This is a genomic window from Butyrivibrio sp., from assembly GCF_017940685.1.
Taxonomy (GTDB): domain Bacteria; phylum Bacillota; class Clostridia; order Lachnospirales; family Lachnospiraceae; genus Butyrivibrio.
The window spans coordinates 1-49815 of the sequence record NZ_JAGAYD010000160.1 but is presented as its reverse complement, the minus strand read 5'-3'; the positions used below and the strand labels follow the sequence as shown (position 1 = coordinate 49815).

Annotated in this window: 39 protein-coding genes, 3 tRNA genes and 1 other annotated feature; of the genes, 35 read left to right on the top strand and 7 right to left on the bottom strand. The window is 42.8% G+C overall.

Annotated elements, in window-relative coordinates; all coding sequences use genetic code 11:
* Nucleotides 1-15: 15 nt before the first annotated feature.
* A complete protein-coding gene (locus J6I68_RS10370) occupies nucleotides 16-465 on the bottom strand; it encodes a hypothetical protein (RefSeq protein ID WP_292220139.1) in 450 nt (149 codons plus the stop codon).
* Nucleotides 466-533: 68 nt separating this feature from the next.
* Between J6I68_RS10370 and murI the strand changes: the two genes are divergently transcribed.
* The 4 genes from murI to J6I68_RS10350 all read left to right on the top strand — a co-directional run bounded on the left by murI (nucleotide 534) and on the right by J6I68_RS10350 (nucleotide 5668).
* Nucleotides 534-1346: a glutamate racemase gene (gene murI / locus J6I68_RS10365; RefSeq protein WP_292220138.1), complete on the top strand. Its 813-nt coding sequence runs from the start codon at nucleotides 534-536 to the stop codon at nucleotides 1344-1346.
* Between the two features lie 114 nt (nucleotides 1347-1460).
* Nucleotides 1461-3698 carry an anaerobic ribonucleoside-triphosphate reductase gene (gene nrdD / locus J6I68_RS10360; RefSeq protein WP_292220136.1) on the top strand — a complete coding sequence of 746 codons (2238 nt, stop codon included), beginning with the start codon at nucleotides 1461-1463 and terminating at the stop codon, nucleotides 3696-3698.
* Between the two features lie 659 nt (nucleotides 3699-4357).
* Complete coding sequence (gene nrdG, locus J6I68_RS10355) at nucleotides 4358-4909, top strand: anaerobic ribonucleoside-triphosphate reductase activating protein (RefSeq protein ID WP_292220135.1); 552 nt, start codon at nucleotides 4358-4360, stop codon at nucleotides 4907-4909.
* Nucleotides 4910-4921: 12 nt separating this feature from the next.
* Nucleotides 4922-5668 (top strand): NERD domain-containing protein, encoded by a 747-nt coding sequence (locus J6I68_RS10350; RefSeq protein WP_292220134.1) that lies wholly within the window; start codon nucleotides 4922-4924, stop codon nucleotides 5666-5668.
* Between the two features lie 518 nt (nucleotides 5669-6186).
* On the opposite strand, the gene J6I68_RS10345 is transcribed toward J6I68_RS10350, so the two are convergent.
* On the bottom strand, nucleotides 6187-6882 hold the full coding sequence (locus tag J6I68_RS10345; RefSeq protein WP_292220132.1) for a DUF975 family protein: 696 nt from the start codon (nucleotides 6880-6882) through the stop codon (nucleotides 6187-6189).
* Nucleotides 6883-7054: 172 nt separating this feature from the next.
* Here J6I68_RS10345 and J6I68_RS10340 point away from each other — a divergent pair, with 172 nt between their 5' ends.
* The 3 genes from J6I68_RS10340 (at nucleotide 7055) to proS (ending at nucleotide 10363) form a co-directional block, all read left to right on the top strand.
* Nucleotides 7055-7258, top strand: a complete 204-nt coding sequence (locus J6I68_RS10340) for a hypothetical protein (protein WP_292220130.1) — start codon at nucleotides 7055-7057, stop codon at nucleotides 7256-7258.
* A 159-nt stretch (nucleotides 7259-7417) separates the two neighbouring features.
* Entirely contained in the window at nucleotides 7418-8440 is a 1023-nt protein-coding gene (locus J6I68_RS10335; protein WP_292220129.1) for a sugar kinase, read from the top strand.
* A 200-nt stretch (nucleotides 8441-8640) separates the two neighbouring features.
* Nucleotides 8641-8855, top strand: a binding site (T-box leader).
* Between the two features lie 74 nt (nucleotides 8856-8929).
* A complete protein-coding gene (gene proS, locus J6I68_RS10330) occupies nucleotides 8930-10363 on the top strand; it encodes a proline--tRNA ligase (protein ID WP_292220127.1) in 1434 nt (477 codons plus the stop codon).
* Between the two features lie 59 nt (nucleotides 10364-10422).
* Here the strand turns inward: proS and J6I68_RS10325 are convergent, their stop codons facing one another.
* The gene (locus tag J6I68_RS10325; protein WP_292220125.1) at nucleotides 10423-12102 is read right to left on the bottom strand and encodes a GGDEF domain-containing protein; all 1680 of its coding nucleotides are present in this window, start codon (nucleotides 12100-12102) and stop codon (nucleotides 10423-10425) included.
* The gene (locus tag J6I68_RS10320) at nucleotides 12095-13816 is read right to left on the bottom strand and encodes a GGDEF domain-containing protein (protein WP_292220124.1); all 1722 of its coding nucleotides are present in this window, start codon (nucleotides 13814-13816) and stop codon (nucleotides 12095-12097) included. The genes J6I68_RS10325 and J6I68_RS10320 overlap by 8 nt, the downstream gene beginning before the upstream one ends.
* 100 nt (nucleotides 13817-13916) lie before the next feature.
* On the opposite strand from J6I68_RS10320, the gene J6I68_RS10315 reads away from it, so the two are divergent.
* The 16 genes from J6I68_RS10315 (at nucleotide 13917) to J6I68_RS10240 (ending at nucleotide 34614) form a co-directional block, all read left to right on the top strand.
* Nucleotides 13917-15266: a CCA tRNA nucleotidyltransferase gene (locus J6I68_RS10315; protein WP_292220122.1), complete on the top strand. Its 1350-nt coding sequence runs from the start codon at nucleotides 13917-13919 to the stop codon at nucleotides 15264-15266.
* Nucleotides 15267-15278: 12 nt separating this feature from the next.
* Nucleotides 15279-17045, top strand: coding sequence for a PEGA domain-containing protein (locus J6I68_RS10310; protein ID WP_292220120.1), 1767 nt, complete (start codon nucleotides 15279-15281; stop codon nucleotides 17043-17045).
* A 4-nt stretch (nucleotides 17046-17049) separates the two neighbouring features.
* Nucleotides 17050-17289 carry an RNA-binding S4 domain-containing protein gene (locus J6I68_RS10305; RefSeq protein WP_292203842.1) on the top strand — a complete coding sequence of 80 codons (240 nt, stop codon included), beginning with the start codon at nucleotides 17050-17052 and terminating at the stop codon, nucleotides 17287-17289.
* 66 nt (nucleotides 17290-17355) lie between these two features.
* Nucleotides 17356-17667: an FtsB family cell division protein gene (locus tag J6I68_RS10300; RefSeq protein WP_292203841.1), complete on the top strand. Its 312-nt coding sequence runs from the start codon at nucleotides 17356-17358 to the stop codon at nucleotides 17665-17667.
* A gap of 67 nt (nucleotides 17668-17734) precedes the next feature.
* The gene (gene tilS / locus J6I68_RS10295) at nucleotides 17735-19150 is read left to right on the top strand and encodes a tRNA lysidine(34) synthetase TilS (protein ID WP_292220119.1); all 1416 of its coding nucleotides are present in this window, start codon (nucleotides 17735-17737) and stop codon (nucleotides 19148-19150) included.
* Nucleotides 19143-19667: a hypoxanthine phosphoribosyltransferase gene (hpt, locus tag J6I68_RS10290; protein WP_292220117.1), complete on the top strand. Its 525-nt coding sequence runs from the start codon at nucleotides 19143-19145 to the stop codon at nucleotides 19665-19667. Before tilS ends, hpt begins: the two co-directional genes overlap by 8 nt.
* A gap of 38 nt (nucleotides 19668-19705) precedes the next feature.
* Nucleotides 19706-21565, top strand: coding sequence for an ATP-dependent zinc metalloprotease FtsH (gene ftsH, locus J6I68_RS10285; protein ID WP_292220115.1), 1860 nt, complete (start codon nucleotides 19706-19708; stop codon nucleotides 21563-21565).
* A gap of 222 nt (nucleotides 21566-21787) precedes the next feature.
* Nucleotides 21788-23878, top strand: coding sequence for an alpha-glycosidase (locus J6I68_RS10280; RefSeq protein ID WP_292220113.1), 2091 nt, complete (start codon nucleotides 21788-21790; stop codon nucleotides 23876-23878).
* 73 nt (nucleotides 23879-23951) lie between these two features.
* The gene (fba, locus tag J6I68_RS10275; RefSeq protein WP_292220111.1) at nucleotides 23952-24815 is read left to right on the top strand and encodes a class II fructose-1,6-bisphosphate aldolase; all 864 of its coding nucleotides are present in this window, start codon (nucleotides 23952-23954) and stop codon (nucleotides 24813-24815) included.
* Nucleotides 24816-24893: 78 nt separating this feature from the next.
* Nucleotides 24894-25397 carry a transcription elongation factor GreA gene (gene greA / locus J6I68_RS10270; protein WP_292220110.1) on the top strand — a complete coding sequence of 168 codons (504 nt, stop codon included), beginning with the start codon at nucleotides 24894-24896 and terminating at the stop codon, nucleotides 25395-25397.
* Nucleotides 25398-25430: 33 nt separating this feature from the next.
* Nucleotides 25431-25937, top strand: coding sequence for a flavin reductase family protein (locus tag J6I68_RS10265; RefSeq protein ID WP_292220109.1), 507 nt, complete (start codon nucleotides 25431-25433; stop codon nucleotides 25935-25937).
* Nucleotides 25938-25968: 31 nt separating this feature from the next.
* The gene (locus tag J6I68_RS10260) at nucleotides 25969-27315 is read left to right on the top strand and encodes an ABC transporter substrate-binding protein (RefSeq protein ID WP_292220107.1); all 1347 of its coding nucleotides are present in this window, start codon (nucleotides 25969-25971) and stop codon (nucleotides 27313-27315) included.
* 9 nt (nucleotides 27316-27324) lie between these two features.
* On the top strand, nucleotides 27325-30405 hold the full coding sequence (locus J6I68_RS10255) for a response regulator (RefSeq protein ID WP_292220105.1): 3081 nt from the start codon (nucleotides 27325-27327) through the stop codon (nucleotides 30403-30405).
* A 17-nt stretch (nucleotides 30406-30422) separates the two neighbouring features.
* Nucleotides 30423-31619: an FprA family A-type flavoprotein gene (locus J6I68_RS10250; protein WP_292220103.1), complete on the top strand. Its 1197-nt coding sequence runs from the start codon at nucleotides 30423-30425 to the stop codon at nucleotides 31617-31619.
* Nucleotides 31620-31652: 33 nt separating this feature from the next.
* On the top strand, nucleotides 31653-33296 hold the full coding sequence (locus tag J6I68_RS10245) for a DUF5722 domain-containing protein (protein ID WP_292220140.1): 1644 nt from the start codon (nucleotides 31653-31655) through the stop codon (nucleotides 33294-33296).
* A 115-nt stretch (nucleotides 33297-33411) separates the two neighbouring features.
* Complete coding sequence (locus tag J6I68_RS10240; protein WP_292220102.1) at nucleotides 33412-34614, top strand: AAA family ATPase; 1203 nt, start codon at nucleotides 33412-33414, stop codon at nucleotides 34612-34614.
* A gap of 28 nt (nucleotides 34615-34642) precedes the next feature.
* On the opposite strand, the gene J6I68_RS10235 is transcribed toward J6I68_RS10240, so the two are convergent.
* Nucleotides 34643-34716: transfer RNA gene (locus tag J6I68_RS10235), tRNA-Pro, on the bottom strand.
* A gap of 93 nt (nucleotides 34717-34809) precedes the next feature.
* Here J6I68_RS10235 and J6I68_RS10230 point away from each other — a divergent pair.
* Complete coding sequence (locus tag J6I68_RS10230) at nucleotides 34810-35283, top strand: RNA polymerase sigma factor (RefSeq protein WP_292220100.1); 474 nt, start codon at nucleotides 34810-34812, stop codon at nucleotides 35281-35283.
* An 80-nt stretch (nucleotides 35284-35363) separates the two neighbouring features.
* A complete protein-coding gene (locus tag J6I68_RS10225) occupies nucleotides 35364-35618 on the top strand; it encodes a hypothetical protein (protein WP_292220098.1) in 255 nt (84 codons plus the stop codon).
* A gap of 100 nt (nucleotides 35619-35718) precedes the next feature.
* Here J6I68_RS10225 and J6I68_RS10220 read toward each other — a convergent pair.
* A tRNA-Gly gene (locus J6I68_RS10220) sits at nucleotides 35719-35791 on the bottom strand.
* Between the two features lie 98 nt (nucleotides 35792-35889).
* Here J6I68_RS10220 and J6I68_RS10215 point away from each other — a divergent pair.
* The 8 genes from J6I68_RS10215 to J6I68_RS10180 all read left to right on the top strand — a co-directional run bounded on the left by J6I68_RS10215 (nucleotide 35890) and on the right by J6I68_RS10180 (nucleotide 47141).
* On the top strand, nucleotides 35890-36969 hold the full coding sequence (locus J6I68_RS10215) for a sugar ABC transporter substrate-binding protein (RefSeq protein WP_292220096.1): 1080 nt from the start codon (nucleotides 35890-35892) through the stop codon (nucleotides 36967-36969).
* On the top strand, nucleotides 36959-38470 hold the full coding sequence (locus J6I68_RS10210) for a sensor histidine kinase (protein ID WP_292220095.1): 1512 nt from the start codon (nucleotides 36959-36961) through the stop codon (nucleotides 38468-38470). The genes J6I68_RS10215 and J6I68_RS10210 overlap by 11 nt, the downstream gene beginning before the upstream one ends.
* Entirely contained in the window at nucleotides 38445-40040 is a 1596-nt protein-coding gene (locus J6I68_RS10205) for a helix-turn-helix domain-containing protein (RefSeq protein WP_292220093.1), read from the top strand. Before J6I68_RS10210 ends, J6I68_RS10205 begins: the two co-directional genes overlap by 26 nt.
* Nucleotides 40041-40043: 3 nt before the next feature.
* Entirely contained in the window at nucleotides 40044-41117 is a 1074-nt protein-coding gene (locus J6I68_RS10200; protein ID WP_292220091.1) for a sugar ABC transporter substrate-binding protein, read from the top strand.
* Between the two features lie 171 nt (nucleotides 41118-41288).
* Nucleotides 41289-42422: a multiple monosaccharide ABC transporter substrate-binding protein gene (gene chvE / locus J6I68_RS10195; RefSeq protein ID WP_292220089.1), complete on the top strand. Its 1134-nt coding sequence runs from the start codon at nucleotides 41289-41291 to the stop codon at nucleotides 42420-42422.
* Nucleotides 42423-42527: 105 nt separating this feature from the next.
* Complete coding sequence (gene mmsA / locus J6I68_RS10190; protein ID WP_292220087.1) at nucleotides 42528-44075, top strand: multiple monosaccharide ABC transporter ATP-binding protein; 1548 nt, start codon at nucleotides 42528-42530, stop codon at nucleotides 44073-44075.
* A 2-nt stretch (nucleotides 44076-44077) separates the two neighbouring features.
* The gene (mmsB, locus tag J6I68_RS10185; RefSeq protein WP_292220085.1) at nucleotides 44078-45268 is read left to right on the top strand and encodes a multiple monosaccharide ABC transporter permease; all 1191 of its coding nucleotides are present in this window, start codon (nucleotides 44078-44080) and stop codon (nucleotides 45266-45268) included.
* Nucleotides 45269-45515: 247 nt separating this feature from the next.
* Complete coding sequence (locus J6I68_RS10180; RefSeq protein ID WP_292220084.1) at nucleotides 45516-47141, top strand: flagellin N-terminal helical domain-containing protein; 1626 nt, start codon at nucleotides 45516-45518, stop codon at nucleotides 47139-47141.
* A gap of 148 nt (nucleotides 47142-47289) precedes the next feature.
* Here the strand turns inward: J6I68_RS10180 and J6I68_RS10175 are convergent.
* Nucleotides 47290-47362: transfer RNA gene (locus J6I68_RS10175), tRNA-Gly, on the bottom strand.
* A gap of 197 nt (nucleotides 47363-47559) precedes the next feature.
* Between J6I68_RS10175 and J6I68_RS10170 the strand changes: the two genes are divergently transcribed.
* On the top strand, nucleotides 47560-48624 hold the full coding sequence (locus J6I68_RS10170) for a CapA family protein (RefSeq protein ID WP_292220082.1): 1065 nt from the start codon (nucleotides 47560-47562) through the stop codon (nucleotides 48622-48624).
* A gap of 33 nt (nucleotides 48625-48657) precedes the next feature.
* On the top strand, nucleotides 48658-49815 hold a 1158-nt coding region (locus J6I68_RS10165; protein ID WP_292220080.1), incomplete at its 3' end, for a class I SAM-dependent rRNA methyltransferase.

The window sequence follows — 49815 nt, the reverse complement described above, 5'->3', positions numbered from 1 at the left end:
TTAAAAGAAAAGTGATCACGCTTTTTTAGAGTGGATATATTTGTAGAACTTATCAAGAGCCTCAGACAGGCTCTCGCTGGAGCGGGAGTAGGTTTCCACATGGTCAAGGATATCTGTTACAGAGGTATCCTTAAGGTAACCTGTAATCGCCTCGGCGTTTTTTTCTTCCAGGGCGCGGTAGTCCATATTTATGAGGATAGTATCGCAGAGGGGACTTATCTTTTCATAAATAGAAGGGTACTTTTTCCTTACGATGGCAAACTCATCCAGGATCTGCTCTCTGCTCTGAAGGCAAAAGAGAATATATGCGGACTCCACAATTTCAGGGGGTTCAATTTCATCTTCGTAGGAATTGTCCTCGTAGCTTTCCTTTGTGGCATAGTACTCGCATATTTCCTGAACCAGTTCCCCAAGGCGCTGGTTGTCATATAATTTTTGCAGTTCATCAAATATCTTTTCGTCCATGTACTTATTCTATCATAATCTGAGGCAGGGTACAGCATAAAGCCTTAATCCCTGCAGGAGAAAAGAATATGAAAATTGGAATTTTCGATTCCGGAATTGGAGGACTGTCAGTCCTTCATGAAGCTTATCACCAGCTTCCGGACCAGGAATATATTTTTTACGCAGATACAGAGCATGTTCCATATGGGCTTAAGACCCCAGAGCAGATAATAGGCTACGCTACAGAGATTACGCAGTTTCTCATTGATAAGGGCGTGGATGCCATAGTTGTAGCCTGTAATACAGCCACCAGTGTTGCCATTAAGGAACTTAGAAAGCGCTTTGACCTTCCGATCCTTGGAATGGAGCCAGCTGTTAAGCCTGCAGTTGAAGGCACGGAAGATAAGCGGATAATGGTCATCGCAACACCAGTGACCATAAGGGAAGATAAGTTAAAAGACCTTCTTCACAGGGTAGATGAGCAGCACAGAGTCGATCTTTTGGCTATGCCAAGGCTTGTGGAGTTTGCTGAGAGGGAGGAATTTGAATCCCCGGAAGTGACGGACTATGTAAACAGCCAGTTTTCTTCTTATGATAAGTCTGACTACTGCGCACTGGTCCTGGGATGCACGCACTTTAATTATTTTAAGCCCGCTTACAGGAGCTTTTTTGGTGAGAATACTCTTTTAATTGACGGTAATGACGGTACAGTAAGGCATCTGGCAGATGTAATGGGATTATCAATATCACCAGATAAAGACATGAAATTGGACGAGAAACACAATATATTGTGTTTACGAAATACAGAATATTTTTTCTCTGGAAAAGAAATTTCGGATGAAGAAACCTTAAAACGCTTGCAGCGACTGCATTTGCGCCTGGAAGAAGTAAGAAATATTTGAGCTTGAATTAATCAATATAATGTATTATCATATAAATGTAACCACAAGATATAGTTTTCTTGTGGCTACAATTTTGTATAAGTGTAATTTAGCACCAAATTTCAGGGGGGTCGTATGAAGATTATCAAGAGAAGCGGAAAAGAAGTTGCTTTTGACGGAAGCAAGATCATAGCTGCTATCGAAAAGGCTAACAACGAAGTAACAGAGGAAAAGAAGCTGACAGAAGGACAGATCAGCGATATAGAGAAAGCCGTGGAGAAGCAGTGCGCATCTCTTACCCGTGCAGCCAGTGTGGAAGAAATTCAGGATATGGTTGAGGATGGCCTCATGAAATCCGGAAAATTCGAGGTTGCAAGGAAATACATCACATATCGTTACAAACATGCCCTTGTAAGAAAGTCCAACACAACTGATGAGCAGATCATGTCTCTTATCGAGTGCAGCAACGAGGAAGTTAAGCAGGAGAATTCCAACAAGAATCCTACTGTTAACAGCGTTCAGAGAGACTATATGGCTGGTGAAGTCAGCAAGGATATCACAAGAAGATTCCTTCTTCCTGACGATGTTGTTAAGGCTCATGAAGAAGGCCTTATCCACTTCCATGACGCTGATTACTTTGCACAGCATATGCACAACTGCTGTCTTGTAAACTTAGAGGATATGCTCCAGAACGGAACAGTTATCTCTGAGACTATGATCGAGAAGCCTCACAGTTTTGCAACAGCCTGCAACATCGCAACACAGGCAATTGCTCAGATCGCAAGCTCACAGTACGGCGGACAGAGCATCACACTATCTCATCTTGTTCCATTTGTTGATGTCAGCAGACAGAAGTTCAGAAATGAAGTTGCTCGCGAGTTCGAGACTGCTGGAATGAAGATCAACAAGAAGCAGGTAAACGAGATCGCAGAAATGCGTGTTAAGAAAGAGATTGAGAGAGGATGCCAGGTTATCCAGTATCAGGTTATCACACTGATGACAACCAACGGACAGGCTCCTTTCATCACTGTATATATGTACCTTGATGAGGTTCCAGAAGGTCAGGAAAGAGAAGACCTTGCAATGGTAATCGAGGAAATGCTTAAGCAGCGTATTTACGGTGTTAAGAATGAGAAGGGACAGCTTATCACACCAGCATTCCCTAAGCTCATCTATGTTCTTGACGAGGATAACATCACAGAAGATTCCAAGTACTGGTATCTGACAGAGCTTGCTGCTAAGTGCACAGCTAAGAGACTTGTTCCTGATTATATCTCAGCTAAGAAGATGAAAGAATTAAAGAAGGGCGATGTATATCCATGTATGGGATGCAGATCCTTCCTTACTCCTGATTCAGAGTCCAATGCAGAGGGACTTTGCAACCAGGGCAATAAAGCAAAAGCTCGCAACTATGTAGAGGGTGCTCACAAGTACTACGGCCGTTTCAACCAGGGTGTTGTAACTCTTAACCTTGTAGATGTTGCCTGCTCATCAGCTAAGGATGAGGACAAGTTCTGGCAGATCCTTGAGGAGAGATGTGAGCTTTGCTACAGAGCACTTATGTGCAGACACAACAGACTTCTTGGAACACCTTCAGATGTAGCACCTATCCTTTGGCAGAACGGAGCTCTTGCAAGACTTGAAAAGGGTGAAGTTATTGATCCACTTCTTTTCGGTAACTACTCAACAATCTCACTTGGCTATGCAGGACTTTGCGAGTGTACCAAGTACATGAAGGGCGTTTCACATACAGATCCAAGAGGAAAAGACTTCGCCCTTAAGGTAATGCAGTTCCTTAACGACAAGTGTGCAGCATGGAGAGCAAAAGAGAATATCTCTTTCAGTCTCTATGGAACACCACTTGAGTCCACAACATATAAGTTTGCTAAGGCTCTTCAGAAGAGATTTGGTGTTATTCCTGATGTTACAGACAAGAACTACATCACAAACAGCTATCACGTACATGTAACAGAGCAGATCGATGCTTTCACCAAGCTTAAATTTGAATCAGAGTTCCAGGCTCTTTCACCAGGAGGAGCAATTAGCTACGTTGAAGTTCCTGATATGAACAACAACATCGAGGCTGTTATCTCTGTAATGAAGTACATCTATGACAACATCATGTATGCAGAGCTCAACACCAAGTCTGACTACTGCCAGTGCTGTGGTTATGACGGAGAGATCAAGGTAGTTACAGATACAGATGGCAAGCTCATTTGGGAGTGCCCTAACTGTGGCAACCGTGATCAGAACAAGATGAATGTTGCAAGACGTACTTGTGGCTACATCGGAACTCAGTTCTGGAACCAGGGACGTACACAGGAGATCAAGGAAAGAGTTCTCCATATGTCCAATCCTAAGATTTCTTGCTGATAAGTGCTACCATCTCGCATTTGCACAGAGATGATCGCATTTTAAGGGGATGAAAAAGTTAAAATAGATGCAAGCCGGGAGCCATCCCGGCTTGTGTTGTAGTTGGGGGCTGCAGAGTTTACGTGATGACAGGGCGAGGGGTGTAGCGGAAATCTCCGGATTTGTTCGGTTAAACCAAGCGCTCCGCTAAGCCCAGAGCATCAATCTCTGCGTGCATAAGGCACTTGAGATTGATTGGTCTTAGCTCCACGGTTTAAACTCGCAAATCCGTAGATTTTCCGCCACGCCCCTAGTTCCGCCACTGCACAAACTGCCAATCCAATTAAAAGAGATTCCTAAAGGTTCTTTGTTTTATGTGAACAGGCTCAATATGATAGTAGAATGCGCGAAAGGTGGCTTGTGGGTGAAGGGCAAGGATTCGCAAAAAGAGGTATACTAGTTTTTGTAAAAGTTGACGGATTATCGAACTTCTGTGGGTGAAAAGGATATTCTGAAATAAAGAGGTACAATTATTGAGCTTGTTTACCGTGAATATCATATAAAAAAAGCATTTCTGATGGTACTTCTTTTCGCATAACACATGTTTTCACCCAATTGATTTTTGGATATTTACCATATAATGATCAAGGTATTCCAACTATAGTTTTTAGAGGAGAGTCATGAATTACGGACAGGTTTATTATAATGATGTTGCAAATGGAGTAGGGTGCAGAACTGCATTTTTTGTAAGTGGCTGTACTCATCACTGCAAAGGCTGTTTCAATGAGATGACATGGGACTTCAATTATGGAGAGCCTTACACTAAAGAAGTTGAAGATGACATAATAGAATCATTGAAACCTGATTATATAGCAGGATTAACAATTCTTGGCGGAGAGCCAATGGAAATCGTCAATCAGAAAGAAATCAGACCGCTTCTTGAACGAATCAAGAGAGAACTTCCAAATAAAACTATCTGGATCTATTCCGGATACTTATGGGATGAACTGACAGATCCAGATAACAAGCGTTGCCATGGAGACGACACAGATGCAATACTTTCTATGACAGATGTACTTGTGGATGGGGAATTTGTGGAGGCAAAGCGAGATCTGATGCTGAGATTCCGCGGCTCATCCAACCAGAGAGTTATTGATGTACAGGAAACATTAAAGTCTGGAGAGGTTATATTGTCAAAGTATAATGATAGAGATACTTCCAGACAAGGATGAAAGTGATGTGAAATGGGGATATTTACAGACTTTATCAATGGGCATAAAGGCACAAAAGGAGAAACAAAGATAGAAGTTAAATTAGATAATTTAGACTTCTTTGGTTATCATGGAAAATGCCTAAGAAATTTATATGTTCCAAGGTATGATGGTTCGACTACTGAAATCGATTTAGTATATATTACCCCAAAAGGGGTATTTATTATAGAAAGCAAGAACTATATTGGATACATATTTGGAAATGATAAAGCTGAGAATTGGACCTGCACGTTGTATGGCGGAAAAACGTGGTACGGAACAAAGAAGATTGACAAAAGGCATTTCTATAATCCAGTAAAACAAAACTACGCTCATCTCAAAGCGTTGACAGAATATTTGGGAGAACTGTACTCATTCTCATTAATAGTATTTGGCGATAAAAGTGAATTAAAAGACATTACTATAACAAAGCCAGGGATATATGTATGTAATACAAAGACGCTTAGCAAAGTGATAAAAGATATCTGGAATAGAGAGCCAGATATATACACAGAAGAGCAGATCAAAGATATTCGGAATAGATTAGTCAAACTAACAAATGTAAGTAGTAGTGCGAAAAGACAGCATATTCAAAATATAGGTAATGATAATCAATTAGATACTTGCCCCTGGTGCGGAGGAAAACTAGTTTTGCGAGAAGCTAAACAGGGAAAATATAAAGGAAAATGTTTTTATGGCTGTTCAAATTATCCTAGGTGCAAGTATATAAGAAATACTTAAAGAGGCAGCCATTAAATAAAGATATTTACGGCTTTTACAGAAATTCTTAAAAAAGGGACACTGTTAAATAATTAACGTACAGCTGTATTCTTTATTTTGTGATTAGAGTCGTAGGAACAGTCCAAGTTTTTTCATGTCTTGGCTTGTAACACCGAGAACTGCTGTAAAAATTACTACTGACTAATGAAAAATAGAATATGAGACGTAGGGCAATTCTTAAACGTAGGTATTTCCTACGTCTTGATAGCAGGACCAGCAAAGAAAGATGTAATGAAATTTTATGTAGTTATCTAATTTATGAAAACCGCTGATTCAGACGTAATTCTTGGCACATATTACGGCTCAATCTTGCCTATTGTGCCTGATAGACGATTGTCCTTTCAGAAAGAGTTTTCTTAGACAAAATGCGTATAAAGCCAAGCGACTATATATAAGCTATTCTTTATCAACAATTTAGGGCGGCAATGTGAAAACATTGCCGCCCTGTTTTTGCGATATTATTTAGTTGCCCAGTCTAATTACTGCTCAGCTGAGCCTTTTCTAAGCTCCTGGTAAAGAGCTGCTCTTGTGGAGTACATATATGGGTTGGTCCAGAAGATACCAACGATTCCGCAAGTGATGATGGTAAGAAGGATCCATCCGATAAAGGAAAGATCAAGAAGGAAAGCTCTCCACTTGTTGCCATTCATCATTTCCCTTGAGCGGGTGATGACCTCTGTAGCTGAAAGCTCAGGCTCATCAATGATAAGGTATGGAACCATTGCATAGGAATAGCTCTTAATAATACCAGGAATGAAGAGAAGAAGCATCCAAAGCAAAATGAACAGGTCGCGAAGGAAGATTGTTCCAACGGATCTTTTGTAGTTTGGTCCAAAAGCTGCTTTGATCTCTGAAAGATTAACATTCTGATCAAAGAGGTTGTTCTTAAAGAAATTGTGACAACCAACTTCAACAGGGTTAAGCAGGAATATCTTGATGATAGTCCAGATTACCAGGAAAACAGATGCTGTAACGAGGATTGCACCAATTACTGCAAGCTGTTCTTCTGTCATTGGCTGCTGGGCATTCTGTGCCTGCTGTGATGTGCTTGATGATGATCCGCCGGCAGAACCTGCTGTGATTATCACAAGAATAAGTGAAACAAGAACACATTTCCAATAGTTACCTTTAAAGGCAGCTTTGCCTTTTTCTTTCAGTTCTGAAATTGACCACATAACTGAAACCTCCTTTTTTTCATACATTTATTGACAATTTATTATAACAGATATATTGCACTGCAAAACCAAAAATATCTTTTAAAAAATTTTTGCCACGAATGTTTTCCCCTCGTATAAATAGATGTAAACAAAAACAACACAATAAAAACTCTGAAGGGAGATCAAAGATATGGCAAAGACATTAGCAAAGGTATTCATCATCATGACACTGGTATTTGAGGGAATGACAATTCTTGGAATGAACGCATTCTACCCTGCATTAGCAATTGTAAGTGGCATCGTAGTTTTAGCAGTTATCATATATCACATCATCAAGAAATTTGATAAGAAGAGATATGTTACTATTTCTGTCAGGAAGGCAGCAGTTGCCTGAATTATATAAATATAACGCCTCCCGTTATATAAACGCACACAGTTCAAGATTTTCCACATTAAAGACAGTGTAAGCACTTACACTAGAAAAAACTTACTGATATCATCAAGATGTCAGTAAGTTTTTTGTTTTTGATGGGACTTTTTTAGGAGGCCTGCTATGGGAGATGGAAGATTTGATCTTTTAACATTTGGTGAGATTATGCTTCGACTTTCCCCGCCCAACTATGAGCTTATGACTCGGGGAGATGTGTTTGATAAGCGAGCAGGCGGCTCCGAGCTTAATGTAGCGTCCGGTGTTGCTCTTCTTGGGCTTCGTACCGGCGTTATATCAAGGCTTCCAGCTAATGCACTTGGAACTTTTATCAAGAACAGGATCAGGTTTGAAGGCGTCTCTGACGATTACCTCATCTACGATGAATCACCTGAGGCCAGACTTGGAATTTACTACTATGAAAATGGCGCTGCACCTCGTAAGCCATCAATAGTTTATGACAGAATGAATTCCTCAATCACAAGGATTTCACTGGATGAGATTCCAGACAGCGTTTACTCAAGCACCAGGATGTTCCACACAAGCGGAATTTCCCTCGCTCTTAACAAAAGCACAAGAGAGGTTGCGACAGAGCTTATTAAGCGCTTTAAGGAAAATGGCGCCAAGGTTTCTTTTGACTGTAACTACAGAGCTAATCTCTGGAGCGAAGAAGAGGCCAGAAATGCTATAAATGCCATACTTCCATATGTGGACGTACTCTTTGTATCTGAAGAGACATCTCGCCGTATGATGCAAAAAAGTGGCAATCTTACAGATATTATGAAGAGTTACACTAAGGATTATCCAGTAAAGATAGTATGCACCACCCAGAGAGAAGTTATTTCTCCCAAGAAACACAACTTTACATCGACTATATACAGCGCTGAGAGTGACAGGTTCTATACAGAGGATCCTTACAAGGATATTGATGTAATAGACAGAATCGGATCAGGAGATGCATATGTCTCAGGAGTTCTTTATGGACTGCTTAAATATGATGATCCTGAGAAAGCTCTTTTCTACGGAAATGCCACATCAGCAGTTAAAAATACAGTGCCAGGTGATCTTCCTGCATGTGACCTTAAGGTCATTGACAGCATCATCAAAAATCACCACACAGATGGCCCAACAAGCGAGCTTAATCGCTGACAGGCCCCCAAATTTGCCGAATTACGTTCGCCATAACGTATTTCCTTATAAAAAACCTCTAAATTGTGGAAGAAAATCCACGGAAAAAAGACCGGTCCCCAGCCGGTCTTTTTGCTTGTCTATCAGCGGGCGAAGGCATATTGACGCCACAATAGTTATTGACAAGGAAAGCTTAAATAACTAAAATCAAATTTAAATATAAACAGACGTTGAAGAGGAATAGTAACTGTAATCACGTTTCAGAGAGAGAGCCATTGGTGGAAGGCTCTTACGGAAAAACAGCGAACCTGCCTTGGAGTCCTGTATGAAAGCGAAAGCATAAATACAGCGTGTCCCGCGTTAAGGGTGTAAATGAAGTGAAATCTGCTGTTGCAGGTTTAAATAGGGTGGTACCGCCGAGCTTTCGGTCCCTGTTTTTAGGGATGCGAAGGCTTATTTTTTTGACAGACCTCGTATCCACAACTTCTATAGAAAGAAAGAGGAGAAAAAATGGCAGACAACAAGAAATTAGTCGCAGAGATCACATCCATGGATGAGGATTTCACACAATGGTACACTGACGTATGCATTAAGGCAGACCTTGTAAGCTACTCAAACATCAAGGGCTGTATGGTCATCAAGCCTGCAGGCTATGCTATCTGGGAGCTTATCCAGAAGCATCTTGATGCAAGATTTAAGGAGACAGGAGTTCAGAATGCATATCTTCCTATGTTCATTCCTGAATCACTTCTTCAGAAAGAAAAAGATCACGTGGAAGGCTTTGCTCCAGAAGTTGCATGGGTAACTCATGGTGGACTTGAGCCTCTTACAGAGAGATACTGCGTTCGTCCTACTTCAGAGACACTTTTCTGTGATTACTACAAGGGAGAGATCCACTCCTACAAGGATCTTCCACAGGTTCTCAACCAGTGGTGCAGCGTAGTCAGATGGGAAAAAGAGACAAGACCATTCTTAAGGAGCCGTGAGTTCCTCTGGCAGGAAGGCCACACAGCCCACGCTACTATGGAAGAGGCTGAGGAGCGTACACAGCAGATGCTGAATGTCTACGCTGACTTCCTTGAGAATGATATGGCAATCCCTGTGATCAAGGGCCAGAAGACCGACAAGGAGAAGTTTGCAGGTGCTGAGGCTACCTACACAGTAGAGGCTCTCATGCATGATGGAAGAGCTCTTCAGAGCGCAACCAGCCATAACTTCGGCGATGGTTTTGCCAAGGCATTCGGAATCCAGTATGCAGGAAAAGATAATCAGCTCCACTATGTGTACCAGACTTCATGGGGACTTACAACCCGTACGATCGGAGCTATGATCATGGTACACGGCGACAACTCAGGACTTGTAGTACCTCCTAAGATCGCTCCAATTCAGGTAGTGGTTATTCCTATCCAGCAGAAGAAGGAAGGCGTTTTAGAGGCTGCAAGAGACATCGAAAAGAGCCTTTCAGACTATAGAGTAAAGACAGATGACACTGACAGAACACCAGGCTTTAAGTTTGCTGAGCAGGAGATGAGAGGTATTCCTGTCCGCGTTGAGATTGGACCTAAGGATCTTGAGGCAGGTAAGTGCGTACTTGTTAGAAGAGACACCAGAGAGAAGATCGAGTGTGCTATTTCTGAGGTTTCAGCAAAGGTTGGTGAGCTTCTTGATACAATCCAGAAGGATATGTACGCTAGAGCTAAGAAGCACCTTGAGGAGCATACATTTGCAGCACATAACAAGGAAGAGTTCGCAGATGCTTTCAAAGAGACTAAGGGATTTGTTAAGGCAATGTGGTGCGGATGTCAGGAATGCGAAGACAAGATCAAGGAGGATTACAACGTTACCAGCAGATGTATTCCTTTTGAGCAGGAAAAGCTTTCAGATACCTGCGTAGTATGTGGCAAGCCAGCAACCAAGATGGTTTACTGGGGAAGAGCATACTAATTACATAAAACCCAAAAAGACCTGAGCAGTTTGCTGCTCAGGTCTATATTTTTACCCTTTTATCTTGTCATCATGTGGGCGTAATGCTGCTTCTTGTAGCTGTACATGCGCTTGTCAGCAAGCATCAGCACGGTGTGGGTATTTCTGTCCTCGGTTTCATGTCTGTAGGCGTAGCCATAGGATACGCTGTGATTGATCTCTACATCAACTTTATCAAGCTCTAGAAGTGTTTCATCAAGTTTCTTTAAAAGACCATCTAAAGTGTCTGAGTCAATGTCTTTTATCATTACAACAAATTCATCGCCGCCAATTCTTGCACAATCACCAATGTCTTCAAAGGTCTTGGATAGAGCCTGGGCAAAGGATTTAAGGAGTCTGTCTCCTGCAGGGTGTCCAGAGTTGTCGTTGACCTCCTTAAGACCGTTAAGGTCAAGGCTGATAAGGCAGAAATCATAATCTGACTTATCAAGAGCAGCCATTTTTTCATCGAAGTCGACTCTGTTTGGCAGGCCTGTAAGGTTGTCAACATAGGCGATCTTTGTAAGGGCCTGGTACTCTTTTTTCCGGGCAAAAGAGTGAGTCATGAAAATAAAGTAGTTAAGCAGCTGCATGACCACAAAAAAGATGGATCCAAAGGGAATCAGTATAATATGGAACCAGCTTTGCCTGTAATCTGCTATCTTACCGATAACAGATGTGAGGGAGTAGGCCAAAAGCGAAATAGTGAGAATTGTAAGCCCGATCATTGTCACTATCAATGAAGAATTCTTGGACTTGCTCCTTATATCGATATAGTCATAGGCTACAAGAAGAGCAAAGCCTACAAATGACATAAGATAATAGGGGTCTTCAAAGTGGTTTAAATGTACGATGTTTGAGAAGTGAAGAACCATGAACAGGAGCGAGAATCCTAAGGTGGCGGTACCCATTATAATAAGTATCTTATTGTTCTGGCGCTTATGAAGGTCGTAAACAATAAGGTAAATGCAGGGCGCAATGAGGTATAAAGATACAAATTCCAGAGTGGTTGCCATTCCTGATGGAACGATAAGGTCCATGATATCAAAGGCTGTAAGTGTCCACACTCCCAGGATCAAGGTCAGAAGTGAACAAAACAGCTGATTGGTAACGCCAGGAGATCCCATGTAAAAGATCAGTGAGATCACAAAGAATACCATTCCGAACACTAAGAGGAAACATCCTGTAAAGAACGGGAAGATTACGGACTGGTGAAGGGATCTGTATATATCTTCATACTGGCCAATCATAGGGTTTATAAGATTGGCTTTTGTCTCGTTTTCAATAACAGTAAGGTTTATTGACAGCTTTTTTCCCGGATAGTTAGAAGGAAGAGCGATAGGCTGATAGCTTATTCCCACAAAGTTATTGCTGTGAGAATCTGTATACTGGCTGGCAATCAAAACTCCATCAAGATAAACCTCATAGGAGCAGAACTGGGATTTGAAGAACAGGTACGGAGTGTCAACGCCAAGATCTATAAGAGGCTTTGAATAGTAAAGAACTATATTATCACCCTTTGCAAATTTGGTTTCCAGCTGATCTCCAAGCTTTTCCAGGTCAGTATTTAGGTATTGCTGATTGTGGTAAGTAACAGTCCAGCCACGTTCAAGCTTATAAACCATGTTCTCTGGCTTAAAGTAAAAGAGCCGGTGTGCGGTGTAGAGGAAAGCAATTACCATGAGCGTTGAAAGGGTTATGAGCGAAAAGATCTTACGCACGTACAACACCTCCCTTCGCAATAGAGTTCTGATGCTCGCGCTTCATCTCATACATTCTGTTGTCAGCAAGCATATAGACTTCCTGAGCTGAGCCTGATGGAACTTCGTAGCTGTAGGCATAGCCGTAGGAAGCACTGTACTGGAAATGCTGTTCTTTGCGGTTCCAGTCATTGATCATTGAATAGAGATTGTGGATCCTTCTTGTGCAGTTAAGGGCCCTGTCCTCTGTAAGAACAACGATAAACTCATCACCGCCCATTCTGCCAACCAGGTTGGCATCCCAGAAGGAGTCTGAAAGAATTGTGGCAAATCCGGCAATCAGTCTGTCGCCTTCGTGATGTCCCAGGTTGTCGTTAACTTCCTTAAGCTTGTTAAGGTCAAGACTGATGATAGTGTATGAACCATGCTCCGAGGTCAGCATTTCCATAACCTGTTCGCAGCGGGCTCTGTTTGCCAGGCCAGTGAGCGGATCAGTATATGCCAAAGAAGATATCTTGTTCTGCATGGTATCCAAGTCAGAATTGTAGATGACATACAGCATGTAACTTACAAGAAGACCTGACACAAAGATAAGTGATCCGAACATGAAACCATTTATAGAAGCTACTGAATCGCTGATATCAGGAGTAAATTTCCTGTAATTGTATTTAACTATATCCAGGATAGACATCATCATCAGGATAAGAAGGCCAAGAGCAAAGACATTGTCTGATGACACAAGTCTCTTTTTCTTGTTCTTATAAGAACCGATAAAGGTTTTGATTATCATTGCCACAGCAAAAGCGCCTTCAGATCCGGCCATGGAATGAAGGATTGGTGTATATTCGTAAATTCTGCCTTTTCCAAATACACAGAACACAAAGACTATACAATAGATGATACAGTTAAAAATGAACAGAAACTGGAATGCCTTCTTAAGCCTGTCTTTATAAACAGACATAAAGTAGCCGATTATTGCAGTTGGAATATTGTAAAGAGATGAATATTCCATGATCATGTTTAGATTGGGATTATCAGTAATGAGGTCTATGATACCGTAAAACGAATAGGTATAAAGGCCAAGCATAAGTGAGATGAAACCACTAAAGAACAGACGGAAATCGTTGTTGTGGTACAGCACCATATATGGGGAAAGAGCCATCAGAATTACACCTAGAACTATAAGGAATGCTCCAATGACGATGTTACGCCTCATGGAAAGGATACGCTCTATAAAAAGCGAGTTCTTGTCCCCAATAATAACTGGGGTAAGACCAGAAAAAGAATGGATTCTTGATCCTGTAAGGATTATAGTCAGTTTTTTACCAACGTAGTCTTTGCCAAGGGAGAATAAATTAGCATGCTTGGGAACTGATTTCTTGCTTTCCCTATATTCTCTTCCATAGGTGTAGATCATCTTGCCGTCAAGGTATACGTCAATTACAGCATGGACTGTGTACATTGAGCCACAGGGATTTTCGATGCCGACATCTGGCAGAGTACCTGAAATAGTTACGATCTCTCCGGAGTTCACAACTCCAACATTAGAATTGGACAGACTTGTAGAAGGTAGTTTATTACCCTTAAAAGTGATGGTCCATCCATCGTCAAGGGCGTAGCGAGAGGTACTACTAACAAAGAATTTATTAGAAGATAAGATAGCAATGGCTACGATCGCGATGAGCACAAAGGCCGGGATCAGTTTCTCTAGCCGTCTATAGTTCCATAATTTCATACATTATTCCTCATGATTACATATATTAAGTATATTACCATAACGATAAAATTCCTAGTCAATTATTCACAAATCTAGGTCTTTAGGCTATTATGAAGGTATGAAGATAGAAATACCAAAGAATGCAAAGATGATACTTGATACCATGCACGAAGCAGGGTATGAGGCATATATTGTTGGTGGATGCGTAAGGGATGCGATCCTGGGAAAAGAGCCATCGGACTGGGACATCACCACCAACGCCCTTCCAGCACAGGTAAAAGAGCTGTTTAGAAGGACCATTGATACTGGAATAGAGCATGGAACCGTTACAGTAATGGCTGGGAAAGAGGGCTATGAAGTAACAACATACCGTATCGATGGCAAGTACGAAGACAGCCGCCATCCAAGCGAGGTTACCTTCACAAGGGACCTTCTTGAAGACATGAAGCGAAGGGATTTTACCATAAATGCCATGGCCTATAATGAAGAAGAGGGTCTGGTTGATAGGTTTGGAGGGATAGAAGACCTTAATAACCGGATAATCCGCTGTGTTGGAGAGCCCACAGAGCGATTTACCGAGGATGCCCTCAGAATAATGAGAGCTGTCAGGTTCGCCGCACAGCTTGACTATGATATAGAAGAGAAGACGGTTGCAGCCATAAAAGAGCTGTCACCAACCTTAAAAAAGATAAGCGCTGAGAGAATACAGACTGAACTTGTAAAGCTCCTTACATCTGATCATCCGGAAAAGATAAGGCTTGCTTATGAGCTTGGCATCACAGCAGTTGTGCTTCCGGAATTTGACAGGTGCATGGAGACAGGGCAAAATAACATCCACCACATGTATAACGTTGGAGAGCACACGGTAGTAGCACTTGAAAACATAAGAAATGACAAGCTTCTTCGCCTGACCATGCTGATGCATGACTTTGGTAAACCTGCTACAATGACTATAGATGAGGAAGGCGTTACGCACTTTAAAGGTCACGCTGCCCTTGGCAGCAAGATGGCAAAAGACATTTTAAAGCGCCTTAAGTTTGACCGTGATACCATGGACAGGGTAAGCAACCTTGTAAAATACCATGACGACAGGTATGAACCAAGTCCTTCAGTGATCAGAAGGGCCATAAACAGAGTGGGAGAAGAGGATTTTCCTCTTTTGTTCGATATAAGATATGCTGATACCATGGCTCAGAGCACATATATGAGGCAGGAAAAGCTCCTGCTTATAGAAGAGACCAGAAAGGTTTATCAGGATATAATAGACAAAAAGGACTGCGTAAGCCTAAAGAGCCTTGCAGTTAATGGAAAAGATCTGATATCACTGGGGATCAAGCCCTCTAAACAGATGGGGGATATTTTAAAGGCAATGCTGGAGGATGTTTTAGAGGATCCATCCAGAAACACCAAGGATTATTTGCTAGAGCCGGAGCGCCTAAGAAATAAGTACATGAAGGATCAGACTTGATTGGAGGATACGGTGTTTAGAACTAGAAAGGCTTTGAAAATAACGATATCAGGCGTGCTTTTAATGGCGATGCTTGTTTCTTCGCCTCAAAGCATAACCTATGCGGCTGAGAATGCAGACAAAGTCAGTGTATCTCTTATAGGTAAGTATGACTCTTTTGACACAGCAGCCATAAGGGATATCGATACTGTAAAAAAACAGATAAGATTCAGAAATCACAAGACAGGTAAGACCTACACTCTCTCCTATGACAATACCAGCATGATCTACGATGTGAGAGGAACGGCGCTTTCAGCAGCGCTTTTAGAGGTGGGACAGATTGTTGATGTGAAGTTTTTAAAGAGCAGTAAGCACATCACATCCCTGAATGTATCATCAGAGGCCTGGACGGTAGAGGATACAAGAGAGCATGAGCTTGTAAGGGGAAATGGTACAGCCAAGGTAAAGGGCGAGCTCTACAGGATAGACCCTAAGACCCTGGTCATGGCTGACGGGAATATTGCCCTTGCGGAGGACGTTCTTTCAACAGACAAGGTCACAGTAAGTGGCATTGGCAAGGATATTTACAGCGTAGTTGTAACAAGCGGCCACGGATATGTGAGCCTTTCATCCGATACCGTTGAAGATCACAGCCTGGTGGGCTCCTGGATCGAGCTTGACAACGAGGTTATCTACAAGATTTCACCAAACATGCTGCTCAGTGCTCCGGAAGGAGATTACACCCTGCAGATCCTGGGAAATGGAGCAAGCTACACATCTGAAGTAAATGTTTCAAGAAATCAGGAAACTGTAGTCGATACAAGCAACGTAAATATCACCAAGCCAAAAGAGGGCCTGGTTACCTTTGAGATCATTCCGGATACTGCTGAAGTATTTGTGGATGGAGAAAAGGTTCTTACGGGAGTTCCTCAGTCAATAAAGTATGGTTATCACAACCTTAAGATAATTGCTGATGGCTACAAGACTCAGGACAAGTACCTAAAGATCGGAACAGCCAAGAGCGTTATCTCTATCGAGATGGAAAAAGATAAGGACGATTCCGCAGACAGTTCTTCAGGAGACACTTCTTCTGACTCAGACAGCTCAAACAGCGCATCTTCTAAAAGCAGTAAGGATACAAGCCACGACAGTTCCTCTGTTACTTCTGCTTCTGCAGCAACTACTGCAGCCACAGTTAGTAGCAATTCATCGGAGGAAAAACCTGGTAACAAGGTAATAAATGGCTATTATATTTATTTTGACAAGCCTTATGCTGCTGAGCTGTATTTTGATGGCGCTTATATTGGCATGATCCCGACACATGTTCCAAAGATATCCGGAACCCATGAGGTTATCCTTAAAATGGAGGGGTATGAGACCAAGAGCTACAGGATCAGCATTGACAAGGATGAGGTTGACTTAAATTACACGTTCCCAGATCTTGTTAAGCATAAAAGTGACGATGAGGAGAGCTCCTCAGGATCGTCATCTTCTGCAGCGTCATCTGCAAGTTCAGATGATTCATCCTCTGCAGATTCCGCATCTACAGGGGATTCAGCTTCGGGAGATGACTCTGCAACAGATGCTTCATCAGCAGAGGATACGTCCACAGAGGATTCATCCACTCCTTCTGAAGATTCAACCAAGGAATCTTCATTGCCATCAGAGGACGCTTCTATAGGAAAGAGCTCTGAAACAGGCCAGGACACCACAGATGGCGGGGAAGATGAAAGTACAAATGGAAATTCAAATAAAGAAACGGCAGATGCAGCGAGCACTGCCAGTGCATCAGGAGACTAGATAAATGAGACTGGATAAGTATTTAAAAGTAACAAGACTGATAAAGAGAAGGACAGTGGCCAATGAAGCCTGTGATGCAGGAAGGGTTCAGATCAACGGCCGACCAGCCAAGGCATCAGCTGAGGTGAAGGTGGGAGATAAGATCACCATTGGATTTGGAAACAAGGATGTATCCGTTGAAGTTTTAGATGTTCAGGAGACCATACACAAGGAAGATGTAACAAATCTCTATAAGTACATCTGATTGACGCGCCAAAATCACTGTATTACAATGAAATTAACAGATAAGAGATTGTGAGTGGGGTAAAATATGGCGACCAGAGCACGTTATAAAAGGCGTCGCTTCCAAAACCGGGCAGGTATAGTCTGGGCCAGCATAGTGGTTCTTATTCTTGTGACTGTAGTCTCCATCAAGAGTATAGGACTTCTTCAAAAAGCCAGAGAATACCAGGCCAGGGAACAGGCACTTGAGGAGCAGATTGAGTACGAAACTCAAAGAAGCGACGAGATAGCTGAGTACGAGAGGTACACAGAGACGCGTAAATACATAGAGGACACAGCTAAAGAGAAGCTGGGACTGGTTTATCCGGGAGAGATCATCTTTAAGAACTCGGATAACTAAATGTTTTTGACACTTGGCGCAGACATCGATACGGGGACGTATTAGTCTGCGCTTTTTACATGCTGATATGGATAATTTTTCAAAAAAAGTTCTAAACTACATACAAAAGAATAAGATGTTTCCTGAAGGCGCAAGAGTAGTTGTGGGCTTTTCCGGAGGAGGGGACTCAACAGCTCTTTTGACAGTTCTCGATGCGCTGCGGCCTATTTTAAAGCATGAGCTATTTGCTATCCACGTTAATCACCTTATTCGCAGTGAGGCTTCTGAAGATGAGGCTTTCTGCAGGTCTTTTTGTAAGAATCTTGGAGTATCTTTTATAAGCAAGGCTGTAGATATCCCTCTTATGGCAAAAGAAAAGTCACTTACAGAGGAAGAAGCCGGAAGGATCGCGAGGTACGAGATTTTTTCAGCCTACGCAAAAGAGATTTCAGCAGATTTTATTGCTGTTGCCCACCATCAAAACGATGTGGCAGAAACCCTTCTTATGAACCTTCTTAGGGGCTCAGGACTTCACGGAGGCGCTTCCATAAGGCCTGTCAGAGACAACATAGTGCGCCCGCTTCTTTGCGTCACAAGGCGAGAAATCGAGGAGTATCTTAAGGAAAGAGAGATCTCTTTTTGCACGGACAAAACCAACCTTGAGAGCATACACACAAGGAACTTCATAAGAAATGAGATTATCCCGGAACTTGAAGAAAATATAAATGTAAGGGCGGTGGAGCATCTTTGCGCAGCGGCTATTTCTTTTGACAAGGCAGATGAGTTTATTAAAGATGTGACCAAGGAAACCTATAGCAAAATAGTAACCTTTAGTGAGGGCAGAGTTTTCGCAGATATAAAGGACCTTCTTTCTGAAAAAGAGATAATCCGAGAAAACATGGTTCTCCTTATGTTTGAAGAGCTGGTTAAAAACCGCAAGGATATTGGGGCGGTGCATGTAGAAGCGGTGCTTGATCTTTTAAAAACAAATGGTGGTCAGGCGTCGGTGGATCTTCCATACGGACTTTGTGCAAAAAGAACCTACGAGAAACTGGAAATATACAAAAAAGGAAACCAGACCAACACAAATGAACCGATCACGGTCAAACCTACAATAGGTGAGGAAACTCAAATTGTGATTCCAGGACTCGGAAGGGCTAAATTGTCAGTTTTTCCCTACGATAAGCAAAAAGAGGTTCCTACTGAGACATATACTAAATGGCTCGATTATGGTAGAATACAAGAAGTTTCCTTTAGGACGAGAAGAGGGGACGATCATATATGTATCAGCCAGGGCGATGCTATTCACCAAAAGAGTCTGCAAAAGTTTATGACAGACGAAAAGATTCCCAGAGATATGAGGGATTTAATGGTGATAATTGCTGATGGCAACAATGTTTTATGGGTGCCGGGTTACCGTATTAGTGCTTCCTGCAAGGTCAGTGAAGCTACCAGATATATTTTAGAGATAAAAATCGATGATGGAGGAATGAGTAATGGCTGAATCAGTGCGTATACTACTTTCAGAAGAAGAGGTGGACAAGAGAATCAAGGAACTTGGAGATCAGATCAGTAAGGATTATGCCGGCAAGACTGTTCACCTTGTATGTGTCCTTAAGGGCGGTGTTTTCTTTATGTGTGAGCTTGCAAAGCGCATCACTGTTCCTGTGACCATGGATTTCATGTCAGCTTCAAGCTACGGAAGCGCAACCAAGTCAAGCGGAGTTGTTAAGATCGTTAAGGATCTCGATGAGCCGCTTAAGGACAAGCATGTTATTATAGTTGAGGATATTGTTGATTCAGGCAGAACTCTTTCATACCTTATCAAGATGCTCGGTGACAGAGGACCAGCAAGCATCAAGCTCTGCACTATGCTTGATAAGCCAGAGAGAAGAGTTACAGACGTCAAGGTAGACTACACAGGATTTGAGATCCCAGATGAGTTCGTTGTGGGCTACGGTCTTGACTATGACCAGAGATATCGTAATCTTCCATATATTGGGGTAGTGGAGTTTAACTGATATCCTGGAAAGTATTGTGAAGGGGGATTACACGTAAAGTGAACCGTTCTAGAAATTATAATTCTATTTTCATATTTGTTATCGTGCTGCTTCTTGCAGTAGTGCTACTTGAGTATGGAAGAGGTCTTGTTAACAGCAGAGATACTCTGTATTCAAGAAGTTCTCTTGAGAGCGATGTGGCAGCTAAGAGAGTAAGATATGTTGCGATCATGCCTAATGCTGAAACACCTACGGGATCTGTCAAGGTAAGCTTCAGTGATGGAAGCGACGAGGTGGTGTTCTATTCTACAGATGTTGCTGCAATCGAGACATATCTTGTTTCTAATGGAGTAAACGTAGAAGTTAAGGATGTTCCCACAGAGAACGTTTTGATAAATGGCATCATTCCCATAATTGTGGGACTGGTGGTAATGGTATTTGTGTTCTCCATGTTCTCCGGGGCTCAGAATGCCAATTCCGGAAACAGCAGGATGATGAATTTTGGCAAGAGCAGAGCCAAGATGTCCACTGGAGAAGACAACAAGATCACACTAAACGATGTGGCTGGTCTTAAAGAGGAAAAAGAGCAGCTGTCAGAGATCATAGAATTCTTAAAGGACCCTGAGAAGTTCACCAAGGTCGGTGCCAGAATCCCAAAGGGTGTCCTTCTTGAAGGTGCCCCTGGAACGGGTAAGACTCTTCTTGCAAGAGCTGTTGCAGGAGAAGCTGGAGTACCATTTTTTAGTATCTCCGGTTCAGACTTTGTTGAGATGTTTGTAGGTGTGGGAGCTTCCAGAGTACGAGACCTCTTTGCTGAGGCAAAAAAGAACTCTCCATGTATCGTATTTATCGACGAGATCGACGCTGTGGCGAGAAGGCGTGGAACTGGTATGGGCGGCGGCCACGATGAACGTGAGCAGACCCTGAACCAGATGCTTGTTGAGATGGATGGTTTTGGCGTCAACGAAGGCATCATTGTAATGGCAGCCACCAATAGAGTAGATATTCTTGATCCCGCCATCTTAAGACCAGGTCGATTTGATCGTAAGATCACTGTTTCAAGGCCTGATGTTGGCGGAAGAGAGGAGATCCTTAAGGTTCATGCAAGGAACAAGCCTCTTGCTGATGATGTGGATATCAAGCAGGTTGCGCAGACTACAGCAGGCTTTACAGGCGCTGATCTAGAGAACCTTTTAAATGAGTCAGCAATTAATGCCGCAGTAGATGACAGACAGTTCATCAAACAGGACGACATCAACAAGGCATTTATCCAGGTTGGTATCGGAACTGAGAAGCACAGCCGCATTATCTCTGACAAGGAAAAGAAGATTACCGCTTACCACGAGACAGGACACGCAATACTGTTCCATGTCCTTCCGGATGTAGGTCCTGTACATACAATTTCAATTATTCCTACAGGTCTTGGGGCAGCAGGCTATACAATGCCTCTTCCTGAAAAGGATGAGATGTTCCTTACAAAGCGCAAGATGCTTCAGGATATCATGGTATCCCTGGGAGGCAGGATCGCTGAGGAGATCATCTTTGGTGATATTACAACTGGCGCATCCAGCGACATCAGAAAGGCCACACAGGAAGCCAGAAGCATGGTTACCAAGTATGGAATGTCCGATAGCATCGGCGTTGTAAGCTATGATGACAACGAAGAGGACGTATTTATCGGATATGACATCTCCCACAGCAAGAAACATTCAGAGCTGGTGGCAGGTGAGATCGACAAGGAAGTTAAGACCATAATTGAGAAGTGCTACGCCAAGGCAAAAGAGATCATCCTGCAGTATGAGGATATCCTCCACGCCAGCGCTGATCTTCTGATCGAGAAAGAGAAGATTGGAAGAGAAGAGTTCGAAGCTCTTTTTGAAGGTCACACCATTACAGAAGATGTTGAAGTGACAATTTGATTGTGCAATTTTCACAAAAACAACAAGCTGTTTTTGACAAATTTGTGAAGTATTAGTCTTTACGCGGGGCCTGGGGGTTGCTATTATAATATGCGTAACCCCCCAATACATTATATAGTTTTTTGCTATACCCCATAAGAAAGAAATACCTTCTCTAAAAAGACAGCTTACCCGCTGTCTTTTTTACTATTAATAAATTTTTCTAAGGACAATTACTGATTTATGAATACAAACGCTTTCTTTCATGATATGACTCTGGACTACCTTCGCCCTGCGGAGCCGGACGCATTTCGAATCACGAACTTCAGATTCAGATGCGCCCATAAAGACGCAGCGCAGGTAGTTTTAGTGTATGGAAATGAAAGAAAGGAGATGAAGCTCAACGAGACCGAAGGCGGTTTCGACTACTATGACATTTCAGTAAACATTGGAAAAGATCCCTTTATATACCACTTTGAGATAACTGGCAATGATGAGAATTTTTCTTATTATGATAAGCGAGGCGCTGTAAACAGCCTTATGGACAGCATGAAGTTTGTTGTCATCCCTGGCTTTTCAACTCCTGACTGGGCCAAGGGCGCAGTTATGTACCAGATCTTTGTGGACAGGTTCAATAACGCTGACAGGTCCAATGATGTGTACTCAGGGGAGTACTCATATAATGGCTTTCATTCCAAGAATATTGAAGACTGGAAAAAGGATCCGGAAGCAGGCAGAGATTTTTGCAATTTCTACGGCGGAGATCTTCAGGGCGTTATTGATAAACTGGATTACCTTAAGGACCTTGGGGTAGAAGTTCTTTACCTCAATCCTATCTTTGTTTCGCCTTCATCCCACAAATATGACACCCAGGACTACGATCATATAGATCCACATTTTGGAAAGATCGTCGAAGATGGAGGGGATATACTTCCCCAGTATGAAAATAATAACAAGAGAGCGGAGCGCTATATTAAGAGAGTTACCAGCAAAAAGAACCTTGAAGCCAGTGACAAGCTCTTTGCAAAGCTTGTATCGGAAGCTCATAACAGGGATATGAGGGTTATCCTTGACGGCGTGTTCAACCACTGCGGTTCCTTTAACAAATGGCTTGATAGAGAAAGGATCTATGAAGACGCCAAGGACTATGAAAAGGGAGCCTATATTTCAGCCGACAGCCCATATAGATCCTATTTCTCTTTTTCTGGTGACAACTGGCCCTACAACGGCAGCTACGACGGCTGGTGGGGATACGATACTCTTCCCAAGCTCAACTACGAAGGGTCACAAGAGCTTGAGGATTACATAATACAGATAGGTAAAAAGTGGGTGTCAGAGCCCTATAATGCTGATGGATGGCGCCTGGATGTTGCTGCGGATCTGGGACATTCCCCAGAATATAATCACAAGTTCTGGAAGAGGTTCAGGCAGGAAGTCAAAAAGGCAAAGCCTGACGCCATAATCCTTGCTGAGCACTACGGACCAGCAAAAGACTGGCTCATGGGAGATGAATGGGATACTGTCATGAACTATGATGCCTTCATGGAGCCTCTCACATGGTTCCTCACCGGAATGGACAAGCACAGCGATGAGTTTAAGCCCCTTAGAGTTGGAAACGCCAGGGAGTTCTTTGATACCATGCTCTATCAGGGAGGGCAGAACTTCACAATGCCTTCTCTTTACACAGCTATGAATGAGCTGTCTAACCACGACCACTCAAGATTCCTTACAAGGACTAACCAGAAGGTTGGAAGGTGCGATACACTGGTTCCTGGATCAGCTGAGACTGGAATTAAAAAATATCAGATGAGACAGGCTGTTATGGTACAGATGACCTGGCCTGGAGCGCCAACAATCTATTACGGAGATGAGGCTGGAGTATGCGGCTTTACAGATCCTGATAACAGGCGAACATATCCTTGGGGCGAAGAGGACAAGCAGATGATCGCTTTCCACAAGGAGATGATCCGTATCCACAATGCCTGTCCAGAGCTTAAAAAGGGATCAGTAAAAGAACTTTACGCTGAAAATAACATAATAGTGTATGGCAGATTCAACAGAACAGCGGCGGTTATCGTTGCAATAAACAACAACAGCTTTGAGGTCACCAGGGATATACAGGTATGGCCTCTTGGTATTCCAAGGGATGTCAGGATAAGGCAGCTCATAGTCACGGATCAGACAGGATTTGCTACTTCTTCTGCCACAAAAACTGTCACAGATGGCATTTTGAGCCTCACAATGTCAAGGAACACCGGATACGTTCTAAGGTTCAACAGCTACCAGGCAGTGACGGATGAAGAGTTCTGGTCAGACAACGTAATCGAGTTCTAGTGCCTTTACACCAAATTAAAGCAAGTATATAATTGTAATAACCATCAAAAACTATAGTAAAGGGGAAATCAAAATGTTAGTATCCGCAAAAGATATGCTTGTAAAAGCAAAAGAAGGCCACTATGCAGTTGGTCAGTTCAACATCAACAACCTTGAGTGGACTAAGTCAATTCTTCTTACAGCAGAAGAGCTCAAGTCACCTGTTATCCTTGGTGTTTCTGAGGGCGCTGGTAAGTATATGACTGGTTTTACCACAGTAGCAGCAATGGTTAAGGCAATGGATGAGAGCCTTGGAATCACAGTTCCAGTAGCACTTCACCTTGACCACGGCACATACGAAGGATGCTACAAGTGCATCAAGGCTGGATTCACATCAATCATGTTTGATGGATCTCACTACGACATCGAAGAGAATGTAGCTAAGACATCTGAGCTTGTTAACGTATCTCATCAGCTTGGTCTTTCAATCGAGGCTGAGGTTGGTTCTATCGGCGGTGAGGAAGACGGTGTTGTTGGAATGGGCGAGTGCGCAGATCCAGACGAGTGCAAGAGAATCGCTGATCTCGGCGTTGATATGCTTGCAGCTGGTATTGGTAACATCCATGGTAAGTATCCAGAGGGATGGCCAGGACTTAGATTCGACGTACTTGATGCTATCCAGCAGAAGACAGGAATCATGCCACTTGTACTTCACGGCGGCACAGGAATCCCTGCTGACATGATCAAGAAGGCAATCACACTTGGTGTATCCAAGATCAACGTTAATACTGAGTGCCAGCTCTCATTCGCAGATGCAACACGTAAGTATGTTGAGGCAGGCAAGGACCTTGAGGGCAAGGGCTTTGATCCTCGTAAACTTCTCGCTCCTGGTGCTGAGGCAATCAAGGGCACAGTTAAAGAGAAGATGGAACTCTTCGGATCAGTTGGAAAGGCTTGATAGCTACAAAAGAGTTTATGCAAAGGGTAGAGCCTATGGCTTTACCCTTTTTTAATCCAAATAATTGTGGAGTATGACATGAATAACGAACTTACAAAAAAAGACATTGAGGACATGGAAAAAGAGATAGAGCACCGCAAGGTGGTTGTCAGAAAAGAGCTTCTTGAGCACGTTAAGGAAGCGAGAGCCCAGGGTGATCTGTCTGAGAATTTCGAATACTACGCAGCCAAAAAGGCCAAGAATCAGAACGAGAGCAGGATCAGATTTTTGGAGAGGATGATAAAGACTGCCAGAGTAATAGATGATGATGCCAAGGACGATGAAGTTGGCATGAACAAAACTGTCACCTTAAAGATGGAGGATGACGGGTCTGTGGAAACCTACAAGATCGTTACAACCATGAGGAAAAATTCCTTAAAAGGCCTCATCAGCATTGAATCTCCCCTTGGTAAACAATTACTTGGACACAGGGTAGGAGACCGTGTTACTATTAAAGTGAACGACCAGATTAGTTACGATGTAACGATAACAAAAATTGAAAATACCGGACTAACAGAAGAGGACACCATAAGGGACTTCTGATCTTTTGTTTCCGCGCTTAAAAAGGAGATATCTATGCATGTTTTTCAGCCAGTAGACCCAACAGACGTCGATGAGGGACCATTTAAGTTCACCGGCTTAAAAGTGCTTGTTACTGCAGGCAGTGGTGACAAGGTAAACACTGCAGCAGCTTCTTTTGGAGCAGTTGGATACCTGTGGAACAGGAGAGTAGTATATATTTTCCTTAGGGAAAAGAGATTTACAAGAGAGCTAGTAGAGCAAAATGGAGCGTTTTCTCTTAGCTTTCTTAATCATGATGAATTCAGGGGAGCCATCAAGTACATTGATGCTGTTTCCGGCCGTGACGAGAACAAGATTGCCGGAGCAAGGCTCAATGTGAATTACGACGATGGAATTCCATTTATAGACGAGGCAGACAATGTAATTACCTGTAAACTGCTTTATTACCAAGAGTTTTCAGAGGATGGCATTGTAGATAAGGGGATAATAGACGAGTTTTATAAAAACGGCGATTATCACATGGTTTATGTTGGGGAAATAAAGAAGATATTGATAAGATAAGCATTTTTACCGTTATTCTTATGAGGGACATATGAAGAGTAAAAGGCTTCGAAGAATCTTTATTTCCATTGGTTTCTTACTTTCACTTACACTTGGTGCGCTTTTTGAGAATTTTTCTCAGGCGGGCCTTGTATTTGCGGCGTCTTCTAATGATGGATCAGAGGAAGAAGATGTTACAAAAGACATGGATTATATTCTTGGACAGGGAAAGACCTTAATAAGGATCGCTTCCTGGTACCAGGAGTATGACCTTGTCAATCTAAAGGCGTATCTAGCCAATAAGTTTCCAGACTATTCATTTGAATTTGTATATGTTGATAAGAGCAACTATGAGTCCATCATGGATGCACAGCTATCCTATAATGGTGCTCCCGACATCATATATATGGATCAGGAGATGGTAGAAAAGCACGCCATCACCAGATATATTGCTGATGTAACTGATATTTGTGAGGGTTTTTCAGATATAGCAAAAAGATCTTTTGACTATGGAAATAGAGTCTATGCCCTTCCAAATACTGCGCAGTTCGAGTGTATTTACTACAACAAAGATATATTTGAAGAAAATGATATTAAGATACCCTATTCATTCCAGGCGTTTCTTGATGCATGCGATGAACTCAGGGTCGAGAAAAAGATAAGGCCAGTTTCGCTGAGTTTAAAAGATCCTCTCACACTTACAGACACCGCACTTGCAATTGTTGCTGGAAACTACTTTTGTACAGACAGAGGAAGTGGGTTTGGAGGAAGGCTCCAGTACGGAAGAACAACTTTTTCTGAGGAGCTTGCGCCTTACTTCAAGGACTGGCAGGATCTGATCCAACATAAGATCATTACAAAAGATATGTACACCACTGACAACAGGACAACCATTGAGAAATTTGCTTATGGGGAAGCTGCTATGACGGTGGGAGGCCCGGAGACTTATAACGCCATAATCCGCTTAAATCCTGATATTGAAATGGGAACGCTTCCTTTCTACAGTAAAACAGGAAAGACAAAGGCTCTTATAGGTGGCTGTGATGTTGGGCTGGCATTAAATGCCAACACTATAAAAATAGATGAGGCCAGAAAGGTGTTGGAATCCCTTGCTACAAAAGAAGGTCAGCAGGCTCTTTGGAGGGATCGCCCAGGAAGTCAGACATATCTTATGGATACACAGTTTGAAAACAGCGAGGTATACGATGGGATCAAGGCGTGTATCACCCAGGAGCTGGTATATTTACCTTGGACAGAGTGGGGCATTGAACTGAACCGTCCAATACGATATCAGCTTGGAAAAGAATTGCAGCAAGTGGTAAGGGGCAAGCAGTCCACAGCCAAAGCCCTTTCAAATGTCGATAAGAAAGTAGAAGACATACTAAGAAAAGATAACTAGAGGTGCCAAATGGATTACACTGATAAAACAAAAAAACGGGGAAGCATAAAAAGCGGCCTTATCGCCATGTTTGCAGTACTGATCATCATTCCTATCGTTATATTGGGTATCTATGCATATATTGTGGCTAAGAACAATCTTATCGAGCAGACCAGGATAACCATGATAGGAAATGCGGATGTCATATCCTACGGTATTGAGAATAATGTCAAAAGAGAAAATGACGTAGTAAAGTTCTTTTCCTATGAAGATGATTTCAGAAAAGCCCTTGAAAGAAATCATATTGACCCGTATGCTCTGACAGATGAACTAAACGAAGAGATCGAGCCGCTCATCTGGTATTACCTAAGCAGCGACAACAATATTGAGTCCATAGTCATCTGCTCAGACCTCATACTTGAAAATCATGTGGGTGACTTCCTAAAACGCCCAGAGACCGAGCTTGAGAAAGAGTGGTATGAATATACAAACAACGAGTATGGAACAACCTGGATGGTTGACGGCGAAGGCGGGGTTTACCTGGTCAAGGCACTTTTAGATTCCGGGACTTCTTCAAAAAGAATCGGAATGATCGTTCTAAAGGTCAGGAATGAGAACTTTTTCTCCCTGGTCAATCAGAGTAGCTACCTTGATAACGGCGTTGTGATTCTTGATAGAAACAATGAAGTTGTAAGCCATCGTTCAATTACGGATAGCGCTCTTGAGCAGGAGATTTTAGAGCATATTAAGACAGAAGATGTTGAAGGGTTCGAGGACCAGAGAGGATACTTTTTGGTTCCTTCATCCAGTATCGCCAGTGACTGGGTTTTGTATTATTACATAGACAGAAATGAGATCACATCTGACGTATTCAGGATCCTGTTCTCGGTCGTAGTCATTGCCCTTGTTTTGTTTATGGTTACCATTTTCCTAGGAACCAAGGTATCAGAGAATCTTAGTTCAAGGATTGTAGCCATCAACAACATGGCTAACGAGATCAAGAATGGATATTTTGGAGTTGAGAATAATGACACTGGAAGTGATGAGATAAGTCAGCTGTCAGCATCCATGAAGGACATGGCGGATACGCTGAGTAACATGGTGCTTGAGATCGACAGGATGAACAAAGAGCAGCTGGCTCTTAAAGAGAGTGATATTCATTACAGAGAATGGCTCTTTGACTTCGTGGTTGAGAGAAATAATGATATCCTGGCGGTGGTCAATGAGGACTCATTTGAAGCGAGCTTCATTACTGCCAATGCAGAAAAGATACTTGGAATTCCAATTGATGAATTAAAGGCCGATATCAGAACGCTTGAAAAGGCTCAGAGAAGCGGAGAGGACAGAAAGCTTGGCGAGATAATCACTGCATCAAGAGATGCCAAGGACGTACAGGTATTTGAAGAGCTAAGGCTTAAGAACGTAAAGACCAATGAACACCTTTACTATCGTGGCGTTATCATTAGCACCATCGATGATGGTGGAAAGAGACTTGCCATCGCCCTCTACGACAGAACACTTGAGATCAGAAGAAACCATACTCTGCAGGAGGCACTTAATTCTGCAGAGACTGCAAATAAGGCAAAAACAAGCTTCCTTGCCAATATGTCTCATGATTTCAGGACTCCTATGAACGCCATCACGGGCTTTAATCTCCTCATAGATAAGCACGCCAAGGAGCCTGATAAAGTTAGGGAGTACACTCACAAGATATCGCTGGCATCCCAGAACCTGCTTGCACTTCTCAACGACGTTTTAGATATGAGTAAGATTGAAAGCGGAAAGACAACTCTTGATATCAGCGAGATGGCAATGGGACTATTGCTTGAAGAGATAAATTCTGTTATCAGCTTCCAGGCCAAGGCTAAAAAGCAGGAATATTTAGTGCGCCTCGACAACATGGAGCATGACATATTCATGGGAGATAAGCAAAGGATCAATGAAATCCTGATGAACATCCTTGGAAATGCTGTAAAATATACTCAAGAAGGCGGAAGGATCGAATTCATAATAAATGAAAGTGCTACAGCTTCAGAAGGTTTCTCTAACCTGCGCTTTACAATAAAGGACAACGGAATCGGAATGAAGCCAGAGTACAAGGATAAGATATTTGACGCCTTTACCAGGGAAGAAAAGGGTGAGACCAAGGGCATCCAGGGAACTGGTCTTGGTATGGCCATCACTAAGAGCCTTGTTGAGCTCATGGGAGGAACTATCCGTGTAGAGAGCGAAGAGGGCAAGGGAAGTGAGTTTATCGTAAACCTTCGCCTTAAGGTTGCAGACAGCAGCTACGGTGACTTCTGGATAACCCATGGCATTAAGAGAGTTCTTTTCGTAGATGCCAACCACTATGAGTGCGACAAGATAGCAAACCTTCTTGAAAATGACAGTGTGGAGGTTATGGAGTCTCCGACAGGATTTGGAGCCCTTCATCTTATTGATGTCTGTGAGAGCGAAAACAAGCCATTTGATGTTATTATGGTAGATGAGACTGTAGGCAATATGAATGCAGCTGAGATAATAAAGACCATCAGGGCAAAAGACAAGAGGAACAACGTCCTTATCATTGCAATGGTGGATGACTTCTCAGCTGTTGAGGATGAGATAAGGGCAGCAGGAGCCAATGACCTGATGCAAAAGCCGTTCTTTGTATCTACCTTCAAGCAGCTTATCGAGGATATTTCCAGCAGAGTAAGCGTAAATACTCAGAAGGAAGAAAAGAATCCTATTGATGGCATGAAGTTCCTGGCAGCAGAAGACAATGACATCAATGCAGATATCCTGACAGAGCTGATGGCGATGGAGGGTGCTACAGTTACAAGAGCTGTCAATGGTCAGGAAGTTGTGGAAATGTTCAAAGCGGCAAATGAAGGCGACTATGATATGATCCTTATGGACATTCAGATGCCCGTTATGAATGGATATGAGGCGGCTGCAGCCATAAGAGCTCTGGGCACTGACTGGTCTCAGAGGATACCTATCATAGCAATGACGGCAAATGCTTATGCTGATGACGTTCAGCTGGCCTTTGATGCAGGCATGAACGCTCACGTATCAAAACCTATAGATATAAAGATTGTTGAAAAGACAATTTTGGAGTTTAAAAAATAAACCAGGAGGAAGAAGACTTGAATAACGTAAAAAAGATCACTGATGGAATTTTCTGGATTGGCGGAAGCGACAGACGCCTTGCAAGGTTTGAGAACATTTTCCCTATACCAGAGGGAGTGTCTTACAACAGCTATTTTATCGATGATGAAAAGACTGCTGTATTTGACACGGCTGATATTACAGTGGCAGATCAGTACATTGAAAACTTAAAAACTGCCCTTAATGGAAGAAAACTTGACTATCTTGTAGTTCTCCACATGGAGCCTGACCACTGCTCACTTATCGACAAGGTGACAGCTCTTTTCCCAGAGGTTACAGTAGTTGGCGGAAAGCAGACCTTCGTGTTCATGGAGCAGTTCTTCCCTGAGTCGAAAGACTATAACAAGCTCGAAGTAAAGGAAGGGGACAGCCTCTCAACAGGAGCTCACACCTTTAACTTTGTTTCTGCGCCTATGGTTCACTGGCCAGAGGTTTTATTTGCCTATGATGCTACTACAAAAGCCTTATTGTCTGCGGATGCCTTTGGAACCTTTGGTGCTCTGGACGGCGGTATTTTTGCAGATGAGTACGATTTTGAAAAGCAGTTCCTTGACAGCTCCAGAAGGTATTATGCAAATATCGTTGGAAAATATGGAGTGCAGGTACAGGCTGTGCTGAAAAAGGCTGCAGGGCTTGATATTCAGCTGATCCTTCCACTCCATGGACCGGTTTGGAGAAAGGACCTTAACGTAATTTTAGAAAAATATCAGAAATGGAGCACCTATCAATCTGAGTCAGATGGTGTTATAGTAGTGTATGGCAGTCTCTACGGACACACAGCATCTGCAGCAGAAAAAGTTGCTTCATCTATGCGTGATAAGGGCGCTTTGGATGTTAAGGTCTACGATGTATCCGGGACTGACGTATCCTATCTCATAGGTGAAGTGTGGAGAGCAAAAAAGATTGTTCTTATGTGCCCAACCTATAACGGCGGTATATATCCACCTATGGAAGCATTTATTAATGACATGATCGCACTGGGCGTTCAAAACAGGACTTTTGCCCTGGCACAGAACGGAACCTGGGCACCTGTAACAGGTAAGATGATGTCAGAGAAATTGACAAATCTCAAGAACGTGAATATCCTTGAGAATGTATTAACTATTAAGAGTGCTCTTGGAACAAAAGATTTAGAGGCACTGGATAGTTTCACTGATGCCATCTGTAAGGCATAAGTGGACTAAGTGGAGGTTTTGGTTGTGAAAAAAATGTATGCAGTAAAAAAGATACTGGCAGCTGTCACAGTTCTTGCAACAGTGGCTCTTTCCAGTAAGGTAACAGGAATTGTAACAGATAACAGGGGAGCGGTAGCTGAGGCAGCAGGAAGAGTTGTAAGCATTGACTCCTGCGTGATCTCAGGCGATAACGTAGTTGTAAATGTATCAGCTAAAAATGTTCCATCCTCAGATGATGGTAAGTATTACCTCTATGCAGATGAAGTATACCAGGATGGATGCGTTGGAACAGTTGTTGCGACAACAGACAGAGGCGCAAATGCTACATTTACATTCCCTCTTAATTTCTATTCAGAAGGTTCAAACCTTAGCAAAAAGTTCCTTGTAGCTGTAAAAAGCGGCGGATCAATGCAGCAGGTAAGTGATGAGCACTACATCACAAACCCAGAGGCTAAGGCTACCAAGACAGTTGCAAGAAATGACCACGGTATGAAGGGAATCCTTCCTAACAGTGCAGACGCAGCAACCTTCAAGGATCTTGGAGTTGCTCAGATGGTCTACAACCTCTACATGGGAGATATTGTTGGACCAAGCCCTGATGGAAAGACTATCGATTTTACATACAACGGTGTTCCTTATCAGTTCAACGGTTCAGCTCTTGCACAGTATGACGGATTCGTTCGCTGGTGCGCTATCAACAACTTCCAGCTTACAATGACAGTCCTCAACAACAAGACTGAGGCTGGAGCAGATCTTATCCATCCTCTTTCAAGAGATGATCATGTCTGCCCTGGTTATGCAATGAATACCGATGAAGATGGCGGTACACAGCACCTTAAGGCTATTGCAGCTTTCCTTGCTCAGAGATATTCAGGCGGAGCTTACGGAACTGTTGATAACTGGGTAATCGGTAACGAAGTTAATGCAAGAACAGAGTGGTACTACTTAAATTCTACAAACATAGAGCTCAACGTCAGCGAGTACGTTAAGGCTTTCCGTATCTTCTACAACGAGATCAAGGCAGTTAATGCCAATGCAAGAGTTTACACTTCCTTTGATCAGGAGTGGAACAGAAAGTCAAACCCCGGATGCTTCCTTTCAAAAGAGTATCTGGACAGATTTAATTATTACATCAACAGAGAGGGTAACATTGACTGGTCACTTTCAGTTCATCCATACAATGCACCACTCTTTGACCCATATGCATGGAAGCAGCAGGCTCAGTACGTAAACACAAGCCTAACAACTCCATATATCACAATGGAGAACATCTACATCCTTACAGATTACATGTGCCAGGCATCCTTCCTTGCACCAAGCGGCGCAGTTAGAAACATCTCTCTTTCAGAGATCGGATACACATCAAGCTTTGGCGAGGATGCACAGGCTGCTTCAATAACCTACGCATATACAATGGCTGAGAACAATCCATATATCTCAAGCTTTATCCTCTTTAGAGAGACAGATGACGCTCACGAGATGGAGAGCCACATTGCTCAGGGACTTAAGAACCTTGATGGCAGTCATAAGATGGCCTATGACTTCTACAAGAACCTTGGTACAGCAAACGCTGCAACCTATAAGGCACAGGCTTCAACCATCATTGGCCAGAGCGTAGATTCACTTGTTACAAACAGAACATTCCTTTCAAGAAACGGATGGTTCTTAAACGACTGATAATTACAGATAACGGTACGCCACAGGGCGTACCGTTATTTTTTTCTTTTTATTTAGTGGACTTTGATTTACAATGGTATAGTCGTTATGGCAAATATTGTGTTATGGAGTAGTTATGGGAAGAGATTTAGACAAGGAACTTGAAACACTTGAAAAGATAACAAATATGCAAAAGGATCTTCTTGGCGGGATATATGGAGATTTCTTTTCAGCAGGAAGCAGCACATCTTCAGGGAGCAGTTTCTCTGGAAGCACAAACACAGGCGATGCAGTAAAAAAGCCAGAAGAGGTTTCTGCTGCGCCAGAAGAAAAGAAGGATGCTGTTGCAGATGCCAATGAGGCATTAGAGGAGGCCAAGGCTCTTTTTGCAAAAGATGGCAATGTAAATACACCTAAGGAAGAAGAGGTCAAGGAGCCGGAAGAGGATCCTATGGAGACTCTTGATAAGCTGGTTGGTCTGTCCACCATCAAGGCGGATGTAAAAGAGCTTACAGCCTTTGTTAAGGTTCAGAAAGCCAGACAGGAACAGGGACTTAAGTCTGTTCCGGTTTCACTTCATCTGGTATTTACAGGTAATCCAGGAACCGGTAAGACAACTGTTGCAAGGATCATTGCTCAGATCTACAAGCAGATCGGTGTTCTGTCAAAGGGTCAGCTTGTGGAAGTTGACAGGTCAGGACTGGTTGCGGGATACGTTGGACAGACAGCCATCAAGACACAGGAGCAGATCGCCAAGGCTAAGGGCGGCGTTTTGTTCATTGATGAGGCATATGCTCTTGCACAGAAGGATGACGCCTTCGGTCAGGAAGCTATAGATACGATACTTAAGGCTATGGAAGATAATAGAGATGACTTCGTTGTTATTGTTGCTGGCTACACAGAGCCAATGAAGAAGTTCATCGAATCCAACCCTGGTCTTAAGTCCCGTTTCAACAAGTACATTGAGTTCCCTGATTACAATATCGATGAGCTTGAGGAAATCTTTGACAGGAACTGCAAGAAGTACGACTACAAGGTTGACGAGGATGTGCAGCACCAGATAAGGGCTCTTATCACAGCCAAGAAGATCGAGAACATCGACAATTTCGCCAATGCCAGAGAGGTGAGAAATCTCTTTGAAGAGATCATTACCAACCAGGCAAGAAGGGTAGCAAGTCTTGAGAATCCTACAAGTGAGGATATGATGTGCATTAAGCTTGAGGATCTTGCAGATACAGTGGAAAAGCCAGAAGAAAAACCAGAAGAAAAACCTTCAGAGTCTGAAAGCACTTTAGAAAACAGTGATGCTAAAGAGGACAGCACTGATACAGAGGCATAAAAATAGGCCTACCTTGTGGTAAGCCAGATCGGGGCGACGTGATTCGAACACGCGACCTCTGCGTCCCGAACGCAGCGCTCTACCAAGCTGAGCCACGCCCCGCACCCACATATTATATTTGATATTCTTTTCTTTAGCAAGTGCTGGAATTAGGGTATAATTAATTATTATATTATCTTTAAGAGGGTGGAAAATATGCTGACAAAAGAAGAGATTTATACTCAGTACAGAGACAAAGTCTTTGGATATGTAAGAAATCATGTTAATTCACCAGAGGACGCTGAGGATATTACCAGCGATATCTTCGTAAAGATTTATAGTAAACTTGATACTTACGATGAGACCAAGGCCAGTCTTTCGACATGGATCTACTCAATGACCAGCAATACAGTTATAGATTTTTACAGGACCAATCACGTTCATTCTGAGATTCCGGAGGATCTTAGCGATGAAGGCAGCACTATTGAGGATGAGATCTTAAACAACGAGAGCCTTGAGCTCTTAGCAGATGCTCTCGGTAAGCTCCCGCAGGAACTCATGGACATAATTGTCCTTAGGTATTACAAGGGACTTACTCTTCAGGATATAGCAGTTAAGATGAACCTGTCATATGGCGTCGCCAAGTTAAGGCACAGAGAGGCTTTAGGAAAACTTAGAGAAATGTTGTAAAAATTTTTGCCACAGGTTTTATTCATTCGTATAAAACATTGAAAGCAAAATAAAGACGCTTAATGAATTGGAGGTTAATTATGGAAAATAAATTGGCAAGACTGTTTGACTATCAGAAGTTCTCACCTAATGATAAGCTGGCATCTATTATTGCGGATGTAGAATCAAGATATCCGTCTGATATTGAGGTCCTTTCAGATGACGAGCTTGGAATGCTCAATGCAGCAGGCAGTGTAGATGCACTTATGAAAAGAACTGCTGAAAAGGATTCTAAGAATTCAAAGAACGCTATACGTTCCAAAAACGGTGTACATTCCAAAAACGCGCTGACTTGATAAATAACATTTAAAACAGACAGGGCACGAGATGATCTCGTGCCCTGTTTTTTGGTACATATTTTGTGGATGTATTGAACTCAAAAATAGCATAAAAATAAGCGATAGACGGGGCTCGAACCCGCGGTCTCCACCTTGGCAAGGTGGCGCTTTACCAACTAAGCTACTATCGCATTTTCTGTCATTGCCGACAGCAAGATAAATAATAAACCACAACGCTGGCTTTGTCAATAGCTTTTTCTTAAGGCGCTGATTTGATACAATCGGATTTATGGACAAGCAGTATAAAAACAGCGAAAACAGACAATATCTGATATTTGTCATAACCATAATCTTCGTTATGGTCACCATGATACTGGGCGCTTTTGTCTTCAGGTTTTATAAACAGAGCGTTGGTGGCAAGTCTGACATCAGAGAATACGATAAGTATTATTGTCTCATAACTGATAATTATAAATCTGACTTTTGGCAGTCTGTGTATGAGGGAGCTTTAGAGGCCGCGAAGGAGGAAAACATTTACGTTGACCTTTTAGGAAGCAACCTTCCAGGAGATTACTCCACAGAAGATCTTATGAAGATCGCTATTGCTGCAAGACCGGATGCTATTATGGTAGCCGCAGATGAATCTGACCTAATGACTGAGCTTATCAATGAGGCTGTTGCAGATGAGATTCCTGTGGTGACTCTTTACGGAGACAACACCAGATCTGACAGGCTGAGCTTTGTAGGGGTTGGTGGCTACAGCATCGGCAAGATGTATGGAAAAGAGGTCATCAATGTCATCAAGGAGAGGCGCAGAGAGGACTTTATTGAGGCAGAGAGCTTTGAGGAACGCTCTCACGTTAAGGTGGTAGTTGTCGCCAACTCTGACACCAAGGATACCGGCCAGAATATCATAATTCCTGCCATGCAGGATGCGATAATGGAAGAAAATGCCACAGATGCGGAGTTTTCCATATCGATCATGACTGTTGACAGCTCAAGTTCTTTTTCTGTTGAGGAGTCCATAAGGGACATCTTCATGGAGGAGGAAGTACCTGATGTCATCGTATGCCTCAACGAACTTAGTACAGTCTGCGCTTATCAGGCGGTTGTTGACTTTAACAAGGTTGGAGAGGTGAATATCCTTGGATACTACGATTCAAAAGATATACTTACGGCCATAGACAGAGGCGGAATCTATGCCACTGTTTCAATAGATGCAAGGCAGCTTGGTGAGTACAGTGTAAAAGCCCTCTCTGATTATTTTGAGCTTGGCAATACAAGTGAATACTATCTGGCGGATGTTACCCTTATCAATCAGGATAACGTCGCTCAGTTCTTGACAGGGGAGGATGAGGATGAAGACTAGATTCTTTGACAAACCCCTGCATTTTAAGATCATAATTATCTGCGCCATTACAAATATGATAGTTTTTGTGGTAAATATTTTCCTTATCCTTGGAATCAACTCCATGTCCAACGATATGGAAATGGCTTATCAGGACAACAGACAGCTAAGTGAACTATCGTCAGCCCTTACTGATGTGCAGGATTCCATGACTGAGTATCTTAGCTCAAAGACCAGCGAGTCCTTGGAGAACTACTACAGAAGTGCCCAGAGATACCAGGACCTTTCAGAAGCCTTGAGCGACACAGTAACAGACCAGAGCTATGACAGGATGGAGCGAAATATCAAGTTTATGTCCAGGACCTATCTTGATGTTGTCGCTCAGACCGTTGAGGCCAAGAGAGGCCGTAATGTTGAGAAATATCGCACCTACTACGAAAATGCGACCCAGCTATGTGAAGACATAGAAGCATATATCACCAATCTTGATCTTGAGCTCTTTGTTGTAAACTCAGAGAAATACACGGCCCTTACCAGAGCCTTTAAGAAGTTCGAGGTGGCAGGAGTGTTTGTTATGGCTCTTATCATGGTTGGTAACGTGATCCTTATTTCCGGTCTTGTAAATACCATGATCATGCCGCTTAAGAATCTTGCAAATTCGGCGGATGAAGTGTCAAAGGGTAATTTTGACACAGAGCTTCCAGCAACTTCCTATAACGATGAGATTGGAATTGTAACAAGGACCTTTAACAAGATGGTTGCCAGCATCAAGGAGTATATCGAGCAGCTCAAAGAGAGTATGGAAAAAGAGAGACTCCTTCAGGAAAAAGAGCTGATGATGACCGCGCATCTTAAAGAGGCTCAGCTTAAGTATCTTCAGGCCCAGATCAATCCACATTTTCTTTTTAACACCCTAAACGCAGGTGCTCAGCTGGCTATGATGGAGGGAGCAGATAAGACCTACGAGTATGTCCAGACAGTGGCGGACTTCTTTAGATATAACGTTAAAAACAACAAGAATGACGTTACGGTAAGGGAAGAAGTTGAACTTGTTGATAACTATATTCAGATCCTGAATGTTAGATTTTCAGGAGATATTGGCTATGAAAAGCAGATAGATAAAAGGCTTCTTGATATCAAGATGCCCAGCATGATCCTCCAGCCCATTGTTGAAAATGCTGTAAATCATGGCATAAGAGAAATGGGAGATAAGGGAAAGATAAGCCTCAAGGTCTACAGGGATTCTGAGGACGTCTGCATAAGTGTAGCTGACAATGGAAAGGGAATAGCAAAAGAAGAGATCGACAGAATCCTTGATGGAAGCTATGAACCAAGAGAGCAGCAGTACGATAACAATGGTATCGGACTTGACAATGTTATCTCAAGGCTGCGGCTCTATGCAGAAAGAAGAGACGTGGTTGAGATCCACAGTCAGGGCGAAAATACGGGATGCGAATTTATAGTCAGGATTCCAAGACAAAAGAAAGAAGCAAATAATGTACAGAGTGATGATCGCAGATGACGAGGGTATCGTTATCGACTCAATGAAGTTCATAATTGAGAAAGAGTTTGGGGATAAGTGCAGTCTCGAATTTGCCAAGACCGGGCGAAGGCTCATAGAAGTAGCTGAGCAGTTCAGGCCAGACATTGCAGTGGTAGACATTCATATGCCAGGGATCAACGGAATAGATGCCATCAAGGAGATGAAGCAGTTCTGTCCCAATGCAGTATTTATTGTAATGTCAGCCTATGACAAGTTTGACTATGCTAAAGAGGCCATCAAACTTGGGGTTATGGAATACATCACCAAGCCCATGGACAGGATGAAGGTTGTGGATACCTTAAAGCGCGCCATGGATCAGATAGATTCTGACAGAGCCAAGAGAAGCAATGACCTTCTCATAAAAGAAAAGCTAGAGACCATAGAGCCAATCATTGAAAATGGACTTATCTATGACATTCTTTTGCAGGAACACTTTGAGGAGGATGTGGACAGCTACAAGAGCATCCTTGGAATAGAAGAGGATTACGGATATATGATGGCCATAGTATGTGGTGAATCCCAGGAGGGCAACCACATGACCAATGCTGTTGGAAGCTCGGTCAAGGTATCTGGCATGTATAGAGAGATCCGTGAAGGGGTCAAGAGCTTTTTTGACTGCAAGATCGGTAATGTCATGGCCAACAAGATTGCTGTGCTGGTGCCCTATAGCAGCAACGTTCTTGAGTACAACGACAGAACAAGGCTCATTGACAGGGCAAGGGAACTGTGCCGATACCTAAGGAAAAAGACAGATATCAACTTCAGGGTTGGAATCGGGGCCCTGCATCCATTAAGGGACCTTGGTGAGTCCTACAGGGAAGCTCTTAATGCGCTGATAGCCACCACGGGAAGCGTAGCCCATGTAGACGACCTTACCATCAGCTGCAGCTATGAGGATGATTACCCTAAGGAACTGGAGAAGCCTATGTTTGAGGCAGTTTCAAAGGGTGACCTCAATGGAATGCTGGTGTATGCCGGTAAATACGCAGACTGGATGTGCCAGAGGGCAAGTGGCGGAGACCTGATGTCCATGAGACTTAAGGCCCTTGAGTTTGCTCTTTACGCTGAGCATATAGCATACCAGAGTGGAGGCCAAACCTACCGCTACTCAGGCAGAAACACCTACCTTCCTGAGATCATGGGGCTTGATACGGCAGAGGAAGTAAAGGACTGGTTTATGGGTAAGCTCCAAACCGCCTGCAGTGATGTCGTAAGTAAAAGGGAAGAGAGGTCCAATGATATAATAAGGACCGCCATGGAGTACATTAATGACAACTACAGCAAGGAGATATCTTTGGATGAAGTCTCAAGGCAGGTTAATATTTCGCCCTACTACTTCAGCAAGATATTCAAGGAGGAGAGCGGTCTTAACTTTATCGAGTATCTGACCAATGTCAGAATAGATAAGGCAAAAGAGCTTTTGTCTGGCACTGATATGTCAATCAAAGAGGTCTGCGCTACCTGCGGATACACAGATCCCAACTACTTTAGTCGCAGCTTTAAAAAGAACGTGGGAGTTACACCAACTGAGTTCAAAGAGAGAAGGTAAAAGATGGGGAAAAAAGGTAAATTACGGGGGATTTCTTTTGTCCTGGCACTTGTGCTTGTTATCACAATGCTATCAGGCTGCGGTGGGGAGCGGGCTGACAGCAGCAAGAAGGATAAAGAAGATGACGACAAGATATCGATTGGAATGTGCTTTGACTCTTTTGTTATAGAGAGGTGGCAGAGGGACAGAGATGTTTTTGTGTCAACCGCAAAGGAGCTGGGGGCTGAAGTCAACATTCAGAACGCCAATGGCGACCCTCAGGAGCAGAAAAAACAGATAGAATATTTCATAAAGAGCGGGATGGATGTGATCGTGATCATCTGCATTGACTCCGCCGCCATTGCAGAATCAGTGAAAAAGGCCCAGGATGAAGGGATCAAGGTCATTGCATACGACAGGCCAATTATGGATGCTGGTGTAGATCTGTATATCTCTTTTGACAACGAAAAAGTCGGTCAGATGATGGGAGAAGCCATCGTAAAGAGAGATGTAAAAAATGGAAAAATCCTGATGATATGCGGATCTCCCACTGACTTTAATGTCCCAATGGTGGAAAATGGCTTTAGGAAAGTCATGATGGAGAACAGGAACGACATCATTGATGTTTTTTATGCAGACGGCTGGAAAGCAGAAGAAGCAGGCAACTACGTTTATAAGAACATGGACAAAGTTGTCATGGCAGATGCAATCATGTGCGGTAATGACGACCTTGCAAGCCGAGTGGTGCATGCCCTTGCGGAAAAGAGACTTGCAGGTAAGATCCTTGTTGTAGGACAGGACGCAGATCTTGAGGCCTGCCAGAGGATCGTTGAAGGGACACAGCTGATGACTGTGTATAAGCCTATTGAAAAGCTGGCTCAGAAGGCTGCCCAGTCGGCAGTTATGCTGGCAGAGGGCCAGGGCGTTGAGGACGAGAACCTCTCCCAGTACGATGACGGAACTGAAAAGGTCCCGTATCTTAAGATAGATCCTGTAAGCGTCACTGAGAGTAACATCAACGAGGTCATAATAAAGAGCGGTTTCCACTTAAAGGAAGATGTATATCTGAATGTACCTGGTAAGATGCCATCCAATTGATGGTAGCAAAAAATTGATATTTTTGGCTGTGCTAACAAAAAAATGCTAGCACAGCCTTTTTTATTAAATTTTTGTAAATAAAAATGTGCTGCAATTCATAAATCATTGCTATTTGTTTTGTGATAATTTATGAATGTAAACAAACCAACTTATTTTTAAGGGAGGGTAATCATGAAAAGAAAACTTTTAAGTGGATTTCTTGCAACAGCAATGACAATGTCATTACTCGTTGGTTGCGGCTCATCTGCACCAGCAGCAACAGAGACAGCAGAGGCTCCAGCAGCAGAAGCACCAGCAGCAGAAGCACCTGCAGCTGAGGCAGCAGGCGGCGGAAGAGTAGGTGTTGCAATGCCTACAAAGGATCTCCAGAGATGGAATCAGGACGGCGAGAACATGCAGAAGCAGCTTGAGGCAGCTGGATACGAAGTTGACCTTCAGTATGCATCAAACGACATTCCTACACAGGTTTCACAGATTGAGAACATGATCTCATCTGGCGCTAAGGTTCTTGTAATCGCATCTATCGATGGTGATTCACTTGGAACAGTTCTTGAGCAGGCTAAAGAGCAGGGCGTAGCTGTTATCGCTTACGACCGTCTTATCATGAATTCAGACGCTGTTTCTTACTATGCTACATTCGATAACTACATGGTTGGAACAAAGCAGGGTGAGTATATCAGAGATCAGCTTGATCTTGACAACGCTGCAGGCCCATTCAACATCGAGCTCTTCACAGGTGATCCTGGTGACAACAACGCAAGATTCTTCTTCGGCGGCGCTATGGACGTACTTAACAAGTACATCGACGAGGGCAAGCTTGTAGTTAAGTCAGGTCAGAAAGACTTCGATGCAGTTGCTACAGCTAACTGGGCAACAGAGAACGCTCAGTCAAGAATGGATGCTATCATTTCTGCAAACTATGCAGACGGAACAAAGCTTGACGCTGTTATGTGCTCAAACGACTCAACAGCACAGGGTGTTACAAACTCTCTTGAAGCTAACTACACAGGTGATTGGCCAATCATCACAGGTCAGGACTGTGATATCGTTTCTGTAAAGAACATGATCGCTGGTAAGCAGTCAATGTCTATCTTTAAGGATACACGTACTCTTGCAGCTAAGACTGTAGAGATGGTTGACGCTATCATGAAGGGTTCAGAGGCTCCAGTTAACGATACAAAGACATACGACAACGGAACAGGTATCATTCCTTCATACCTTTGCGAGCCTGTATTTGCAGACGTTAACAACTACAAGGAACTTCTTATCGATTCTGGTTACTACACAGAGGATCAGCTTAAGTAATATTTAGACGGGTTACGGTAAAAAACTATAATTACTATGAGGCGGGCGCAATATGACCCGCCTCTATTAGAGAAAAGAGATTAAGAGAGAGAAGGAGGGGTTATTTTGGCGAAGATATTACTGGAAATGAAAAACATCACCAAGACCTTCCCCGGTGTGAAAGCCTTAGATAATGTAAATTTACAGGTTGAAGAAGGAGAAATCCACGCACTCGTTGGAGAAAACGGAGCTGGAAAGTCCACTTTGATGAATGTTCTTAGCGGAATTTATCCATATGGCTCCTATGAAGGCGATATTGTTTACGATTCCGAAATATGCAAATTTAATGACATTAAAGACAGTGAAGGCAAAGGAATAGTTATCATCCATCAGGAACTGGCACTTATTCCATACATGACCATCGCTGAAAATATGTTCCTCGGAAATGAAAGAGGAAAGAAGTTTAAGATCAACTGGAACGAGACCAGTGCTTTGGCAAGACAGTATCTTGATACTGTTGGTCTTCCAGATGGAACACAGACATTGATTAAGGACATTGGTGTTGGTAAACAGCAGCTTGTTGAGATTGCAAAGGCTCTTTCCAAACATGCAAGGCTTCTTATCCTTGACGAGCCTACATCGTCACTTAATGAGACAGACTCAAGAGCACTTCTTGATCTTCTTCTTAAGTTGAAAAAAGAGCAGAATCTTACATCAATCATTATTTCTCATAAGCTCAATGAGGTTTCATATGTAGCTGACAAGATCACAGTTATCCGTGATGGTGCAACTATCGAGACTCTTACAAAGGGCGTTGATGACTTCTCAGAAGCTAGGATCATCAAGGGAATGGTAGGAAGAGAACTTTCTGACAGATTCCCTAAGCGTGAATCTCATGTTGGCGAAGTAATGATGGAAGTTAAGAACTGGAATGTTTACCATCCATTATATAGCGAGAGAAAGATTGTTGATGACGTAAGTATCAACGTAAGAAAGGGCGAGGTTCTTGGTATCTCAGGACTTATGGGAGCAGGAAGAACTGAGCTTGCAATGAGTATCTTTGGTAAGAGCTACGGTGAGAATATCTCAGGACAGATCTTTATTCAGGGAAAAGAGGTACACCTAAACTCAGTTCAGGATGCCATCAAGCACAAACTTGCGTATGTTACTGAAGACAGAAAGGGCAACGGCCTTATTCTTTCTAACCCAATCAAGATAAACACAACTCTTGCAAATCTTGGCGCAGTAAGTAACAAGACTGTAATTGATAAGGATAAAGAGTACTCGGTAGCAGTAGACTACAAGGAAAAGCTTAAGACCAAGTGCCCTACTGTAGAACAGAACGTTGGAAACCTTTCAGGTGGTAACCAGCAGAAAGTTCTTTTGGCTAAGTGGATGTTTGCTGATCCTGATATCCTTATCCTTGACGAGCCTACAAGAGGTATTGACGTAGGTGCAAAATATGAAATCTATTGTATTATCAACCAGCTGGTAAGCGAAGGTAAATCCGTTATCATGATCTCTTCTGAGCTTCCGGAGATCCTCGGAATGTGTGACAGGATCTATGTCATGAACGAGGGCAGAATGGTTGGCGAACTGGATGGCAAAGATGCTACCCAGGAGAAGATTATGACTTATATTTTACAGTCATCCGGAAAAAGGGAGGTTGGATAATAATGAATAATACTAAAGCACTTGATTTTATAAAAAAGAATACGATGATCATTGTTCTGGTCATTGTACTTGGATTCTTCTCATGGAGAACTGGTGGAGCGATCCTGCTTCCCATGAACGTAAGTAACCTGATCTCACAGAACGCGTACGTGTTCATTCTTGCAACTGGTATGCTTCTTTGTATCTTAACTGGTGGTAACATCGACCTTTCAGTTGGATCTGTTGTTTGTTTCGTTGGTGCCATCGGCGCTACTTTGATGGTTAACTTAGATGTACCTGTATGGCTTACAATCATCATCATGGTACTTATCGGAACAGCCATTGGTGCATTCCAGGGATTCTGGATCGCCTTTGTAAGAATTCCTCCGTTCATCACAACACTGGCAGGAATGCTGGCATTCAGAGGTCTTTCAAACGTTGTACTTAACGGTCTTACAGTATCCATTAAGGATGAGACCACATTCGTAAACCTCTTCGGAGGCGGTGCTGACTGCTATGTTCACGATGTTCTAGGCGGAAACGGAATCAACCTTACATGCCTTGTATGTGGCATACTTGCAGCAGCTCTTTTCGTGATCCTGCAGTTTGTAACCAGGGTTAACAGAAAGAAACATGGCTATGACACAGAGCCTCTTTGGACCTTCGTAATAAAGATGGTTGTCATCGTTGGTGTGGTTATTCTCTTTGCTTACAAGCTTGCACAGCATAAAGGTATTCCTACAGTTCTTATCTGGGTTTTAGTTGTAGTTCTTGTTTATGGTTACATCACACAGAACACTACAGTAGGAAGACATTTCTACGCAGTAGGTGGTAACGAGAAGGCTACCAAGCTTTCCGGTATCAATACTAACAAGGTTTACTTCCTTGCATACACAAACATGGGATTCCTTGCAGCTCTGGCTGCTATGGTTACAATCGCAAGACTTACATCTGCTCAGCCAACATATGGTCAGAACTACGAGATGGACGCTATCGGTTCCTGCTTCATCGGTGGAGCATCAGCTTACGGCGGAATCGGAACAGTTCCTGGAGTTATTGTAGGTGCGGTTCTCATGGGTGTTATCAACCTTGGCATGTCACTTATGGGCGTTGATGCCAACATGCAGAAGGTGGTTAAGGGCGCAGTTCTTCTCGCAGCGGTTATCTTTGATGTAGTATCAAAGCGTGGCGGAAAGATGATAGTTAAAAACTAACGTACTTGTTGCCAAAATTCTTTCTCTTATTTCTTTACAAAAGGCTGTTGCCTGGGGATGTATACCCGCTGGCAGCAGTCTTTTGCTTGTTGCTGTAATGGAGGCTAAATTAAGCTTAAACAAACGGTGGTTTTTAGGTAAAATATAGAATAAAAAATGCCGATATTAGATAAAGAGAGGTGAAAAAGGATTATTATCGATCGGAAATTAGTTGAGTGACAGCCGAAAACTTCTTGGAGGAAGTAGGATGCCTGGTAGCATAAATGTGGTTGCACATAATCTCCAAAGCATGTTTTCGAACAGGCAATTGGGAATAACAGAATTAAATAAAGCAAAATCTGCTGAAAAATTAGCATCTGGATATAAGATCAACAGGGCAGCAGATGATGCTGCAGGTCTTGCAATATCTGAGAAGATGCGTAGACAGATACGTGGACTGAAACAAGGAACAGATAATACGCAGGATGGGATTTCTTTGTGCCAAGTTGCAGACTCAGCTCTTTCTGAGGTATCGGAGATGCTTCATAGGATAACTGAACTGTCTGTTCAAGCGTCAAATGATACGAATGATAAAGATGATCGTCAAGCTATTCAGGCTGAAATAAATCAAATATTGAAAGAAATAGACAGGGTTTCTGATACTACAACATTTAATGAAAAGAAGATTTTTTGTAATCCAGCAGTTGAAAAAGAGGGAATAGATCCTGAAAAATCCAAAGAAACAAAAAGGAATGAAGCACTGCAGAAGCTTTTGAAGGGAACTTTTGATAGTGTTACTGCCCCAATAGAAGTTAGTCCAGGACAAAGTATTTCTGCTGATGATGCAAATGCAATAATACAGCTTTTAAGCAATGTTGCTATTATGGGAGGCGCATTAAAAAGATATGAAGAAAGTTATAAAGGAGTGGATTTAGATACGATATTAGCAAATGCAAAAGCTATGCAAAAATATCTAGGGGAAAAAACAGACATACTAACAGATAACTGTAAAGTAGGATGTAATTATATTGATAATGAGAATTATGTTGCTGATATAAATTCAGCTGGGAATATGATGAAAAACGGGTGGGCTAGATATCCTTATTCGGTGGAATACTACGATTCCGCACGACTAGATTACAATCACTGTTACAATTTGGGTATTAGAGCAGATTCGCCTGTGGCAGCTTTTGCTTCACTAGGAATGTCTGAAGTGGCGGATACTTTTAGGGACTACAATTATAACCAAAGATTTGAAGGAAGAATTAACCGTTCAACAGCAGATTTCTCATATGCGATAGAAAGACTTTTGAATAGTAAAGGTATTAGATCAGGTAAAATATATGACAGCATATCTAGAATATTTAATTCAGAACAAGTTATTAATCCGGAAGTAAATGGTCAAGATGTCATGGATATTGCAACAGATATATATCTTATGATGACTGCACAACCGGAGATTCCTGACAACCCAAGCGAAGAAGGTGAAATAGTACAGAAGAATGTTTTTTGGATCCAGTCCGGATGTGAACCAGATGACGGAATGTATTTGGAATTTGGCTATATGGATACAGATGTTCTTGGAATTAGCGAAGTAAGTGTTTTGACTGGGGACAAGGCTAGAGAGACAATTTCCCGAACTAAAAATGCTTTAGGAATTGTTTCTGAAATACGTAGCGATATTGGTGCACAGCAGAATCGACTAGAACATACAGTTAAAAGGCAGGAAAACACGGTTGAAAACACCACCGCTGCGGAATCAAGGATACGCGATACGGATATGGCCAGTGAAATGGTAAAATACTCAAACAATAGTGTTCTTTCTCAGGCTGGACAAAGTATTTTGGCTCAAGCCAACCAATCAAATCAGGGAGTGATATCATTATTGCAATGACAGCACGCGAAAGTGAATAACAAGAGGGACTATTCCAGGCGGAATAGTCCTTTTTTACAGTGTGGTGTTGTATAATTTTAATAGATTATGAGGAAAACTGATAATAAAAAACCGAAATGCTCAAATCAAGCATTCCGGGAAAGAAAAGAGCGATAGACGGGGCTCGAACCCGCGGTCTCCACCTTGGCAAGGTGGCGCTTTACCAACTAAGCTACTATCGCATATATATTAAGCTGCTCTCGCAGCGCAAAAACTATGATACACGATAGATAAACAAATTGTCAATATTATTTTTAATCTTTTTGAGGATCAGATGAAAAAGCGGATATTCACTGTGTTTATAGGTTTTTTATTATCGTTATGGATATTTTTTACGTTAGATACATCTTCTCTCGCCGGAAACAGGCAGGCTGCAAAGGTGGCCAAAACAGCCACGGACCAGGATGTTACCATCGTTATGGTGGGGGATATTCTCTTGCACACGCCGGTGGAAGAGACTGCAATGGCAGAGGATGGGACATACAATTTTGACTTTATTTTTGAGAAGCTGAAAAAAGATATAAGTAGCGCAGACATTGCCATCGTCAATCAGGAAGTCATAATCGGAGGACAGGAGCTCGGTGTTTCAGGATACCCGTCGTTTAATGCTCCGTATCAGATTGGAGATGCGTTGGTAGAGGCAGGATTTGATGTGGTATGTCACGGAACCAATCATGCGCTGGATAAGGGGAAAAGGGGGCTTCTTAATTGCTGTAAATACTGGAGGGAGCAGCATCCGGAGATAACAGTTGTTGGAATAAATGAAACAGAAGATGCCTACAACAATATCGACATTGTAGAAGAGAAAGGTATCAAGATAGCCATCCTTAATTACACCTATGGAACTAATGGGATCCCACAGCCAAAGGGAATGCCCCACGCAGTGGATATGCTGGATAAGGACAAGGTTGAGAGGGACCTTAAGTTTGCAGAGGAAAATGCGGACTTTACCATTGTATGCCCCCACTGGGGGACGGAGTACAATCTGGGTGTGGATAAGAGCCAGAAGTACTGGACAGAGATCTTTAGAAAGAACGGCGCGGATCTGGTTTTGGGAACCCACTCCCACGTGATAGAACCCATAGAGATGCTGGAAGATGTAGGTATTGGCATAACAAATAACCATGGAGATGGGGACATGCTTGTGTACTATTCCCTTGGCAATTTCGTAAACTGGACCTCTGGCAAAGGAAAGGGAGTTGCAAACCGCATGGTGGGTGGAATGGCTGATGTCACAATAGGAAGGAACGCCAAGGGCGAAGTTGTGATCAAGTCCCATGGTGTAACCCCTGTTGTAACCCATTTGCAGAAAGGACATGAAGGGGTTATAGTATATCCGCTAACGGAATATACTGATGAACTAGGGAAAACCAATGAAATTGTGAAGCAGGATCCTGGCTTTTCTGCACAGTACTGTAGAGAGCTGGCAAACAAAGTTTGGTAATCCATAACCAGTAATATAGAGACAGAGAGGATAATGTATATGGCAAATGTGATCTTGAAAAAAGGACAGGGCAGAGAGTTTAAGGCGGGAGGCCTTTGGATATATGACAATGAAATTGACCGCGTGGAAGGCTCTTTTGAAAATGGCGATATAATTGAGCTTCACGATTTTGATGGATATTTTCTAGGTTACGGCTTTATCAACGAGAAATCCAAGATAAGAGTCCGCATCATGTCCAGGAAAAAGGATAATCCTGTGGATCTGATGCTCCTTGAAAAGAGAGTAAGGGATGCCTGGAACCACAGAAAGAATATCATGCGCAGCTACATCAAGGATTATCTCCTTGGAGGAAAAGAGCTGTCGACAATTACTGATGAAGAGAGATCTGGCGCCCTTACAAGGCTATCCACAAGGCTTATCTTTGGGGAGGCAGATTTTCTCCCGGGAATTACCATAGATAAGTTTTCAGATGTTCTTGTTATTGAGTCTCTGGCACTTGGTACAGACAGGATGAAGAACAAGATCCTTGACCTTTGCAAAAAAGTCCTGGCGGAAGATGGAGTTGTGATCCGGGGGATTTACGAAAGAAGTGATGCCAAGGTAAGAGAGCTTGAGGGCCTTGAGAGGACCAAGGGCTTTATCGGAGATTCTTTTGACACCAAGGTCCTTATAGAGGAGAACGGCGTAAAATACTACGTGGACGTTGAGAACGGCCAGAAGACTGGATTTTTCCTGGACCAGAAGTTTAACAGACAGGCTATAAGAGGGCTTTGCAAGGGTAAAAAAGTTTTAGACTGCTTTACACATACAGGCTCTTTTGCACTTAACGCAGCGGCAGCAGGAGCTACATCAGTTCTTGGAGTTGACGCTTCAGATCTTGGCTGCGATCAGGCAAGGGAAAACGCGGCTCTAAACGGCCTTGAAGGTGTTGCCACATTCCAGTGTGCTGATGTATTTGAGCTTCTTCCGGAGCTTGAGAAAAAGGGAGAGAAGTTTGACGTGGTAATCCTGGATCCTCCTGCATTTACCAAGTCAAGAGCTTCAATAAAGAAGGCTGTGACAGGCTATAAGGAAATTAACCTTCGTGGAATGCGCCTTGTAAAGGATGGCGGCTATCTCGCAACATGTTCCTGTTCACACTTTATGGATGAGGAGCTGTTCCTTAAGACTATTGGTGATGCAGCAAGAGAT

What these genes read in the sequence shown, in the direction of transcription:
- J6I68_RS10280 (WP_292220113.1), top strand. Translation starts at nt 21,788, where the DNA reads ATGAATACAAACGCTTTCTTTCATGATATGACTCTGGACTACCTTCGC.
- fba (WP_292220111.1), top strand. Translation starts at nt 23,952, where the DNA reads ATGTTAGTATCCGCAAAAGATATGCTTGTAAAAGCAAAAGAAGGCCAC.
- J6I68_RS10200 (WP_292220091.1), top strand. Translation starts at nt 40,044, where the DNA reads ATGGGGAAAAAAGGTAAATTACGGGGGATTTCTTTTGTCCTGGCACTT.
- chvE (WP_292220089.1), top strand. Translation starts at nt 41,289, where the DNA reads ATGAAAAGAAAACTTTTAAGTGGATTTCTTGCAACAGCAATGACAATG.
- J6I68_RS10255 (WP_292220105.1), top strand. Translation starts at nt 27,325, where the DNA reads ATGGATTACACTGATAAAACAAAAAAACGGGGAAGCATAAAAAGCGGC.
- J6I68_RS10225 (WP_292220098.1), top strand. Translation starts at nt 35,364, where the DNA reads ATGGAAAATAAATTGGCAAGACTGTTTGACTATCAGAAGTTCTCACCT.
- J6I68_RS10300 (WP_292203841.1), top strand. Translation starts at nt 17,356, where the DNA reads ATGGCGACCAGAGCACGTTATAAAAGGCGTCGCTTCCAAAACCGGGCA.
- proS (WP_292220127.1), top strand. Translation starts at nt 8,930, where the DNA reads ATGGCAGACAACAAGAAATTAGTCGCAGAGATCACATCCATGGATGAG.
- J6I68_RS10245 (WP_292220140.1), top strand. Translation starts at nt 31,653, where the DNA reads ATGTATGCAGTAAAAAAGATACTGGCAGCTGTCACAGTTCTTGCAACA.
- J6I68_RS10340 (WP_292220130.1), top strand. Translation starts at nt 7,055, where the DNA reads ATGGCAAAGACATTAGCAAAGGTATTCATCATCATGACACTGGTATTT.
- J6I68_RS10315 (WP_292220122.1), top strand. Translation starts at nt 13,917, where the DNA reads ATGAAGATAGAAATACCAAAGAATGCAAAGATGATACTTGATACCATG.
- J6I68_RS10370 (WP_292220139.1), bottom strand. Translation starts at nt 465, where the DNA reads ATGGACGAAAAGATATTTGATGAACTGCAAAAATTATATGACAACCAG.
- nrdD (WP_292220136.1), top strand. Translation starts at nt 1,461, where the DNA reads ATGAAGATTATCAAGAGAAGCGGAAAAGAAGTTGCTTTTGACGGAAGC.
- J6I68_RS10230 (WP_292220100.1), top strand. Translation starts at nt 34,810, where the DNA reads ATGCTGACAAAAGAAGAGATTTATACTCAGTACAGAGACAAAGTCTTT.
- nrdG (WP_292220135.1), top strand. Translation starts at nt 4,358, where the DNA reads ATGAATTACGGACAGGTTTATTATAATGATGTTGCAAATGGAGTAGGG.
- mmsB (WP_292220085.1), top strand. Translation starts at nt 44,078, where the DNA reads ATGAATAATACTAAAGCACTTGATTTTATAAAAAAGAATACGATGATC.
- tilS (WP_292220119.1), top strand. Translation starts at nt 17,735, where the DNA reads ATGGATAATTTTTCAAAAAAAGTTCTAAACTACATACAAAAGAATAAG.
- hpt (WP_292220117.1), top strand. Translation starts at nt 19,143, where the DNA reads ATGGCTGAATCAGTGCGTATACTACTTTCAGAAGAAGAGGTGGACAAG.
- J6I68_RS10180 (WP_292220084.1), top strand. Translation starts at nt 45,516, where the DNA reads ATGCCTGGTAGCATAAATGTGGTTGCACATAATCTCCAAAGCATGTTT.
- J6I68_RS10335 (WP_292220129.1), top strand. Translation starts at nt 7,418, where the DNA reads ATGGGAGATGGAAGATTTGATCTTTTAACATTTGGTGAGATTATGCTT.
- J6I68_RS10240 (WP_292220102.1), top strand. Translation starts at nt 33,412, where the DNA reads ATGGGAAGAGATTTAGACAAGGAACTTGAAACACTTGAAAAGATAACA.
- J6I68_RS10265 (WP_292220109.1), top strand. Translation starts at nt 25,431, where the DNA reads ATGCATGTTTTTCAGCCAGTAGACCCAACAGACGTCGATGAGGGACCA.
- J6I68_RS10305 (WP_292203842.1), top strand. Translation starts at nt 17,050, where the DNA reads ATGAGACTGGATAAGTATTTAAAAGTAACAAGACTGATAAAGAGAAGG.
- J6I68_RS10320 (WP_292220124.1), bottom strand. Translation starts at nt 13,816, where the DNA reads ATGAAATTATGGAACTATAGACGGCTAGAGAAACTGATCCCGGCCTTT.
- murI (WP_292220138.1), top strand. Translation starts at nt 534, where the DNA reads ATGAAAATTGGAATTTTCGATTCCGGAATTGGAGGACTGTCAGTCCTT.
- J6I68_RS10345 (WP_292220132.1), bottom strand. Translation starts at nt 6,882, where the DNA reads ATGTGGTCAATTTCAGAACTGAAAGAAAAAGGCAAAGCTGCCTTTAAA.
- J6I68_RS10260 (WP_292220107.1), top strand. Translation starts at nt 25,969, where the DNA reads ATGAAGAGTAAAAGGCTTCGAAGAATCTTTATTTCCATTGGTTTCTTA.
- J6I68_RS10350 (WP_292220134.1), top strand. Translation starts at nt 4,922, where the DNA reads ATGGGGATATTTACAGACTTTATCAATGGGCATAAAGGCACAAAAGGA.
- J6I68_RS10215 (WP_292220096.1), top strand. Translation starts at nt 35,890, where the DNA reads ATGGACAAGCAGTATAAAAACAGCGAAAACAGACAATATCTGATATTT.
- J6I68_RS10210 (WP_292220095.1), top strand. Translation starts at nt 36,959, where the DNA reads ATGAAGACTAGATTCTTTGACAAACCCCTGCATTTTAAGATCATAATT.
- J6I68_RS10205 (WP_292220093.1), top strand. Translation starts at nt 38,445, where the DNA reads ATGTACAGAGTGATGATCGCAGATGACGAGGGTATCGTTATCGACTCA.
- greA (WP_292220110.1), top strand. Translation starts at nt 24,894, where the DNA reads ATGAATAACGAACTTACAAAAAAAGACATTGAGGACATGGAAAAAGAG.